This is a genomic window from Vibrio sp. 10N.261.51.A3 (genome assembly GCF_041471965.1).
Taxonomy (GTDB): Bacteria; Pseudomonadota; Gammaproteobacteria; order Enterobacterales; family Vibrionaceae; genus Vibrio; species Vibrio crassostreae_C.
The window spans coordinates 1-57671 of record NZ_JBFRPK010000008.1; the positions used below are offsets into that span (position 1 = coordinate 1).

The window sequence follows — 57671 nt, forward strand, 5'->3', positions numbered from 1 at the left end:
CTTAAGGTTCTGTCTATGATTTACCCTTATAAAGTAAGTTGTGTTGATAGTCATTGATCCATCCAAACCTCTGTGAATTAGGTCATAAACATAGCATAAATGACGTAATTTAACGAGTTTTAACAGACCCCAACGATGTTAGTTAACATCAAATATATCGGTAAAGTAGTGGCGATAATATTAGTAATAATGGTGTTAACTACAATTATTGATAGCTGTAAATACTGAGTTGAGTAAACCCCAATACTATTTTTTGAGAACCAGAAATAAATTGGATGGAAATTTTTAATCATGGTTTCAGCGTCTTTTAACTTCAGAGAATTAAATAGAAATTAATTAATGACACATACTCCTAAGATAGAAAAAATTAGCGTGTTTGATCGTATTAACGCATCGGCACTGATGTTATTGACTTCTGAATATAAAAGCTTGGAGCAGTTGCGAAGAAAAAACGACTATCCAATGTTCCCAACATTTGAAACGACACCATCCATGCCAATAAAGCGAACCAAGATAAATGGTGTCGATATTCGATACGCACATTCTGAAGCGATTGGTAAACCGACTCTTGTGATGCTTTCCCCTTTTCCTCAAAGCATTCTTGCGTATGCCCCTATTTGGACAGGGTTGGCTGAACACTACAACCTATATGCTTACGATATGCCTGGGTTCGGCGGCAGTGCGGGCGGGATTGAATACATGTCTTTCAAGGCTCAAGGCGACTTTTTAAAAGAATTCTTAAATCATTTGGATATTCAAGAACCACATTTATTGGGGCCTGACGTTGGTATGCCCGCGATCGTTTACTATGTGGGCACATATGACAATGATGTCAAAAGTTTATTGATAGGCGATGGCCCAGCAATTAATCCTTCGTCAAATGCAAGCGCCATCCGAAAAATGGTCGACTCATCGTTTTGGCGCACTGTTTTTAAAGTGACAGGGGCTGGCTCTTTAGTTCAAGGCTGTATCAAGGTTTGCTATACGAACTATCGCCCCAATCAAGAAGAGATTTCCGACTATATTGCTTCTTATCGCAATCGAATTCCTGCCGTCATGCAATGGTTTAAAGATTACCCAAAAAGTCTAGCAACGGTTGATCCATTGCTCGATAAAATAGAGTTACCCACTCAGATATTTTGGGGAGAAAACGATGCAATTCTTTACGTCGATAATGGAGAACGTTTAGCTAAACGCATGTCGAATGCTGAGTTAACAGTATTCAAAGACAGTGGTCATTTTTGTTATCAAGATAGGTACCAAGAGTTTTCGCTAATGGTGAAATATTGGATTGATAAGACGCAATAACAGTTAAATGATTGAGTAAATATGATTGAAATGGAACTACGAGAAGGTTCATGCTCAATAAAAGTGAATGTCGATTTATTGAGCGCCTTTCGAGCTTTTTACCACTTCTATCCTCATCCCTTACCTAAAACTAATCAAGGCATTGTAAATGCAGAAGCTAACCCTTTTAGCGCTAAGTTGTATTCTATTATTAGGTTGTTCTATTAATAAGGCAGCCGAAGAAAAAGACCACTTCGTTGATGATTATATCGAAATTAATAAACAAAATATTAAAGACTTACCTCAGTTGTTAAATGCTATCGCGTTTGAATATTCTAGGTTTGCTAATCAAGCTGAATAGCCGCTTTTGCCCTCGCTGACAATTATGTTTCACGATCCTGTTTTAGAGTCGAGTCTGGTACATAAAGAGCATTTGAGTACGTTAGGCATCCCCTTAAACGTCTCGCTATATATAGACGAAAATGGAGCTCCTAACGTGATTGGAGTGAAACTCGTCACTCGGACGTGAGTTACAGCGTTAGCTTTAAGGTTGAGGGTATATAACAATATGATGCAGCTTTGATCTATTGCATTAGTGGCTTTGGTGCCTTCTTCCTCTAATGCCTAGGCTTCCTCTATCTGCACATTCAATGGCCGATATTTGAAGAAGTTATCACCTAGAAGTTTTCAATCATTTGTACGAAGGGTACTGTTGAAACATTTCAGCGATCTCCTCGTAAATCAGCTCTTCACGTTCCTTAGAACTCATTGAGCGAGTCAATTTTCGGCTTGAATTCGCTGTCCATACAACGATGTTGGTTCTATCATCGATCAGTTCTACAACCAATTGTCCGTACGTCTGTCGGTGATAATTTTGTGGAGTGGACATTCCCCCACGGAAATTGTTCCAACCATAGCCAATACCAACTGACGAGCCGGAAGACACAAGTTCAGATGCTTGCTGAAGTTGGTAGCGGACGTATAGGTCGCCTCCGTCCTCTACAAATGAAACCCCTGTGCGGCTCATTTCTTTAATGATCGCACTTTCAATCCTGATTGAGTCGATACTAATCGGTATTTTGTTCTTCTCTTCTTTCGCAGCCCCGGGCGAGCTGAAATCATAGGTTTTATACATTGAGAAATCGGTTTGCTTTTCGAAGTCAGTATTTATTGTAGAGCAGGCAGCTAGAGGAAGCGTTAATAATATGGTGGTTAGACGAAGCATTTTCTATCTCCTTGGAAGGTGGTTTGAAATGAAATTTTCTTCTGAAGGTGATTATACTTGTCCGGTAATCGATACTTTATGTTCGTTATATTCAGTCAATCTGGTAGTAAAAGTGACGCGATTAATCGTATTTTAACTTTATTGTTCAAGGGGGAATTATATTGAACTGGATAAAGAGAAACATTAACGTGATGATTAACTCGCTAAGAAAAATTCCAACTATTATAAATGGTGAATTTTTACTTTCGGAAGCAGACGATATCTTAATATCCCTTGTTGATGAGGAAGGGAATTTGTAGATAAAGCCCCACGCGATTGACACGTGGGGCTCGGTGTTTCAGCTCAGCGTTGAGCGATTAACTCAGATTACCGTCAATATCCAACTGCTTAAGCTGAGCCTTTCTTAATATTGCGGCTTTCTGACTGTACGTTTCGGTACATTTTGGAAAGCTGCTTATTGTTAGCGCGTTGCTCTGCAAGAGAAGCGCCGTTTCTTGCTTGCTCTCTCAGTAGCTTTTGATAGTTAGTAAATCGTCTTTCAGACAGTTCACCACTCTCAATGGCAGCCCTTATCTTGCATCCCGGCTCTGATTCATGATGACAATCAGAGAAGCGGCAGTGCATTGCTAACTCTTCGACGTCTGAAAAAGTTTCACTCACGCCTTCAGCGCAGTCTGCAAGTTGTAGCTCTCGCATTCCTGGAGTGTCGAGAAGCAAGCCACCTGATGCGAGCAAGTGGAGTGATCGTGATGTGGTTGTATGACGACCTTTACTGTCGTCTTCACGAATACCACCAGTTGCCTGCGATGCTTCACCTAGCAATGAGTTAACCAAAGTCGACTTACCCACACCAGAAGAGCCCATTAGCGCGACGGTCTTGCCGATTTTACACCAAGGTGAAAGTACTTGGGTTGAGTCTTGATCTAGGCTGTTGACCGCTTCGATCATCAGCATCGGGTCTAAGCTTTGTACCTGTTGTACTTTGTCTTCGTAGTCGTCACACAAGTCTTTCTTCGTCAGGACGATAACCGCTTCAACTTGTGCTTCATTTGCGAGTGCCAGGTAGCGTTCAATGCGACTCAGATTAAAGTCGTTGTTCAATGAAACCACGATAAACACTGTGTCGATATTGGCTGAAATATATTGTTCAGCCACACGACTGCCCGCAGCTTTTCGGCTAAAGAGCGATTGGCGTTCTAGTAAGCGATCGAATTGCAGTTCAGAGTTCAATATTACCCAGTCGCCAACGGTCATTGCCGGTTGGTTTTGGTGGATGGGTAGAACAATTTCACCTTGCTCTGACGCTAATGTATAGCCATTGCGGTGATGTGCGACGATACGAGCAATGACGGAGTGATCATAGTCTTCGAGTGTCAGTTGTTGTTGGAATACAGGTTGCCATCCAAGTTGTTGAAGTGACATTGGATGAGAAAATGCGTTTTGTGAATTCATGTCTATTTACCCAGACGTGCGAGCTTTCTTTTCTTGTGAGAGCATTAACGTCTTGTAAGATCTCAGGTTGTCGATGAGATCGAAAAGCGTTGGTCAGTTCAAAAAGCGTCGAGACGTCAAAAATGTTTGAGCTTGGGTCGAATTCAAAATCGATAGGACCCCGGATTTGAGTCATGCTTTACAGGCATGCAGATATTGATCACTTACGATCAACAGTAAACCGGGTAAAAGTGTGCGGTAGCCAGCTGATGGCTTAATGTTGGTAGTTCGAGATTAAAGTTTGATTAACCAAACAAATTAACGCGTTACTTTTACTGCCAGTTTTAGTGTTTTCATTACAATCATCTTCTATTCTCCTTGGTTTATTAATGTGTTCAGGCTTTGAATAAAAAGCGCGCTCAGTTTAACAAAAAGCCACGATGGCGAGAAGTCATCGTGGCTTAAATTATTTTATCAATTGTGAATACGATTAATGATGGTCGTGGTTCATCTTCTTCATGCCGCTCATCACTTTCTTAACCGGGGCATCGAAGGTCTGCGTTTCACCATTGGCGAAAGTCAGAGTCATCTCGATTTGCTCACCTTCTTTTAGGCTACTTTTTAGGTCGAACAACATGATGTGTAGGCTACCAGGTTTAAGTACCGCTTCACCGTTTGCAGGGATGGTGATCTCTTGAACTTGGCGCATTTTCATAACATCGCCATCCATGATTACATCATGAAGTTCTACTTTACCTGCTGCAGGTGTTGTTGCAGAAACAATAGCGCGATCTTTATCGCTGTGGTTCATCAGAGTCGTGAACACCGCGCTGTTCACTGCTGAAGGCGGGGTTGCACGAGCGTACGCGTCATGAACCATAATATCGCTACTAGCCTGAGCAAAAGGGGTGAGCAATAAGCCTGCTAGAGCAAGTGCTTTTAACTTCATGTTGTTGTCCTTAATTTTTATGTTTTTGGTCTGGGACCTGACTTTTTGTTCGAACTTTATTAGTTAAGTTCTTTGTTTTTACGTTTTACTGCGTCAGCTTGTTGATAGCCTCAACAATTGGTGCTGGCGTTAACGTATGCGGCACTTTGGTAATCAAGGTACCGTCGGGCTTTAAAAAATAAAAATATGAGCTGTGGTCAAGGGTGTATTCCAACTCTGAACCTTCCAGCTTGGTCTTTCTGAAAATAACACCGTAGTTGTGTGCAAGCGTGGTTGTCACATCCAAAGGACCACTTAATCCTTCCATCATTGGGTGGAAGTATTGTGCGTATTCGTATGAGGCCTCTGCTGCATCACGCTCAGGGTCGAGAGAGACAAACATCGGGCGAATCTTGGCTTTTGCTTCATCAGAGACTTGGTTAAGTGCTCCGGCCAACATAGCCAAAGAAGTGGGGCACACATCTGGGCAGCGTGTGAAACCGAAGTAAACGATACGAATTCTGTCATCGGTTTGGTCAAAGATTTCCGTTGGTTGGTTGTCTTTGCCGAAAAGAGTCGTTGCGGAGAACTCTTGTTTTGCAGCGTGTTGTTCTTGAACTTCGTTTTGCCCATCAAGATAGCTTTTGACACCAAAGCCAAGTACAAAAGCGACAACCAATGCTAACGACCAATTTCTACTCATCTTGCCATCCTTATTGCAGGTTTTACGGTTTCAACACCATCGGTGAGCTCACCAAGCCAAGTCATGTGATCCATGGTACACACGGGTAAAATGACATCACCTTCATAGATGTTGTTACCAGTATTTTTTAATTGGAAACGTGCTGAGCCCATTTCCATCTCTAAACCGGTCAGCGATAGCATCAAGGTTTCAGAGGCCGCGCCTTCCCACACCACTTTGATTTTTGTTGGGACTAGAGGTTGAGCTGTTTCATGCTCAAGGGTCATAGCAACGCTGTCTTGCTCACACGATGTTGTTGAAAGCATGCAGTAGTCATCTAAGTTGACGTCAGGAGAGTGGCTCTCTACTACCGATTTAAATTGCTCGACTGCCTGTGGTCCATAAAAGCCAGCGACCAGCGCAATACCGAGCGCAGCAACCTTTAATGCTGGGTGCATGTCGTGTTCTCATTTGATTTTATAAGAACGGCGATGGTATCACACCACTCAATACGTGCTTGTATCAAAAAGCAATTTTGTGCGTATGGTAGAACTAAAAAAGCGAAGCCATTGGCTTCGCTTTTGTCTGTTTAATAGATATGTGAGCTTAGTATTTCTAAGTTCTATCCATTCTGAACATGTTCCAGAAATACGTTGAATGATTAGTCAGCGTTACGCTCTGCGAACTTCTCCAGGCCTAAAACCAATGCAATCGCAGCAAACATCATCACAATCGCCATGACCAACTGAGAAGGCTGAGAGGTTACCGCTTCAAAATCAAACGGTGATAGGTTTTCTTGAATCAGAGGAACTTGTTCACCTTTTGAGTTTGTGCGCCAGCTGATGGTCTCTTTCCAAGGCCAGATCTTAGGCAGCGTACCGATCATCAAACCGGTTAAGAATACCAATGTGAAGTCGCGGAATGAACGCAATAGCCAAGACAGTACATGTGAGAAAGTCAGCAGTCCGATCACACAGCCCGCAAGGAATAGCGCAAGTACATCGACTTGAAATGATTTAACGGCGCCAAGCACGGGGCCATACATGCCAATCAGGAGCAGAATAAAGCTGCCTGAAATACCGGGTAAAATCATCGCGCAGATAGCAATCGCACCCGCAATCAATACGTTGATGCTGGTTGGCTCCATTTGCAGCGGCTTAAGCACGGTAATGCTATAAGCGAAAGCAACGCCAAGCAGCAAAAACACGAAGCGAATCATATCGCGTTTCTCTACTTGCTTAAGAATATGGAAAACCGACACCAAGATCAGGCCGAAGAAGAAAGACCACAGTGGAACAGGGTGGGTGACTAATAACCAAGAAATCAATTTTGCGAATGTCGCAATGCTCGTGAATACGCCCGCGAACAGTGAAATTAGGAAGAAACCATTGATGTGATTAAACGCGGCTTTGAAGCCTTCGCGTTTCCATAAGCCAAGTACGCTAGGGTTAATTCTGCGAATGCTTTCTAGCAGCGTATCGTAGATACCAGTGATGAATGCGATGGTTCCGCCCGACACGCCAGGAACAACGTCTGCTGCGCCCATAGCCATGCCTTTGAAAAAAGTACTTAAGTAGTTCATTGCTTCATAGAGTTGAGGATGATTTTGTGCAGTATACAAACTTTAGTGTAAAAAAAGTATGAATATGCTTTTGGGGAAGGGCTTTTATTACTCTATTAATTGTAAGGCAATAAGTTGAAGTGAATATTTGCCTAACATTTAGATAACAACCACTTAGTGATTTGTCATTAAGAGCAGCGATGAAACTGATCTCTTATCGATATTGCATCTTGGTTGCATTATGCAAATGCACTTTGCAATTCTCATGATGAATTCATGGTTTTTATGCGATGCAGGGTTTATAAAACGTCGAATAAAAGTTGGCACGCTAACTGCATTAGATACATTGACCCTTCTTAAGCCGAGGGTCACCTAGCCAACTGACGTTGTTAGTGAACTTATGATTTGTTCACAAATATATAGAGCCAATCGCGATTATTGCGGTTGGCTATTTTTTTGCCTGTCGTTTGGTAAGTTGCTATTTTCCCATGTTCCAAGCAAAAAAAAGCTAGCCACCATTGGCGACTAGCTTAAACTTTTCTCGAATCTCGAATCTCGAATCTCGAATCTCGAATCTCGAACCCGCTTTAGTATCCCATCAACTGCAGCAAGTTCTCCGCTGTGCTGATTGCTTCTTTACGGTTAGCGATGTTGAGCTTTTGGTAAAGGTTACGGATGTGAGTCTTGATTGTGGTACCCGCTACATCGAGTTCTTGAGCGATCTGCTCATTACTGAATCCTGAGTAGATCAGACCAAGTACTTGCCATTCACGCTGGGTGAGTGGGCTAGTACGCACAAGCTCAGGAATGTTCGGGTGATTAACCAAGTTCTCAACAAAGTCTTCATCGAAGTGAACCGAGCGGCTGCGTTGGGTCGCGGAAATATCTTTCATGATTTGTTGTGCGCGGTGACGTTCTAAATCACCTAAGCCTGGCTTGTTGCTCAACTTATCCAAGATATGCCCGATAGTCCCACCGTCTACCAAGAAGTTACCGACCATACCGGTTTGGTTAGTCATATGAAGCGCTTCTTCGAGTAGTATTCGTGCGCTGTCTTCATCGTTAATTTGTGTACGTAACACGGCTTCAACGATCAAGTTGCGGTTGGTGTCTGTAATCAGGTGCGAACGCTGGGCTTCACTCTTAAGGAAGGTCAGCGCTTCTTCTGCGTCTTCATACTGCTCAAGGATGATGTGAGCACGAACGATGTTTCGCCACTGAAGTTGGCAGAAGTGGTTACTTGCCGATTCAGGTCGAACAGCCACACTCAGCCAATCACGGATAGCTTCTTTATCGCCTTTTACTTGCCAGAACAGAATCAAAGAAAGAGAAGCATTTGCCGTCCAATCTACGTGGTAAGTCGATTGACGCAATAGGTGCTGAATCTGGTCGATAAATTTCGACGCTTTATCAATCTCACCACGGCTCAATGAAATACGAGCCAACATAGAATAGCTGTGCAGGTGTTTACTCGGAGAGTGGTGACCAAGGATATCTAAGCCTTTGTAGCAACACTCTTCCGCTTCATCTAGTCGGTTCCAACACCAGAAGATCTGAGCGCGAACACGCAGCAAGAATTCGTGCAGAGGTACGTATTGCAGCTGATGTTCTTCAATCAATTTGAATGCACTGTCTTGTAGCTCAAATGCAGCTTGAACATAACCTTGAGCAATCAAGATTTCGCTTTGTTGCAGAATCGCCCACAGGGCCTGATGGTAAACCTGATACTGACGTGCCAGTTTTTCTGTTTGTTGCATCATCGGTAGCGCACGGCTTAGGTTACCCATTACGTGATTCACTTCGCCCACAACCGAGGTTGCGACAATGCGGCTACGATAAACGGTGGTGTTCAACTGACTCAACGAAAGCTCAGCCAATTCCAATGCTTTCTCAGGCTCATTGCTGTTGATGGCAACTTGTGCGCGTAAGGCGTTGTATTGGCCTTGCTGCTGAGTATCGAGTTCAATGTTTCGCGCTTGATATTGAGTCTCAGCCTCTTCCAACAAAGTACCCACTTGGTCATAACGGTGCTGACTTTGTGCAAGCCAAGCGCGCAACATCGAAAGCTTTGGCTCACTGTATAGTTGATCTGTGGTTAGCTGTTTGATCGCCATTTCTAATGACGAAAGCTCACCTTGGTTGAACATCGGCCAACCGTGCTCAGTCAGGATTTGAATGATCAGTTCTGGATCTTCAGCACGCTGTGCGTGACGTAGTGCTTGGTGTGGTGTGTTTTGCTTGATCCACGCTTTTGCAGCACTTCGATGCAGTTCAGCTTCTTGCTGAGGAATTCGAGCTTGGCGCTCATGTGCGAGGAATTCACCAAACAAGTTATGGAAGCGATACCAGTTCTTTTCACCTTCAAGCGGGTAGATGAACAAACCAAAACGGTTGAGTGATTCGATCATACCTAACGCATCTTCACGCTGTGTAAGTGCACACACAAGCTCATCGTTGAAGTGATCAAGCACAGAACATTGCATCAAGAACTGTCGGGTTTCTTTGTCTAGCAGGTCGAATACTTCTTCAACCAAGTAGTCCCAAAGATGGGCGTGGTTAAAGTGAGAGAATGACTCTGCGGACTGTGCAAGAGTGCGTTTTTGGTGTTGTGCTTGTAGCGCGATAAGTTGTAGTGCAGAAGGCCAACCTTCTACATAACTACAAATGCTATCTGCCGTGGTGTCATCAATGCCGTCGGCTACGCGTTGGTTGAAAAAGCGTGTGGTTTCTTCGGTATCAAACGCCAACGAGTCATTACCTAATTCGATCATTAAGTCACGAACGCGCAGGTTTGCTGTACCAAGTGGTGGCGTACCACGACTGGTGACAACCAACGTTAGGTTATCGGGCATGTGTTTGAGGAAGAAGCGCATGGCTTCGTGGATGTCGTCATTGTTGACCAAGTGATAGTCATCCAACACCAGAAAGCACTCGTGATGGAATTCCGACATCTCGGCAAATACTTCACTTAATAAAGAATGCAGCGATGAAAACTGTCGCTTTTCTGCCAGTTTTTGGGCATTCGGACAGGCATTTTGAGTCGCTTTATTAAGTGATTGAAGTAGGTAGTTGATAAAGCGGAAGGCATCATTGTCGCTATCATCAATGCTGTACCAACCCACATTAGGTTTATCTACCAACCATTGTGCAGCCATGGTGGTTTTGCCGTAGCCCGCTGGAGAGCGGAACAACACAAGCTTATAGCAATCTGCATTGTGAAGCAGATCGAGAACCCTAGGTCGTAGGATTGCATTATGTAAGCGGCCGGGACGAGTCAGTTTCGAAGGGATCCACATATCGAAGTTTTACACCTATTCCGTGGCTATGTTCTGGAATATCCCAATCTATCGTTGAGTGCACTCCAATGACATGAGCCTAATTACTTAAGTCTTTACTCATATTACGTGAAGCCAAACGTTACCGACTACGATCCTCCTCAGAAACCTTGCACTCCTGCATGTTTTTGGGTGTCTACGCCCTTTATTTGAGACTTTGCTCACGTTGCGGGTTGGTTTGTGAATGTGACTTCGTTCATCCCTACACGGGAATCAATGCAAAAGATGAGAGTTGGAAATTATTTTCGTGATCTGAAACTCAGATTTGGCAATGACTTTAAATGGGTTAAATAAAAGTCACATCAATTGAAGTTAAGTTATCGAACGGGAGCTTGTGATCTTAGTCACTCCAAGTTTTTGTTCGCAGTCAGAACATGAGAGTCAGATCACTAACCCTAAGTCGGTACGCCCCCTACGCCCTCCCATCTACTCCTAGTCAGTTGCATTAGCGGGAGGATGTTTAGTTTATGGTGACCATGCACGATATGTCACAGATGAATTAGAACTATTAAAAGCGAGATTTCTGAAATGAAACCAACTCAGCAAAAAACTTTCGATAAAGTGTCATTCCAAGAGAGTGTTAAGAAACATTTATCTGCAACCTACGCAACAACGATTGAAAACGCAGATAGCCGCGCATGGTACCTAGCAATGGGGCGTGCGCTAGCAGAACTCACAACATTTGATCTGTTAGAAACTGAAAATGACGAAAAAATTAAGAACGCGAAGAGCGTTAACTACCTATCACTTGAGTTTTTGATTGGCCGTCTAACAGGTAACAACCTGATCAGCATGGGTCTATACGAACAGATCACTCATGCAATGGAAGAGCTAGGTCAAAACCTAACTGACCTTCTAGAAGAAGAACGTGACCCATCACTAGGTAATGGTGGTCTTGGTCGTCTAGCTGCTTGTTTCATGGATTCTTGTGCCGCTCAAGAATACCCAACAGTAGGCTACGGTCTTCACTACGAATACGGTTTATTCAAGCAGTCTTTCCAAGACGGTCGCCAACAAGAAGCACCTGACGCATGGCGCGGTGTTGAAGGTTACCCATGGGAAGTGGCTCGTCCAGAACTAGCACAACACATTGGTTTTTACGGTCATGTAGAAGTTGAATTCATCGACGGTAAAGAAGTACGTACTTGGGTTCCAGGTATGGAAGTGAAAGCAATGCCTTGGGATCTACCTATCGTAGGTTACGAGTCAAGCACGGTTTACCCACTGCGCCTTTGGGAATGTCAGGCAATTGCACCATTCTCACTAGCAAGCTTCAACAACGGTGATTACTTCGAAGCGCAACACTCGCTAATCGATGCAGGTAACATCACTAAGGTTCTTTACCCGAACGATAACCACGAGAAAGGTAAGACACTGCGTCTAATGCAGCAGTACTTCCATTCAGCAGCATCGGTTCGCGATATTCTACGTCGCCACGAAGCAGCAGGTTTCTCTCTAGAAGATCTGCCTAAGCAAGAAACGATTCAGCTGAACGATACACACCCAACGATCGCGATTCCTGAGCTAATGCGCATCCTGATTGACGAGAAAGGTCTATCTTGGGATCAAGCATGGGAAATCAGTGCTCACACGTTCGCTTACACGAACCACACACTACTTCCAGAAGCGCTAGAGACTTGGTCTGAATCACTGATCAATCGTCTTCTTCCACGTCACATGGAAATCATCTTTGAAATCAACCACCGCTTCATGCAAGAAGTTCGCAAGATGTGGCCTGGTGACGGTGAGAAGCAAGCGAAGCTTTCTATCATCCAAGAAGGTTTCCACCGCATGGTTCGCATGGCAAACCTATGTGTGATTGGTTCTTACAAAGTAAACGGTGTAGCTGCGCTTCACTCACAACTGGTTAAGAAAGACTTGTTCCCTGAGTTCAACGAAATCTTCCCAGGTAAACTGACTAACGTAACGAACGGCATCACGCCACGTCGTTGGTTGAAGTTCTGTAACCCAGGTCTATCTACGCTAATCACGGGTAAGATCGGCACTGAATGGCCAGCAAAACTTGAGCAGCTAGAAGGCATCGCTAAGTTTGCAACAGACGCGAAATTCCAAAAAGAATTCATGGCTGTTAAGAAAGAAAACAAACAGCGCCTAGCTGATTGGGTTCAAGAGAACATGGGTATCGAGCTAGATACTAACGCTATCTTTGACGTTCAAATCAAACGTCTTCACGAATACAAGCGTCAGCACCTAGATTTGCTACACATTCTATCTCTGTACCACCGTATTCTTAACGAACCTGGTTTCGAGTGTGAGCCACGCGTATGTTTCTTCGCAGCGAAAGCAGCACCGGGTTACCGCCTAGCGAAAGAGATCATCTTCGCGGTTAACAAGATTGCAGAGAAGATCAACAACGACCCTCGCATCGGTAACAAACTGAAAGTGGTATTCATTCCTGACTACCGTGTAAGCATGGCTGAAATCATCATCCCTGCAGCAGACGTTTCTCAGCAAATCTCACTAGCGGGTAAAGAAGCATCTGGTACGGGCAACATGAAGATGGCTCTAAACGGCGCGCTAACTATCGGTACGATGGATGGTGCAAACGTTGAGATTCGTGAAGAAGTGGGTGATGAAAACATCTACATCTTCGGCCTAGACGTTGATGGTGTTCAAGCTCTGAAAGCTCAAGGCTACAACCCATACGACTACTACAATGCAGACCCACTACTGAAAGCATCTCTAGACCTACTGACTGGCGATGAGTTCACTCCAGGTCAACCAGGCCTTCTACGTGCAACGTTTGATAGCCTGCTAGACGGTGGTGACCCTTACCTATGTCTTGCTGACTTCGCATCTTACGTGAAAGCGCACGAAGACATGGGCACGCAATACAAAGACCAAGCAGGTTGGGCTAAGAAAGCAATTCTTAACACAGCATTGGTTGGTAAGTTCACATCAGACCGCTCTATCCGCGACTACGTGAACAACATCTGGAAACTTGAAGCGGTTAACCGTTAATACTTCCAAAGTAGCCAAGGCAGTTTCTGCCTTGGCTCAATTAGCTTGTGAGCAAACGAAAGGCTTAAAGGTTTCGTTTATAAACAAGCTGCTTACAAACCGATTGTCACAAGCTAATTGATTAGTAAAAATTAAATTAACAACCCTACAAAATAGAAAGCGTCAGAACGTTTTCGGAGAGAGCGATGAAAGAACAGACCGTATTAAAACAAGTCGCAGAAATGGCAAACATTGCCGACAGTTACGTTAGTGCGTGGGGCGATGAAGCACAAGTATCAGACGAGACGATCACGTCTCTATTGGCTTCGTTGGGCTACGATACAAGCAGCGATGATGCACTGCTTAAGTCAGCAGAAAGAAAACACAAAAAAGATGTACTAGACCCAGTTCTTGTCTTGCGTGACGGTGAGCCAGTAGAAGTGGCGCTTAATCTAGGTGTAAGTGCTCGTGAAAGTGAGTTCAGCTGGCGCTTAGAAACCGAGCAAGGAGAGGTACTTGAAGGCTATCTTCAATCTCAAGTCATTCGTGACGAGCGTGCCGAGGGTGGCCCTTTAGTGTTTGCATTGCCAAGTGATTTGGCATGGGGTTATCACAAGCTCATTGTGAGCCGTAAGCGCCGTAAGAAGCCTTACGAGATGACACTGATTATTACGCCAAAAGCGTGTTTCAAGCAGTCACCAATCGAGCAAGGCAAAAAGCTTTGGGGACCCAGTGTTCAACTTTATACCCTAAGAACTCAGCATAACTGGGGTATTGGTGATTTCGGAGACCTAAAACAGCTTGTTGCGGATATCGCTTCTCGTGGTGGTGACTTCGTTGGTCTAAACCCAATTCACTCATTGTTCCCTGCGAACCCTGAAGGTGCGAGCCCATATAGCCCATCTTCTCGTCGCTGGTTGAACATCTTATACATTGATGTGAGTTCAGTTCCTGAATTTGCACTAAGTGCAGAAGCACAACAAACAGTCGGCAGCGCAGAGTTCCAACAGCGTCTACAAAAAGCGCGTGAAGCACACTGGGTAAACTACACCGAAGTGTCTGAGCTTAAGATGAGCATCTTGCCTCTGCTATTCGCAGAATTTAAGACTCGTCATCTAGACAAAAACAGCGACCGTGCACAAGCGTTCTTAGCCTTCGTAGAAGAGGGTGGCGATAGCCTGATGCATCAAGCGGCGTTTGATGCTCTACATGGTGAACTGCATGCAGAAGATTCTGGCATGTGGGGATGGCCGGTATTCCCTGAGAAGTACCGTACATTCGACAGCCCAGCGACACAGAAATACATCAAAGAGAACTTAGAAAACGTTCATCTGTACATGTACCTGCAATGGCTAGCAGATTGCCAGATCAACGATGCACAGTCTCTTGCAGAAGAGAAGGGCATGGCTGTTGGCCTGTACCGTGACTTAGCGGTAGGTGTTGCAGATTCAGGCAGCGAGACTTGGGCTGACGAAGGCAACCTAGTGATGGATGCGAGCATTGGTGCTCCACCTGATATTCTTGGTCCTTTGGGTCAGAACTGGGGTCTACCTCCGTTAAACCCAGAAGTGCTTCAAGAAACAAGCTACGACGCTTACATCAAGCTACTTCGTGCGAACATGAAGCACTGTGGTGCACTGCGTATCGACCACGTTTTAGGTCTACTGCGCTTGTGGTGGATTCCAAAGGGTGAGAACGCAACTAAGGGCGCGTACATCTACTACCCAGTACAAGATATGCTGTCTATTCTGGCGCTTGAATCTCACCGTTACCAATGTAGCGTTATCGGTGAAGATTTAGGTACGGTACCGGATGAGATTGTCGACATCCTTGCAGATGCTGGTGTGCATTCTTACAAAGTGTTCTTCTTCGAAACATCAGAAGACGACGGTGGTTTCATCTCACCAAAACACTACGCATCACAATCGATGGCGGCGCTGTGTACTCACGATATGCCAACGCTTCGCGGCTTTTGGCACTGTGATGACCTAAAAATGGGCCAAGAGATTGGCTTATACCCAGATGCAGAACAATTAGAAACCTTGTTCGATGACCGCCTAGAGTGCAAGCAAGGTATCTTAGATTCAGTAGCATGGCATGGTTTCCTACCAGAAGGTGTGGGCCGCGATGCGAGCCAAGTACCGATGGACTCTTACCTTGCTGAGGCACTTCAACTGCACGTAGCGGCTGGTGGTTCAACACTACTGAGCGTTCAGCTAGAAGATTGGCTAGAGATGGACAAGCCAGTAAACATTCCTGGCACGGTTGATGAATACCCTAACTGGCGTCGTAAACTATCAATGAACTTGGACGAAATATTTGCTCACGAAGGCGTTAATCGTATCGCTTCTAAGCTGACTGACGTTCGAGAAAAAGCAGGTAAGTAATGATATTGAGTGACTTGAAATTAGGTGGTTTTTTGCTTACGCCGTACGAAACTACAACCTCGGTCACTCAATAATGAATGCTCATCTGGTAGAATAAACCGTCGTTATATTGCCCGCACTAATAGCGGGCATTTTTGTATTATGTTTTTTGGATGTTTGGTTAGGGAGAAACGTTTTGGAACTAAGTTCGATTTCAAAGCAAAAACAAATATATACCCAACTATCACAGGCTTGTTTCACAGACCCATTCGCGTTTTTAGGGCCATACCTACCTTCTGAGCAAGGTGCATTACGTGTGTGGATTCCTGGGGCAGATAAAGTCGAGTTGATTGTTGGAAAGGAACCTCGTATTGAGTTAGCGCGAGAGGGTGAAAGTGGTTTCATTCTTAAGCAAGAGAGAGACTTACGTTTCACTCACTATAAGCTTGCGGTTGATTGGGCTGGCGTAGAACAGATCATTGATGATCCGTATCAGTACCACGATCTATATGCGAGTTATGAAGATCTTCATACACCGAAAGATATGTATCATCACATGGGGGCTCAGTTTATTACGCTAGAGCGTGATGGACAGACGATTTCAGGTACGCGTTTCTTGGTGTACGCACCGCATGCAACTGCGGCAAGCTTGGTGGGTAACTTCAACGCTTGGGATGGTCGCCGCCACCCAATGCAACGCCTAGATTACGGTATGTGGGGCTTATTCATTCCTGAACTGGAAGAAGGCGCTCAATACAAGTTTGAATTAAAAGGACCAAATGGCGAAGGCTTACCACACAAAGCTGACCCATGGGGTTTCTACTCTGAGCAATACCCATCGTTCTCATCTGTAACTTACGATCACGCTCGTTACCAGTGGCAAGATACTCAATGGCAAAATCGCCCGGTAACGCAAAAGCGCAAAGAAGCGCTTTCGTTCTATGAATTGCATGCAGGTTCTTGGAAGCGTAACGCTGAAGGTGAATTCTTAAATTATCGCGAGCTTGCGGCAGAGCTGATCCCATACCTAACGGATCTTGGCTACACGCACGTTGAACTAATGCCAGTTTCAGAACATCCATTCTACGGTTCTTGGGGCTATCAGCCTGTTGGTCTTTTTGCACCGACTAGCCGTTTTGGCTCTCCAGATGATTTCAAATACTTCGTCGATCAATGTCACCAAGCGGGTCTTGGCGTTGTTCTGGACTGGGTTCCTGCTCACTTCCCAAGTGATGATCACGGCCTAGCAAACTTCGATGGTACGCCATTATTCCATGATCCAGATCCACGTCGTGGTTGGCATCAAGATTGGAACTCGTACATTTACGATTTAGGCAAAGAGCATGTTCGTCGTTTCTTAGTTTCTAATGCACTGTACTGGTTCGAGCAATTCCACATTGATGGCATCCGTGTTGATGCGGTTGCTTCGATGTTGTACCTCGACTATTCGCGTAGCCATGACCAATGGATCCCGAATGCGGATGGCGGCAACGAAAACTACGACGCTATCGCAACCCTTAAGTGGATGAACGAAGAAGTGTATAAACACTTTCCGAATGCGATGACGATTGCTGAAGAATCAACGGCTTTCCCTGGTGTTTCAGCACCGACTTTTATGGGCGGCTTAGGCTTTGGCTTTAAGTGGAACATGGGTTGGATGCACGACAGCTTGTCTTACATTCAAGAAGACCCAATCAACCGTAAATATCACCACGATACGATTACCTTCCCACTGGTTTACGCACACAGTGAGAATTATGTATTGTCTCTGTCTCACGATGAGGTGGTTTACGGTAAAGGTTCTATCCACAACAAGATGCCTGGTGATGAATGGCAGCAAACGGCAAACCTACGTGCTTATATGGGTTACATGTATGCGCAACCAGGTAAGAAGCTGAACTTCATGGGTGCAGAATTTGGTCAGACGGCTGAATGGAACCATGACGACCAGCTGCAATGGTTTTTGCTGGATTACGAGCGTCATCAAGGTGTTCAGCGTTTAACGAAAGACCTGAACAATCTGTACCGCTCTGAAGCTGCAATGCACGATCTTGATTTTGATCCGAAAGGCTTTGAATGGCGTCTACAGGACTCTGCTCAAGCGAGCATCTTAGCTCATGAGCGTATCAGTGAATCAGGCGAGCGTGTATTGGTGGTTTCTAACTTTACCCCCGTTCCTCATGAGCACTTCCGCTTAGGTGTTCCAGCACAAGGTCAGTACTCTTTGTTATTGAATACAGACTCTGCGGATTATGCAGGCAGTGGCTTTGAAGTGAAGCCGGTTGCTGAGGTTGAATCAGTAGAAAGCGAAGGCTTAGACACATCGATTGAGCTGCGTTTACCACCGTTATCGACCGTTTTTTACAAGCTAAATTAGGTCTATTAGTTGAAGTAAGCGATAACTAAAAAGAAAATGGGAGCCGAAAGGCTCCCATTTTTGTATTTATAACGTTTGGTCTAATGCTGCTTGAAGTTCGTGAGATAGAACATTGAACGTCCTACGACAGTCTCAAGGATTCGAACGGAATCAAGCCCAAAGCTATTAAACATTATCTCGCGGAATTGACCATCTGAACTGATGTTAAACTGTTCAGGGCTCTTGACCTGGGAGGCATGGAAAAACATCAATTTGATCACGAATCGAAATTGATCATTATCTAGAGCGTTTTGCCAAGATTGAATGAATACTTCTTCCGATGAGAACTCTAGATTCTCTATAACAATTGATAGCATGTGTTGGTGTAACGCTGATCGGATAGCGCGGGTCGATGGATAATAGCCCTGAAGCGTCGTCAAACTAATGCCAATTTCTTGAGCAATCCTTGCATAAGTTAGTGCTTCATGTCCTTCAGCCAGAAAAAGGTTTAGTACGATCTCATCGTAGTGCTTTTGATTTTCTAGTTTCTGTACTTGAGTAATTCGAGCCATTACAAATCTCTATTGATTGTAACATTCTGTAAAAGAGTATATTAAGAGCTTATGAATTAAATCTCAAACTCCAAGGGTAAATAACTGGTCAATTTATCGTTAAATATAGTCAGTATTGTGTCATTGGTTCAATTATCAATCAGATTTTGGCATAAACAAAAACACCGCCCTATTGAGCGGTGTGTTATTTAAAGTCTTTGTTTATCTATGCTAATTCAGATGACTAGAACGGATACCAAAATAACTGCGGCTCTAGAATGCGTTTCGCAATGGCTAACACCACGATAAAAGCGATGACACCTAAACAAACAAAGTCGATACGTTTCAAAGGTGCATAGCTATACCAAGTGCGAGCTTTGTGTCGGCCAAAACCTCGTAACGTCATTGCGTTAGAGATCTCGTCTGCTCGGTCCAAGCTAGAGAAAATGAGCGGGCCTAGAACCTTAGCCACATTTTTGATTCGAGTAATTAGAGGCGCTTTCTTTGAGAGCTCTACACCACGAGCCTGTTGAGCATGCATGATATTGATGAAGTCTTTCTTAACTTCTGGCAAGTAACGCAGTGTTAAGCTGACCGCATAGGCGATCTTGTAAGGAACACCGATACGGTTGAGGCTAGCTGCAAACTCAGTCGGATGCGTTGTGAAGACAAAAATCAACGCTATCGGGAACATGCTCATGTATTTGAGCGTCACAGTAACCAAGTAAAACAGAGTCTCTTGGCTCAACGAGTAGTTACCCGGCAATGTCAGCAATAAGGTTTTGCTGCCGATGAGCTCAGTACCTTGCTGTGGAGCCAGCAGATACATGAACAAAGCATTTAGGCTCAATACACTCGCCGTACCCAATAACAGAGGCTTATATACGCGTACAGGCACATTGGTCAGCTTTAGCAGGTATAAACCAGTCACAATAAGCAGTGCAATCAATCTTAGGTCGAACGTAGTTAAGACCACGGTTACCCAAGCTAAGAAGAGCGCAAATTTGGTGATGCCGTTAAGTGCATGAAGCGGTGATTTTGTATCAATGTAATTGATGCCGAATTTTACTTTTGATACGTTCATTGAGCGCTTCTCTCGTAGTCGATGAAGTACTGCATGAATGCGTTGGTGTCGTCGATTTTCATCATAGTCGCGAGTTCATAAATGCTGGTGGTACAAAGATTTGCGCGTTCTAACAGCGATGGCTGACTGAATACTTCCGTCATCGCGGCATTGGCAATCAGCTTGCTGTCAGCAATGACAATTGAGCGTGTGGTGTACTCTAGAACAAGGTGCATGTCGTGTGAAATGATCACGACGGTGATACCTAACTCGCGGTTAAGCTTTTGGATAAACGCCAGCATTGAGGTGTAGTTGCGGTAATCTTGACCCGCTGTTGGTTCATCCAAGATCAGAAGCTCTGGCTCCAATACTAAGATAGAAGCGATCGTTACGCGTTTTTTCTGACCGTAGCTTAGCGCTTCGATTGGCCAGTGGCGGAACTTGCTCAAGCCACACAGCTCAAGAACGTTTTCCACCTTCTCTTTGATTTCCTGCTCTGCAACCCCACGATTACGCAGACCGAATGCAACTTCATCAAAAATCATATGATGAGAGATCATATGATTTGGGTTCTGCATCACGACACCGACTTTCTGGCTTCTTTCAAAGATAGAAAGCTCAGATAGGTCTTCACCATTTAGATAGGAAGAGCCTGAATCGGCATCGATCACACCCATGATGAGTTTAGTGATGGTAGATTTGCCTGAACCGTTTTTGCCTAAGATTGAAACGAACTCACCCTTACCAATCTTAAAGCTGACATCTTCGAGAGCGTTCTTTTCACCATCGTAAGAGTAAGTCAGGCCGTGGACCTCAAGCAAAGGTTGGTACTGCTTCTCGGCAACTGGAGTCGGCCGCTCTGCAAACCAAGCCTGAACCGCAGGGCGGAATCTTTTGTAATCGAGAGCTTTGAGGTTTGATAGCTTATCTTCACTGGTCAAAGGTGCTTTCGCTGCCTTCAGAGCAGATAAATAAAGTGGTTCACGAATACCGTGTGTTTCAAGCAGTTCAGAAGCTAAGATTTCATCGGGTGTCATGTCCGCGACAATTTCACCGCGCTCCATCAAGATCACTCGATCGATATCGCGATGTAGTACATCTTCAAGGCGATGCTCGATGATGACTATAGTCTTGTTGGTTTCTTTATGAAGTTGGTCGATGATTTCGATAGTCGCTTTACCCGTTTTCGGGTCAAGGCTAGCCAAAGGTTCATCAAACAACAGGATGTCAACGTCATCAACTAAGATGCCCGCTAATGACACGCGTTGTTTCTGGCCGCCGGATAAATCATGTGGCGAGCGATCAAGCATATCTGCTAAGTCGACCATTTTTGCTGTCGACTTAACCAGAGGGTACATATCAATGTTCGACACTAACTGATTTTCCAGTGCGAATGCGATGTCTTCGCCAATACTCAAACCGACAAATTGGCTATCAGTATCTTGTAATACTGTGCCAACCTGCTCGGTATAGTCGTGCATAGAAAAATCAGAAATGTTCTTACCGTTGATCTCTAGAGAGCCAGTCACCTCACCTTTGATAGCATGAGGGATCAGACCGTTAAGGCATTGACCTAGGGTAGATTTACCACTACCGCTTGGTCCAATAATGACGATTTTCTCTCCTTTCTCTATCCTTAGATTGATATTTTTTAGTGTCGGTTTATCCAGCGACTCATATCTAAAAGAGAAGTTCGAAAATGCTATAGTCATTATCGCTTATGCCTCAGTCAGGTTACGGCTTTGTTTGTTGCGTTTAGCGACTGATTTTAGGATCAGTAAGCCAACAACAGCGATCAGAACGGTGTTACCCGCAGCAATGATAGAGAGTTGAGTGAAGACTTTAGTAAACGGTTCTGCATAAAGGATGGTATCTAGGAATGCAGAGCAGCCGTAACCAACCACATTACCGGCAAGGGCAAGTACCACAAACAGCGCGAAGTCCTTCATAGGCAACTCACCTTGCTGAAGGCGGTTCTTGGTCAACATCGGGAATAAGCCGATAACCATGCCTACGATACCTGAGCCTAAAACCCAAGTTAACCACACACCCCAGCCTGCGAACAGATCCGTTACCCAGTGACCGATAAAGCCAACTAAGAAGCCAACAATAGGGCCGAACAAAACAGAAAACAGTGCTAGAACTGCCATTGCTGGTTTCAATGTCGTGTTAGCAAACACTGGGACACCAAACATAGGTAAACCACCAATGCCGTACAGTGCCGCGCCAATGGCGATAACGACCACTGTTTTAGCTGAAAAGTTCATAGATAACCTCGAATACTGAAAGATAAAGCTTAATAAAGAACGAATATTCACCATTATTAATATGCGTCTCAATGAGAACGTTTTTTGGGCAAATATAAAAAATAAGGCGCGCATTATACAGTAGAACCCTTCCATAAGGGAAGGTAAGTGTCTAGATGTCTAAAATTCCATCTGAACACCTAAATATCGTGTAAAAAGCGTAATTTTACGGTTAATCTAGCAACAAAAAAGCCAGAGCGAGTCTGACTTTTTCATTCGTCTTAACAATGTGTTAAGCGGGTTCGTCACGTACCTTTGACCGTTTAGTGGTCTAGGTATAGATAGTTTTGCCAACTCTTCATGCGAATAAGGACCTTGCGCATGATTGAAACGTGGGTGAAGCTGTCAGAATAAACGGCAACTTCAACCGCGGTACCCATAGGTAAATGGTAGTCAGACAGGTCATCAGTGATGGTCATTTTAGCAAATACGCGTCCATTAGTACGAAGTGCATTGGTACCAATAAGTGTCCCGCGCGCTTGAATTTGACTCTCACCAATAGCTGGGATTATTTCATCAATGCGTCCTTTGAAAATCTTGCCTGGTAGTGCTCTGAATAAAAATTCAGCTTCGAAACCAGGATGCAGTCGTTGCAATGAGTTTTGTCTGAATGCTGCGATGTAGTATTTTTCTTCCGTATGGACAAATGTCATGACAGGAGCAAGAGGTAGCGGTACAGCCATTACGCCTGGACGCAGTGCTAGTTGTGTAACATATCCATCCGTTGGTGCTCTCACGACCGTTTGGTCAAGGTTGAATTGAGCCTTACGTAAGTCTGCAAGTAATCCTGCCACTGCGGTGTTCTCGCCACCAATTTCAGAATTTAGAGCGATCTGAGCTTGTTGTTGACTTGCTTCTGCTACTTTTACTGCTGCTTCCGATGCCTTATAAGCTTGTCTACGAGTATCCAATTGTTGTTCGGTAAACGCACCACTTTCAAAGCCACGCTTATAACGAGAAAATTCGCGTTGCGCTTTGTCTCTTTCTGCAATCGCTTTGATTTTAGCTGCTTCAGCTTCAGCAACTTGAGATTCAAGCCCAAGTGCTCCTTGGCTTGCTTCTTTTACTTTCGCTTCGAGCTTAGCGACTTCTGCTTCAAAAGGGATAGGGTCAATTTTAAAGAGGATGTCTCCTTTCTTTAAAGGAGAATTCGCCTCAACAGGAACCTCAATGACTTTACCTCTAACGCCTGAAACAATTGGAGTCGTTGAGTAAACTTGGTTGCCAAGTTGTGTGAAAGGATGGTTGTAGTTCATTAATAGGATCAATGTTCCTACGATGACCACACCACCGAGCACTGCGGTAGGCACTGTCCATTTGTTTAGTGGGATATTAAATACTTTGAAAATAGTGATACAAAGTGCCGCGTAGGTCATTATCAGTAGTAAATCCATTACTTAGCCTCCTGATCTTGAACGTTGTTTGACTCTTTTTTTGTGCTGCTTTGTTTAGTATTTGCTTGTTTGAGCTGTGCGATCTCTTCTTGAAGGGTGCTAACTTGATCGATTAAAACATCCACTCGGTGATGAATATCGTGCTGCTCTTCTTCGAGTTTTTCGAAGCCCCAGCCTCGGTCTTTCCGCCATAATGTTGCCCAAATCCATAGAAAGGGCCAAATTGTGTGCAAAGTGAATAGGCTAACCCAGCCTGAGACGTGAATTGCGTCTTGGTGAGGATGATTACGTTCTTTGGCTATTTCATAAGGGATATCGTGAATAACGATGATGCCGTAAAAGATGACTAGAGCAACGAAAATGAGTAAGCCGAGTGCAAAGTAGTCTAAAAACATAACAGATCCTTGTAATGTTAGATGTTAGTTATAAATATAGTACGTTATCATCCAAGTAATTGTTATAAAAATGATTTGCTGAGTTATAAATAATGAGTGTTCGCTTCTAATGTGAGCAAAACTATTGACGAATCTTATAAAATCTCATCGCGTTTGAAGAGGCTATTTCGGCTTTCTGGTTGGTATTTTAGCTGAAATGATGACAGCTACGATTCTAAATGACGTGCACAACCACAAAGGATAAACACGGATGTATATAGGTGAATTGGCGGCTATTGGTGCTGCGATTGTGTGGGCGTGTGCGACATGGATTTATGGACAGTTTGGTCATCGCTTCTCTGCGATGCAATTGAACATTGTTAAGGGTGTAGTGGCGTCAGGGATGATGTTGCTGGTGATGCCTCTTATTCCGATGCCGGAGTTTGAACTGAGTACCAACCATTTTCTGATATTGGCAATTTCAGGTGTGATTGGCATTGCGATTGGAGATAGCGCCTATTTTGCGGCGTTGAAAAGAATCGGTGCCAATAAGACGCTGTTACTGGAATCTTTAGCCCCGCCTCTTTCTGGTGTGCTGGCATTAATGTTCCTGGGCGCTGTATTGACAGTGCAAAGTTGGCTCGGTGTCGTGATTACAACACTAGCGGTGACCTTCGTTGTCTTCCAGCCATCAAAATCGGCGAGCGGTGAATCGAATAACAAAGCGCAGTGGGGTGGCATTGGTTATGGGCTTGTGGCGAGTGTCTGTCAGGCATCTGGTGTGGTTATTTCTCATTACGCGTTAGTGGCGGGTGATATCCCACCATTGTTAGGTGCTTTGATTCGCCTGACGATTGGCGTGTTTGCTGTGATGCTGATTATCCCTTTCGTTGAAAAGAAGCCGTATTCATCGATAAAAAGAGATTTATGGGAAATGACCAAGCTCGATAAACTGTGGTTACTAGGAGCAATCTTTGTCGGGACGTTTCTCGCTCTATGGCTTCAACAAGTGGCGTTGAAGAATGCTAACCCTGCGATTGCACAAACGTTGATAGCGACCAGCCCGGTCTTTATTTTGGTGATTTATGCGCTGAAAGGGGAGAAGGTGTCAAAGCAAAGTATCATAGGCACACTTGCCGCCCTTGCTGGTATTTCTCTGTTCTTTTATCAATAAGCAGTTGGCCTAAGCTACAGAGCTATATGCCACTACTCTGTACACACTTGATTACGGCCGTTGGCTTTAGCTCGGTATAGCGCTTTATCGGCACGGTAGAAGGTACGTTGAGTATTCTCTCCGTCACGATGCAAAGTGATACCAATACTCACGGTCAAACCGCGCTCCCCAAGTATCTCATGCCAACCGAATTGGAAAATGCGCTCTCGATAATTTTCAGAGTGCATTTCTGCCTTCGGAAGATCAGTGTTCTCTAGAATGACGAGGAACTCTTCTCCACCAAATCTGACACATGACGCGCCTCTAAACTTAAAGTATGAACGTAGCTCTTGAGACACACTAACAATCGCTTTATCGCCCACTAAGTGACTCAGTTCATCATTGATAGACTTGAAGTGGTCAATATCAATAACCATCAGCGCGAAAGAGGTATCGTGCAGCAGCATGTCTTTCAGTTTCACATCTAACCAGCGGCGGTTGTGCAACCCTGTTAATGGATCTGTGAATACGTCTTGTTGAAGCTGAGCCACCGCATTCTTGTGTTGTTCGGTTGTCTCTTTGAGCTCTTTGTTCTCTTGTTCAGAGAGAATGAGTTTGAGTTGTAACTCAAAACGAGACAGTCGGCGTAGCTGGCTTGCACCGAGTTCACTGATCGGGATCTGCTTCATCAGATCGGTTTCAATTCGGTAGCCTTTTTTCTCATAGCTTAGCGCTTCTTGAAAACGCCCTTGATTCATACACACATCACTCTGCGAATCGTAGAATCGTTTTGCAAGTACTGGCGACGAGTAGGCTTTCACGCGTTTGTCTGTGCTCGACAAAATCATGCTCGCGTAGTCTTGCTTGCCGGTTGCACTTAGGCAATGTGCGAGCTCTAGACGAGTCATGGTTGCAAGCCAGCTTGCTTGAGTGCTGTTGGCTGGGTATTGAACCTTAGACAGACAGCGTAGCGCTTCATGGTGTTTTTTCTTAGCGCGCAGCACCTTTGCTTGGTAAAGCAGTATTTGAGCTGTGAGCAACTTGTCACTGACCAAAATACTCAGTTCTTCGCACTCATTCAGTAAATCGCTGGCTGCTGTAATGCGATTGAGTAGAAGTAGGCTTGCTACCATATGCAGCTTGAATTTGAGGCGAAGTGAGCGACTGCTTATCGCATGGTCTATGCTGCTGATTTTTTGGTAGTAACGAAGTGCTCTGTTGTGATCGCCATAGGAATCACACAGGTTGCCCATGCCTAAAATAGCTAATACATACTCATCGATATGACCGTGTTCAACCGCGATAGTCGATGAACTGACGAATTCATTGAGTGCTGAGGTGTAATCACCAGTTTCAACTAAGCGGTCACTTAAACTGGTTTTGACTGTCAGAATATCTTCGATATCGGCAGGAAGGTGGAGCAGATCGAGTGCTCGTCTCAACTCTTCGATACAGGTTTGATTTTGTTGTAACTCGGCACGGTATTCAGAGCTAATGATATAGCAGTGCGCTTGCTCTGTTTGCGTTGTCGAAACGTGCTGACGAATGTGGTTCCAGAAGATGATCGCTTCTTCACCTGATACTGATGAAGGGTCTAAACCGGCGTCTGTGATCTTGCTTAATAGAGTTTCCATTATTCTATTACCTCAGCATCGTCTTCTTCTAATTGTTCAAGCGTGAACGGGAACGTCAAAATATCATTGAGGCTGACGGTCGGTTTCGAACCCTTTAGTCCTTTTCTATGCCATGGATAGATATCAAGCATGGTGCTGAGAGTTTGGAAGGTTTGCTCTGCGGCTTCGCCTTTTTCGGAAAGCATAAGGGCCACACGTTCAGAACTTAGCCTTGCGATGAAGTCATTCTGGTTACATAAAGCATGAGCAATCTCGGTACAGACATCTAAGTAATCAGTATCGACATGATGGAACATAATGATGCTGTGGTTTGAACGTTTAAGCTCTGTCTTGAACAGCACCAACTTTTCCCACCAAAAGGTTTCAGAGACAACGTAAGAGAGGTGCTTTTCAGGATCGTACTCGTGCTGACCGCGAATACGATTAATCAGTTTTCGTGCTCTCTGTTCAAGTTGGCGTTTTGAACTGCGTGCTTTGTCCAAACCGACACGTGTCGTTTGCTCTTTGAGCATGCCGATAGAATATTGACGGTACTTTTTAAAGGCGACGAGCGCGGCTTGGAAGTCTTGGTTTTCTTCCGCCACCAAGGATTGTTGGTAACAGATTTGGCTCAGCAACTCGCCATTATCGAACTCGTTTGCGGATTGTTCTGCGAGCCTCAGTAATTCCGCCGCTTGTTCTGGTCTTTTTCTCAGGAGCTCCAATCTAGCTCGGCTGATGTATGAGTGCGCCTTCATCCAAACTAGGTTGTGTTCAACTGCCAGATTGTGCGCTTTGGCCGTGGCGCGCTCCGCGTCATCTAAGCGTTCAAGACCAAGTAGGGCAAGGCCTCGAAAGTCCCATACCTCTGCATGCCAAGTGTTATCTTTATGGTCTTTTAATGCTTCTTCTGCACCGTCCAATACCGACAGCATTTCAACATAGTTGTTGAGCAGGTAGTAATCCCACGCAAGCAGTATTCTGGCTTTACCCTCTAACCAACCAATGCGGCTGTTGTTAGCAACTTTAACGGCAAGCTGGTGGGTAGAACGTGCAAGTTTATATTCGTGGGTCATCCGCCAAATATTGCCAAGGCCAATGAGGCATTCAATTTGAATTTCGACTTCATCAACCAACGCGGACTGCTCTAAAGCATTGATCCAGAACTGTTGGGCGGAATAGTACTTGGCTTGTCCCCAGAACTGGAGCGCGTGTAAATGGAGGATTTCAGGGAGAAAAAGGTCGGTATCTAATCGGCTTTGGCGCTTGTAGGCTTCCTTGATGTATTTTAAACCTTTTTGGTAATCCATCAGGTTCCAGCTACATCTTGCCATTAACATTAATGACTGGATGGCACCCTCTTCAAACAGAACTTGCTCTGATCGGACTAGGCACTGTTGGGCAATCTCTAGGATCACCGTTGGCTCAGAGTCGACACGAGTTTTGAGTTTTTCTAATTCTGTTTCAAGAAGGTACTGATTTTTGTCCAAGACTTACATCCATGATTATCGAACATATTGATAACACAATCATTATAAGAGTGTAATTTGAGATAAGCACCAATTATCTTTCGTAGAGCGTCAAAGGAACATCGATCTTTTCTAATTATGGGTGTTACCTCATGTTGTCGCTTTAAAATCAATGAGTTCCCGAATAATTACCTAGAGGCTTTGTTGCTATGAAAGTAGTTGCTTTAGAGTTAATGGCAGCTCCCCTACGCCTAAGCGTTGTGCTGCCGTGAGCCCTTGCTTATCTTGGTAGCACAGATTGTGCCAAGCTCTAAATATGTCGAGCAATGGAAGAATGCCCCCAGGACGAAGCTTACGTCTGGGCTCATTAATAAAGCTATCAAATAACAACTGAAAGCGCTGTTGATAGAACTTAGTTTGTTGAATTGAGGCTGTGTTAAACCACTGTTTTGGTTCTGGATTGTTACCGGTTAGGTAGCAGATACCTTTCTGGTTATCACCCTGATTGGCAATAGCCCAGCGATCTCGCCACCAACTCATGTGAACGATGTCGATCTTTTCAAAACTTTGGTCGTCTTGCCAGCCTGAATCTTCTTCGACATACATGAGGTCAATATTTTGACTCTGAATGCGCGGCAAACATACACTTAAAGCGGCAGATCTTAGTAATGGATCTTGTGGCATATAGATGGCGACATGCTTGTCTTCGTTACACATATCCAACACATGTAAGAAGTGAGCATAAGAGGTATAAGGCGGTCGAATGAGAGCGCCTTTTGAAGGGTAACTAAATGTGGTGAGGTTACCCATAGGGTCCTCAACATTACCTCTCGCAAGAATCACTTGGTACTGCTGTTCAATGCGCTCTTTTAGTTTGTCAGAGGGCTGAGGCAGTTCGAGATTTGCTTCTGAAGAGTGCTCTTTGGATACAAATCGTGCCACATCATCATAAGGGTTATGGTCGACGTTTCCTGATGGTTCTTCATTTTGAGAGTAGTTAACGTGTTGGCAAAGTATATAGCCAGAATGCGCCTCGCCCGTCGCTATCCACACCACACCGTTGTTACTTTGTGGTTGCAGACGCTGGTAGTGAGATGCGAACTCGTAATCTTTCGCATGGTTAACCCATCGTGCATCGATCATCGCTAATTTACGACGACAACGGCTCGCGATATGGTCAACATGATCATAGAAAGTCTTTGGGTTGATCTCTAATTTTCGGCAGATTTCACGTACGGAATAGCCCATGAACAGTAAGCCCATGAGGTTCTCTTGAAATTGGAGTTTTTTATTGGATCCAGACCATTTATCAACGAAGGTTGTTTGGCAGTCTTTGCATCGATAACGCTGCCTGTCGCCACTGTAGCCGAAGGCATGATAAAGATGTTTATGGGTATGAACCGATAAGCCGAAGTTATCGCAATCATCATTACGACAAGCAGGGAGCCCGTCGCTGTGAAGTTGTCTTAGGCGATGAAGTTCGCTTAACACTTCACGATTGTTAAGTAAGGGGGGGAAAGCTCCACATTCACGACAAACCATCGCTGGACGCTTAGGGTTCGCGTGTTGCAAAACATACCGTTTTGCATCGCTCAAGCCAAAGTTGTCACACGCCAATGTTTTACAAAAGTTGAGTTGCAAACCATCCGCATCTTTTGGCAGCTTGTCGTTAGACACGATCTCCCCCTCGGGATTATTTGAGCAGCCAAGCGAGCCTGGCTGCGGGGTAACGCTTTTCAATGTATCTTTTATCAAATCGTTAGATGTTGATTGCTGTCTCTAGAGCAACTTTCATCATGTCGTTGAAAGACTTTTGACGCTCTTCAGAACTTAGTTTTTCACCACGGATGATGTGGTCAGATACTGTTAGGATAGTTAGTGCTTTAGCACCAAGGTCTGCAGCAACGCCGTAGATACCAGCCGCTTCCATATCAACACCTAGGATGCCTAGCTTTTCCATTTTTTCGAAAAGGTCAGCTTCTGGAGTGTAGAAAAGGTCTGCAGAGAATACGTTACCAACTTTAACTGGAACTTCTTGTGCACGAGCTTGGTTTACTGCTTCTTCTAGAAGACCGAAATCAGCGATAGCAGCGAAGTCGTGGTTGTTGAAACGAATGCGGTTTACTTTTGAGTCAGTAGATGCACCCATGCCGATAACAACGTCCATTAGTTTAACGTCGTCACGTACCGCGCCACAGCTACCTACACGAATAACGTTTTTCACGCCGAACTCAGCGATTAGCTCGTGTACGTAGATGCAGCATGATGGGATACCCATACCGTGGCCCATTACAGAAACTTTCTTACCTTTGTAAGTGCCTGTGTAGCCAAACATGTTGCGAACGTCACAAACTTGCTTCACGTCATCAAGGAATGTTTCTGCAATGTATTTTGCGCGAAGCGGGTCGCCCGGCATAAGTACTGTTTCTGCGAAATCACCAGCTTGAGCATTAATATGAGGTGTAGCCATGGTCGTTCTCCAAAGTTTAAACGGTAATTATAGGAACAGGATTTAATCAATTACCGATTCTGTTGAATTGAATTCGTTTTGTTGAGGCAATATTAGCGAGTTAGAACGTGGCTCCATGAGACTTTAGTCACAAAATAGGTCTGCCATTATAGTTTTATTAATATTGATAACCAAATATGTTGAAAGCGTAAAGGCAATCGATTTTGTATGGGTAAATTGCAAGTGAATGAGAAGAAAAGGCTTACATATAAACTTGTTGCCTATTAGTTTCGAGACAACAATACGTTGTAGAGACGTTTGATCAGAGATAATCTAAACTTTGATAAAAGACAAACCAAGGATTTGTATGTCGTATTGCGTTAACTCGACGCCTTTGCAGTCAATGAAAACACGACTCCACAGGGCGGCGTCGCTTGTTGTAAGAACTACTTTGCTTGCCAGCGGGATAGCTTCATCGTGGGTGTCTGCTGCAACCTTTGAATTGCCACCAACGGAAAGCCGCATTGTGGGCAGAATCCAGCAGCATGAAGTGGCGGCGGGCGAAACCTTGGCCATCATTGCCAAGCAATACGATATTGGTTTTCTCTCTTTAATGGCAGCCAACAAAGGGGTGGATCCTTTTCTTCCCGCGGAAGGCTATGTGTTAAGCATTCCAAGCCGCTTGATTTTGCCTGACACCCCAAGAAAGGGGATTGTCATCAATCTTGCTGAGCTAAGGTTGTATTACTTTGAGCCTGAGAAAAATCAGGTGCATGTTTTCCCTGTCGGCATCGGTCGAGTGGGGCGTGATACTCCCGAGATGATCACCAAGATAAGCCAAAAAAGACCGAATCCAACATGGACGCCACCAAATTCAATCCGCAACGAGTATCTTGAAAAGGGCATTGAATTACCAAGAGTGGTTCCTGCCGGGCCGGAAAATCCATTGGGAGAGTACGCTTTGAGGCTTGCTTATGGCGCTGGCGACTATTTGATCCATGGTACAAACAAAGATTTCGGGATAGGTTTACGAGTTAGCTCTGGTTGTATCCGAATGGAACCTAAAGACATTGAGTGGCTGTTTGAGCAAGTGAACCGTGGTGAACAGGTCACCATTATCAATGAGCCGATTAAGGTGTCATTAGAGCCTGATAGAAGTGTGTTTGTAGAAGCGCACGAGCCATTAACTCGAAGTGATGGTTCAAAGAAATCATTACAGATCCCTGTGGAACTAAAATGGTGGCTTGAAGACGCAGAACTGCCAAATTCAAAGGCGAAAGCGGTTATCTTTGCTCAAAACGGCGTACCTGTAGAGATAGCACCACCTGTGATTGAGTTTTAATTCGATTGCCTCTTCTGCAACAAGGGGCGGTTTTATCTTGTTTACTCGCATTAGTGTCACCCAAAAAAAGCACCACATCCGATAAGAAGTGGTGCTGTCTATATACTGCTTTTTGCGACTTATTTAATCTACAGCTTAATCGCGATTAGATCTCAAACTACTTAGTGTAAGACTCAGCGATGTTGTCGATACGGTCGTTAGCACGGTCCGCTTCTTCTTTCGCTGCCATTGCGGCTGCTTCTGCTTCTTGAGCCTTCATTTCAGCGGCTGCTTTGTCACTCTTAAGTGCTTCAACTTCGCTTGTTAGTTGAGCGACTTGGTTAGTTAGTTGATCCATTTCTGACACTGCAGCTTCTTCTGGCTCTGAAGAACAACCGGCTAAAATGAAAACTGAGGCTGCAGCTGCGATTAACGTCTTATTCATAAGAACTCCTTGCTTATTTATCATCAAAAGATGCGCTATACATTCTTTATCATATAGTCGCTTCATTAATGATTGTAGCGACTAATTTTTTAACTGCAAAAACAATAACTAAAGAAATTGCTAAATTTTTGAGGTAATTAGCTAAGTATCACGTTGTGTCTCATTTATGAGATGAAGGATTTAGAGACGACTTGAAGGTGTTTTTGGAGAGCTATCCCTTTGCTAGCAATGCATACGTTGTTCTAGCTAAAGATAGATAAAGGGATAAATTTACTGTGATCTCTATCCTTATAAAGTACTTTCGCGGTATCATGTCACGTTAAATTAATTTTATTCAATACCATCATGACTGGAGAGTCCTTTGCACTTTAAAGATTTAGGCTTAGATAACCGCTTACTGAAGAACTTAAAACATTACGACTTCAAGAAGGCGACAGAGATCCAATCAAAAGCGATCCCTGTTGCTATTGCTGGTAAGGATCTATTGGCTTCATCAAAAACGGGATCAGGAAAAACATTGGCGTTTGTGTTGCCAATGATACATAAAGCATTAAAAACAAAAGCGTTTTCTGCTAAAGATCCTCGTGGTGTAATTTTGGCTCCTACTCGTGAGCTAGCGAAGCAAGTTTACGGCGAATTGCGTAGCATGCTTGGTGGTCTGTCTTATGAAGCGGCGCTTATCTTAGGTGGTGAGAACTTTAACGACCAAGTTAAAGCACTGCGTAAGTACCCTCGTTTTATCGTTGCGACTCCAGGCCGTCTTGCTGACCACCTAGAACATCGTTCATTGTTCCTAGATGGTGTTGAAACGCTAATCCTTGATGAAGCGGACCGTATGCTTGATCTGGGTTTCGCTCCAGAACTTCGTCGCATTGCCAATGCAGCTAAACACCGTCGTCGTCAAACGTTGATGTTCTCTGCAACGTTAGATCACGCTGAAGTAAATGGCATTGCAAATGAAATGCTAGACGCACCTAAGCGTATCTCTGTTGGTGTTTCTAACGAGCAACACTTAGATATCACACAGAAATTCTACTTATGTGATCACCTAGATCACAAAGAAGCGATTTTAGACCGTGTACTGGAAGAAGCTGAATACCGTCAGGTAATGATCTTCACAGCAACACGCGCTGATACTGACCGTTTAACAGATAAGTTGAACGAGAAGAAGCTTAAAGCGGTAGCACTGAGTGGTAACCTAAACCAAACGCAACGTAATGCTATTATGAGCCAGTTCGAGCGTGCGGTTTACAAGATCTTGGTAACTACCGATGTTGCTTCACGTGGTATTGATATTCCAAACGTGAGCCACGTTATCAACTTTGATATGCCTAAGCATACGGAAGAGTACGTGCACCGTGTAGGTCGTACTGGCCGTGCGGGTAACAAAGGCGATGCGATTTCTTTGGTTGGTCCAAAAGACTGGGACAGCTTCAAGCGTGTTGAACTTTACCTTCAACAAGATTTGACCTTCTCTGTACTTGAAGGCCTAAAAGGTAAATTCAAAGGCATTAAGCCACGTAAACCTGCGTTTGCTAAAGGCGGTCCTGCTAAGAAGAAGACCAACACTCAAGCGAAGAAAACGCCGAAGAAACCAGTTAAGCGCGATAAGAGCTTCCACCAAAATGTGGCCGTGGGTGATACCGTGTTTATCCCTAAGAAGAAAGTCGCACCAAAAGTGGACGACGAGTAATCACCAGCCAGTTTTAAAGCGTTTGCTAGTAAAACTGACATAAATAAAAACCGCCAATATTAGGCGGTTTTTTTGTATCTCGACCTTGGCTCAGCCATTGGTTAAGCTGTGGCTTCGCAAGTAGTCCGCGGCTGAGCTTCGATTGATATTAAGACAAGCATCACTCGCGTTTCGAAAGCCATGTTGTTCTGGGTTATCGGTAATGCTGGCGAACAACGCACTTGCATCGAACAACACCACGTTTTTCCCCATACCTTGGTAATACTCGGCTTGAGCTTTGATGAACTGGTTGAATTCTAAGATCTTGCCACGAACTTTTATTATCTCTTGTTCGGTAGAGTATTTGAATTGAGGGGCTTTGGTTGCATCGGGTAAGGTGAACAGCAGGATATTGTTCGCACCAGATTCTGTTAAGCGGATCAGCGCGCTGCTAAAGTCAGCCTTTACATCGGCGACTTCTCGGTTGTAATTCATGAAGTCATTGGGGCCAAACTCTAAAGTAAACAGTGAGTTTTCCGGACGATAGTTTTTGGCGACTTTCATGTAGGTCAGATAAGAGGTGACTTGATCATAAACACCAGTCAATGCCACGTATTGGTTGGTACCTGCGGCGCCACCCACAGCCCAGTTATACAGAGGGACATCTTTCGCTTTTGCTAAATACTCCGTCCAGACTAAACCATTCGAAAAGTGCCCTAAAAACCACGAATCTGCGTTCGGAAAAACCCATTGTGAGCCATTAAATAGATTACCAGTGTCGGACAGGCTATCACCAAAGGTGACAATACGATTGATGCTACTGGCTTGAAAAGCGTTGTCGTTGGTCCAGATTGAGTGGTTGTAAGAGAAGCGATTATCTGCGGCAAAGTAGGTGATGTCAGCGGCGTCATGTTGGATGTCGAGCGTCTGTTCGCAACGTTGTTTAATTTCCGATTGCGGGGCATCGCTGTAGAACATGTTTTTGAATGAAACGGAAGACCACCAATATCCGTTGATCGTGTAGTAATCACCATTCTCTTTCTTTGCCCACTTCCAGTCGGTGGCTGGGGAGTCATGAGAGGCATCGGTTCGATACCAACATCTAACATATGAATAGGTCTCTGAGCCTTGTGCACTGAGTACTTGTGCAGATGTAATCGATTCAGGTGTTGGTATTGAGTCTTCAGCGGCATAAGCGCCAAAAGGCAGGGCTAACGTGAGTATTAAAGCCGTATTTTTCATCACTGTATTCTCTTTTATATTTAGATGAGCCAAACAGAAACGCTGTTGCTTGATAAGTGGATAAGTGGATAAGTAAATAACTGGTACGACCTATATCTAAAATCAATAATTAGCGTCAATATATTCAGGGTTGTGGTGTGTCGTTAATGGAATAAGCATCAAGTTATCAACGAGTTTTGGTTGAAAAATACCTGTTTCCAAACGGTTATTTGTCGAATAATTTTGGTTTATTGAGAATGTTGAATTGATATTTGAGTCGGGATATTGAAAGAACAATCTCATCAACCTTAGTTAAATGTTAATTTAATCAATTGCTTATGTTTTTTCTCCTGATTCTGTTTGCCTGATGTTCATCGCACCTGTTTAATTCAAGTTCGCCATCACAAATATGAAGTCGTTACTTTCTGTTTTATAAAATCATTATCTACGGTTCTTTTACTCATCAGAGGTCTAATCTGTTTAAGGAAAGAGCATTGAAAAAGATATTAATTTGGACGATAGCCTGCCTATCCAGTTTTGGCGTATATGCCGGAACGAGCGCATCAGCATTAGAAGCCAGCGGATACACTGAAACGAAATACCCCATTATGTTGGTACATGGTCTGTTTGGTTTCGATACATTAGCGGGCGTTGACTATTTCTATGGCGTACCTGAATCCCTAACCAAAGATGGCGCGAACGTATATGTCGCTCAGGTCTCTGCAACCAACAGTTCAGAGGTCCGTGGTGAACAGTTACTCAGCCAAGTTGAAACGCTGTTAGCTGCAACAGGAGCAAGTAAGGTGAATCTGGTTGGTCATAGCCACGGTGGGCCTACGGCTCGTTATGTTGCGTCAGTTCGACCTGATCTTGTTGCTTCAGTGACCAGTATTGGCGGTGTGCATAAAGGTTCTAAGGTCGCTGATCTCGTTCGAGGGAACGTATCTGAAGGCTCTGTTACAGAAGGTATCGCGGTTAAATTAGCAGGTGGATTAACGACACTGATTAACCTTTTATCTGGTGGAACGGATCTCGACCAAGGCGGCCTCGCTTCTCTTGAAGCATTGACCACAGAAGGCTCGCTAGCCTTCAACCAGTTTTACCCTGAGGGCGTTCCGACGTCTGAGTGTGGCGATGGTGAGTGGCAAGCAAGTAACGGCGTTTATTACTATTCATGGACAGGGTCTTCCACTTTTACCAACCTTCTTGATCCTACCGACGGAGCGATGACAATCCTAGGCTTAGCCTTCAACGAACCTAATGATGGCTTAGTAGGAGCATGCAGCGCGCATTTGGGCAAAGTGATTGGTGATGATTACAAAATGAACCACCTAGATGAGATTAATGGGTTATTGGGAATTCACCACTTGTTTGAGACAGATCCTGTAACTCTATATCGTCAGCATGCCAATCGATTGAAGTTGGCTGGCTTGTAGTCTGCAAAGCCGTTTAATAAGAAAACAAGGGAAGTATGATGAAAAAGACCGCCATTTTGTCGATAACCACGATAGCCCTGATGAGCACAGCGGCGGTCTTTTTATATCTAAATAATCAAGATACACATACTGACGACGAACAACGCGTCTCCTCATTGAAAGTCACCTCTCAGCAAGATACCGACATCGATAACGCATCAGCAAAAGACATGATGGAATATTTCGTGTCAGGTAATACAGAATTAACCCTTGAAGATATTCGAGACAACGTGGCGAAACACCACGAACAATCATCAACAACCGTGGTTGATGAAGCACTGTTTGCCAAATATCTTGAGTATAAGTCGGCACTGACATCGTTGGACGTGCAGTTCGATACCACATCCATTTCCGCTGATGATCTACGTGCACTCAATCAAGCGCTCCTTGACCTCCAAGCTCAGTTTTTCAGTGAGAGCGAGATAAGTATTCTGTTTACGCACGACAACAGAATGAGAGAAATCGCCTTAGAAAAGTTACTTCTGAAACAGGAGGGATTAGAGGATGAAGAATACCAACAAAGACTCGAATCCTATCTATCTGAGCAACCTGATTATGTTCAGTCGAGTCACCAGAATCAGGTGTTACTCCAACAGCTCTCTAGCTCTGAAGGTCTCGATGAACAGGGTAAATACTTAAAGAGAAGCGAACTTGTCGGTGAAGAAGCAACCCAGAGACTTGAAGCACTTGATAAACAAAGAGCGGCCTTTGAAGACTCGTTAGAGGTCTACTTCGCAGAACGAAATGATGTCTTGAAAGATTCATTCCTATCAAAAACCGAACAACAAGAGAAGATTGCGCAACTTAGGACTGAACATTTCCTACCAGAACAGCTTAGAAGGGTAGAAGCGATTGAAAGAATTCGAGCGGCTGAATCTCGTCAGTAGTGTCTAAAAGCGAAAAACCAGCCATGATGGCTGGCTTTTTGTTTATCGGCGAGTTCTAAAGAGCATACAGCCTGAATCTGTTTGCCTTGAACTTCGTACCTTGAAGCCTATACCTTAAAGTAATCCAACTGCTGCTTCTGTTGTTCTGCTAGGTTAGAAAGCTCGTGGCTTGCTGCAGCGGCTTGAGTAATGCCGGTAACGTTTTGGCTTACTAGGCTGTAGATGTTTGAGATGTTACGGTTGATGTCTGAGGTTACTTGGCTTTGCTCTTCGGCGGCAGAGGCAACCTGAGTGTTAATCTCAGTCATGTCCGTTACCGAGTTAGCAATGCCTGAAAGCGCCGCGCTTACTTCACCAGCAAGAGTTTGGTTGTGTTCCAGCATAGATAATGAGCTGCTCATGCTTTCATTCGCGTTACCGGATTGAACCTGCAAACCTTCTATGATGGTTTGGATCTCTTTGGTTGAATCTTGTGTACGTGCCGCTAGCATTCGAACTTCATCAGCAACCACTGCGAAACCACGACCGCTTTCACCTGCACGAGCGGCTTCGATTGCTGCGTTAAGCGCCAGCAGGTTAGTTTGTTCAGAGATACTTTGAATTACCTCAATCACTTTACCAATCTGTTCAGAGTGCTCTTTTAGCGTGCCCACAACATTTGCGGCTTCGCTTAGCTGAATCGCCATCTGTTCGTTAGCTTTGTTGCTTTCATTAAACAAGCTCATGCTGTGTGTCGCCATTTCGTCAGCTTGCTTAGACGCTGAGTCGGCTTGTACTGCGTTCTCATTAACGTGTGCTGCTGTGCTTTCCAATTGGTTCACAGCAGAAGCAACTTGCTCCACCTCTTGCTTCTCTTGGTCTGAGTTAACGCTGGACTGTGTCATTACAGCCGCTAGCTCTGTCGACGCAGAAGCCACTTCGATACTGATTCGAGACAGCGAGCTTACCGTGTCACGCAGCTGTTCAACAGACTGGTTTACGTCTTGCGCTAGGCGTGAGATTTCGTTGTCGCCATACTCTTCTGCTTTAACTAACAAGTTACCTTTTGCTACTTCCCGCATCGTTTCTTGAATGTTGCTGATCGGCTTAACAATGATACCAGCCAGCGTCCAACTGATAATTAGAGCTACAGACAGGATCACCAACAGTGCAATGGTCGCAGTAGTCAGCGTGCTAGCGTGTTGCTGGCCGTTGATGTCGACCTCTTGAGTGGCAAGCAAGTTCAGCTTTTTAGACAGAGTATTGATCGCTTGCACCATTTCATTACCCGCATGTCGGTATTGGTCGATTGCGATCTGGTAGCGGTTTTCAAAATCTGAAGATAGTGATGCATCGCCGTGTTTCGCTCTTAATAGCGGAAGCATGGTGGTACGAGAAAAATCGACATAGTGATTCATCGCTTTGTTCATCGCGGCCACTTCATCTTGCATGCCTGGCACTGTGTCTAATGAATTCAGTAGGCGAGTATTCTGATCGCGTTTTTGGTTTAGTGTTTCAACCAATGTTTTTACGTCATCAGCATTGAATAGACTGTAAATCGCTTTGATGCGCATGCCATAGCTGTTGTCGACGATTTCGCTAAGTTCTTCTTTATGTAAGATTAACTGGTCGGTTGCTACTGACACATCTTTGAATGCACTTTCTAGTTTTTCACCACCGATAATGACACCGGCTAAAAGTAAGACAACGGAAAATAGTACGGGTATAAGAATTTGTATTTTGATTGATAAGCCACTGAGAAGTTGGCGCATGTAATGTCCTTCTTTGAATAAAATAAAAAGATGAGAATTATTATTATTAGAATTAGTTGGCGATTCTAACTAATGAGACTGACAATTCAATCAGTAAAGGCTTTGATTTCGTTATATGCGATAGGTATTTGATATAGATGGTTGTTTATTGTTCTAAATGGCGATAAAGGTGGATCTTTTTATCCATCGTGTTAGGGCTACTTGATTGATAAATAGAGAAATATATTGGTTAGTATTCGATATAAATAGGGAAGGAAATCTAGCTTTTTGGTGCTCAAACGATGGTGAGACCTGCATTCACTAACTGCATCTGATGGGGGCGCGACTATCAATTCATCGAGTAGGAGAGAAATTAGCCATTAATTTGTAGTTGTCATATAGGCTTCAATTAAGTGAAACACAACTGTCACATTCGGATTCTAAAGTAGGCCTCGTTCAAGCAAAACATTACGGCAATAACGCCACTAAAGGAAATTTGTGATGAAAAAGACAGTTATCGGTGCAATCGCACTACTAGGCGCTCTAACAGTGAATACAGCTTCAGCTAAAGAAACTATCTCTGTAGTTGGCTCTAACAGTGCTTCTCCACTGGTTGAAGTTTTTGCAGAAACCTACATGAATAAAGGCGAACCAGTGTTCATCGAAATTCAAGCACCAGGTTCTTCTGCAGGCATCAAAGCAGCAAAAAATGGAAGTGCTGACCTTGGTATCTCTTCTCGTGACCTAAAAGAAGAAGAGAAAACAGCTGACCTGAAAGAGCTAGTTATCGCTCGTGACGGTATCGCAGTTGTTGTTAACCCGAACAACGAAGTATCTGCTCTTACTGCTGAGCAAATCACTTCAATCTACAAAGGCGACATCACTAACTGGAAAGATGTTGGCGGTGCTGACAAGCCAATCGTAGCAATCACTCGTGATACTGCATCAGGTACACGTGGTGCATTCGAAGACATCATGAAGCTTAAGAAGAAGATTGGCGATAAGAAAGTATCGGCTATCTCTCAACGTGCACAAGTTGCAAACGGTAACGGCGCACTTAAAGTTTCTGTAGCAAGCAACCCATACGCTATCGGCTTTATCTCTCTAGGTACAGTTGACGAATCTGTTCAAGCTCTAACTATCGACGGCGCTGCTGCGACTGTAGACAACGTTAAGAACGGTTCTTACAAAGTTGCTCGTCCATTCCTAGTTCTTTACAAAGCAGGTGCTCCAACAGCTGAAACTCAACAATTCCTAGATTGGATGGTTGCAGATGAAGCTCAAGCTATCGCTGGTAAGAAAGGCTACATCACAGTTAACTAATCTTAACTGACTCAATCTTAATTATTGCTCAGCCTGCTTTAGGCTGAGCCTTTTCTTTCAACTTTGTTTATTTCGAGCTCTTATTGAGCCACAAAGTTTGAGATTTTATATATGACCATCGCAAATAGTGAAAAGCTTATGAATACTGAAGCGACTCAAATCAACAAGCCAAGTCTACGTGCTAAGAAGCGCATCGACTGGAGAGAAAGAATCTTCCACGGCTTGTTCTTATCGAGTGCTGTAATCGGCATCGTATCACTAGCCGTTATCGCTTACTTTATCGTTGCAGAGAGTATCCCTGCATTCCAAGAGGCCGGTGTTTCTGGCATCGTTCTGGGTGTTGACTGGTTACCTCCAGCTCTATTCGGTGTTGCAACCATGATTGTTGCATCGATTGTTTCGACACTTGGAGCTGTAGTTGTTGGTGTGCCAGTTGGTGTATTAACCGCTATTTTTATTGCTGAGATTGCTCCAAAGCGTCTTGCAGATATTATTCGACCAGCAGTTGAGCTTCTAGCGGGTATCCCGTCGGTAGTTTACGGCTTCTTCGGTCTAGTAATTATCGTTCCAATGATTCAAAACGTTTTCCAAGTACCAGCGGGTAACACTATCCTGGCGGGTATCATTGTTCTGGGTATCATGATTCTTCCTACCGTTATCACGGTTTCTGAAACTTCGATTCGTGCGGTACCTCGTACATACAAAGAAGGTTCACTTGCACTGGGTGCTTCGAAAATCTACACGATTTTTAAGCTACTCGTTCCTGCTGCACGTTCAGGCATTATGACTGGTGTGATTTTGGGTATCGGCCGCGCACTTGGCGAAACGATGGCAATCATCATGGTTATGGGTAACGCGCCAGCAATGCCAGAAGGCATTTTGGACTCTGCTCGTACGCTAACAGCAAACATTGCAATTGAAATGTCTTACGCAAGTGGCGTTCACGCTAACGCACTGTACGCAACAGGTGTTGTACTTCTAGTGTTCATCATGATGTTAAATGGTGCTCTACTTTATCTTAACCGTGAAAAAGCGAAGTAGGCGAGGATAAGTAATATGGATCGCGTAAAACTAAAACAAGCACGTCAAACCAAAGATAACATCCTAAAAGGTTTTATCTGGGCAGCTGCAGCTGTAACCGTTGGTTTCTTATTCTGGATTATTTGGTACATCCTATCGAACGGTCTGCAATACGTAGATTGGAACTTCATCACTGACGATTACACTCGTACTGGTGAAGAACGTGGTATTTTCCCAATGATCATTGCCACGATCTACATGGTAATCGCATCGATTGCGGTAGCCGCGCCACTGGGCATCATGACGGCGATATACTTAACTGAATATGCGAAAGTAGGTAGCCGATTGGTGAAAGTGATTCGATTCTGTACTGAGTCGTTAGCTGGTATCCCATCGATCATCTTTGGTCTGTTCGGTATGACCTTCTTTGTTTCGATTCTTGGTCTTGGCTTCTCGATTCTGTCGGGTGCACTAACGCTAAGTATCCTGATTCTTCCTGTAATCATTCGTACTACAGAAGAAGCATTGATGGCAGTGCCACAAACTTACCGCGAAGGCTCATACGGCCTTGGCGCTTCAAAAATCTACACTATCTGGCGTTTGATCTTACCAAGCGCAATGCCAGGTATCTTAACTTCGGTCATTCTTAGTATTGGTCGTGTAATTGGCGAATCAGCACCTGTATTTTTAACAGCAGGTATGGTGGCACGTGTTCCTGAGTCGGTATTCGATTCTGGCCGTACACTAACGGTTCACCTATATAAGCTGACAACAGAGCTATTTACTATCGATGAGTGGAACCAAGCCTACGGCACGGCGACAGTCCTCATCGTACTGGTTCTCTTGATCAACATGGTTACAAAACTGATTGCGAGACGCTTCAACACGGCAACTTACTAAGCTCATTAGCTGGCTCATAAATAAAGCGAGCCCCCGTGATAAAGAAAGCATCAAGTTAGACACGAATTTAAGAATTTAGAGATTACGAACATGAATAAATTTGATATTGAGAACCTAGATCTGTTTTACGGCGACAACCAAGCGCTTAAATCTATCAACCTGCCAATTCCAACTCGCCAGGTTACTGCTCTGATTGGCCCGTCTGGCTGTGGTAAATCAACACTATTGCGTTGTTTGAACCGCATGAATGACCTAATTGAAGGCGTTACGATTAAGGGTAAGCTGGATATGGATGGCACTGACATCTACGGTAATATCGATGTCGCTGACCTACGTATCCGCGTAGGCATGGTATTCCAAAAGCCAAACCCGTTCCCAATGAGCATCTACGAGAACGTGGCATACGGCCTACGTGCTCAAGGTATCAAAGACAAAAAACACATCGATGAAGTGGTTGAGCGCTCGCTACGCAGTGCTGCACTGTGGGATGAAGTAAAAGACCGTCTTAAAGCGCATGCATTTGGTCTGTCTGGTGGTCAACAACAGCGTCTATGTATCGCACGTACCATTGCAATGGAACCAGATGTAATCCTGATGGATGAACCAACATCGGCTCTAGACCCAATCGCGACACACAAGATTGAAGAATTGATGGAAGATCTGAAGAAAGACTTCACTATCGTTATCGTAACGCACTCAATGCAGCAAGCGCGTCGTATCTCAGACCGCACGGCTTTCTTCCTAATGGGAGAGCTTGTAGAGCATAACGAAACCAGCGTTATCTTCAGTGAACCAAAAGATGATCGTACTAAAGGTTACGTAAACGGTGACTTCGGTTAATCGACGATTTACGTGTGGTATTTAAGCGATTAGATACCTTTACACACTAACTGAAACGCAGGTTAGATAATCGAATAGAACAACAGAATTATCACTATAACTATAAGCGATGGAAGTTTTGCCCCACTATAGGTGGGGCTTTTTTATGTGTCTAAAAAATCCCCAATGTCGATGTGATTTTGGGCAGAGAATCCCATTTTTGTCGTCCTTCTCATGCTTGTGATAATGTTAAAGGTGAAACTGCGACCCGCTTAACATCTCATTTTCACTTACATTGATTGCATATCAAGCCTTCTGTATTTTTGCTTTATTCTTAATCGCCAATGGAAGGAAGCTGTGCCTGTTAAAGCCTTTGCAAAACAAATATCTGCGACACGCGACCATCGTCTGTTGGCTGAGTCTCTTTTTGACTATCTGGTTAAGGTACTTACTCCAAAAGGGATAGGAATATTTGCTGAACCGACGCCGGAGAGCGACGCATTACCGCTTTTTTCTTATGGCGACCTAACCTCATTGGCGAGCTACCCCTCTACATTTTGGCCGTGGGTCTCACAGTTTGATACCGCAGACGGGGTTTTGCCAATGGCTATCAACACCTGCAAGTGGGAACACATGAAAGTGCTTGGTGGGGAGTCGTTTATCATGATGCTCGACAACGCACCTGCCTCCAGAACTTATTTAATTGTTCAAAATTGCAATGCTGAGAAGGTTAATCAAACCTTTGACCAAGATCTTGATGTGTTACAGCTCGCGGCTGCCCGTTGGCAATGTATTCGTGCCGAAAAGAACGCGGCGCTAGAAATCAAACACAGAGACACACGTGAAGCTCAATACTTAGATGAGATAAAGTTACGTGAGCTGTTTGTAGAGAACATGAAGCTGGTTCATCAGGTCGCGCTTGAGCTTTCTAACCCTGAGTCACTCGATGCTTTGTATAAAGCATCGGTTGAGGCTGTGCGAGACAGGTTAGGGTTTGATCGTGCGATCTTCATGTTGCTTGATATGAAAAAGCGTTGTTTCAGCGGCACTTATGGCACTGACGAAGCGGGTAAAACCAACAGTGAACACCACACTCAATACGATTTGCACCAACTTGAAGCGGAATACATTGAAGCGCTGTCTGATAACCATACTAATCTAGTCATCATCGATAATGCGCCCCTGTATACAGAAGGTAAGGTGGTCGGGCAGGGGTGGAATGGCATGCTTATCTTGCGTGAAGGCGACAAACCTGTCGGCTGGATCGCCATGGATAACTACATTCATCGCTCACCGATTACTAACTATCAAAAGCAGATGCTTGAGTCTTTTGGCTCTTTGCTTTCTCAAATCTATATTCGCAAGCGCCAAGAGCAGAACATACGTATGTTGCACTCGAGTATGGTTGAGCTGTCTCGATGCGATAGCGTCAGTGAAGTCTGTAAGTCCGCGGTTAGTTTTGCGATTCAACATCTAGGTATCGATCGACTGGCTGTTTTCCTAACAGACAAAAAGTGCAGTTACATGCAAGGTACTTGGGGCACTGACATCAAAGGCGATATTGTCGATGAGTCCTATTATCGCTCTGAGCTGGTGGAACGTGACATTGTAGCCGCAGCTCGTGCTTGCCCTAATCAAGTTGCCTTTGAAGAATCAGTTCCTATCTATCACGATTTCAATATTGTGGGAGTCGGTTGGACGGCAATGACCATGCTCACCACCAATACGGGTGAGCCGATTGCGTTTATCGCTGCTGATAACCTATTAACTCGCAGTCCTTTAACCTCACAGCTTCGTGAGGTAATACGTATCTTTGCTTCGAGCCTTGCTGAGGTGCTGCAAAGAACCATGGCTCAAGAAGAACTGAAAAAGCTCAATGAAACATTGGAGCAAGAAGTCAGTAAGCGTACCCAAGAGCTAGAGTTGGCGAATGAGCAATTGGATATCATTTCTAAGCTAGATCCTCTTACGCGCCTTGGAAACCGCCGTATGTTGTCGCAGGTTCTAGAAGACTTGAACGGTGACGATCAAGGTGCCTTTGCCTTACAGAACGAAATTACATTTGGCTTGATTCTTGTCGACCTCGACCACTTTGGTTTGTACAACAGTGTCTATGGTCATACTGAAGGGGATGCGGCTCTGAGGACGGTAGGTGAGATACTGAATGCCCATGTTCACAATGATAAAGAAACCTTCTGCCGGATTGGCGGAGAGGAGTTTATGTTGTTGATGATTGGCACGAATCACTCAGAGACAAAGCAACGTGCAGAGTCGATTAGAAAATGCATTGAAGAGGCAAAAATCCTGCATTGTGAAAGTAGTACCAGCCCATATTTAACGGCATCCGTTGGCTATGCCTCGATAACGTCTGACCAGCATCAGTTCGATTTTGATTTGTTGTATGGCAAGGCAGATAAAGCCTTGTATCAAGCCAAAGACTCGGGGCGAAATCGAATTGTTTCTGCCTTAAAACGTAAAAAAGTCACAGCCTCTCTTTCTTAAAATAAAGGCCGTTGATCTCAAGATGATCAACGGCCTTTGTGTTTTACTGTTCTTGATGAACAGCGTCGACTAAAGATTTTCTAGCGAACTATTATGCTTTTTACTCGCAACTCTCTTGGGCTTCTTCACCGTTTTGATTGCCAGCTCAGGGCTCCATGTTTGGGCTGGTGAACCGGCTTCACCATAAAGGCTTTGGTTTAGCTTGGTGAGTTCGGCTTCAACGGTTTGTAACGTCTCATCACTTAGATCTGTATTTTCATATTTCCATTGCTCAAATAAGGTTCTGGTCATCACGCCATCTTTCGTTCTTAGAGCTTCAATAAGCGCTTCTGCGGTATCTGATTGACGTTCAACAGTGTGTGTTGGTTTTGTCGTTACACCGCGGCGTGACCAGAAGTAGAATGCCAATGCTGAGCTGATTAGCCACAAAGCTGCAAATAGGGCGGTGAGATAAGGCCAGATCCCAGGGCTATCCACAGTAACAACCGTCGGGCTTACTTGTTGGGCGGGCGTAGCAGTTACTGGTGGAGTGCTTGACGTTGCGCGATCACTTGCTTTTACCGCTAACTCTAGCCCCTGCGCTTTGCTTGTTTGTTCTGATTGCAAATCGGTGTTAAACCAAGCTTGAGACACATCAGGAAGCGAGATGTTTCCTGCCTCTTTCGGAATCAAGACTTGCTTGTAAACAACGACAGAATCACCTGACTGAGTTGTGCCAAATTGCGGCTTCTCTTCATAAACACGTACCGAATTAGGGTAGGTGATATTCAGTTTTGGCAGCTGGTGTTGCGTTAAGTTGCTAGCCGTCATCGTGATGGTACGAGTTAACGAATCACCCGCTTCCATTTCAATGGTTTGGTTGTCGCCTTCTAAACCATTACTATTTCCCAGTTGATTGCCTTGGCTATCTGACCATTGTTGAATCAGTTTGAAGTTTGATGTTGGTAACCACTCACCTTGGTAGCCTTTTGGTACGTCCTTCACAGTTACATCTAAGATTTCAACGGGCGTGTCGAGCTGGAACAGACGCGTTGTACTGGAGTTGTTGGTTGAGTAAACAACGGCTCCATTCAGCTTCGGTCCATTCAGCTTAAACTGTCCGGCCTTTTGTGAAGAGATACGGAAAGACTGTTGAACTACCGTCACCTCTTGTCCATTGAGAACATCTTGAAATTGCTTCGATTCACCAATAGGTTCCACATCTAAGCCCGGCGAGCTCGGTGGCGCTATTTTAGGATCTTGCAGCCTTCTTGGGTCAGCTTTGATGATGAGTTTTACATCAAGCTCAGCCACTTCTTCTGGGTACAGCGAGTTCTTGCTGAGATTAAGCTGGAACTCTGCCATATCATGTTGAGTTGGAGCGGCTTTGTTAATTGCAACATTGATGGTGATAGGCTTGGTTTTTGCCCCTTCAATATCAAAACTCGGGATTTGCAACTTACCCAAACGCAGTGGAGCAAGGCTAATGTTCCATTCACTTGATACCGAACGGCTGCCATTGACGATTCGCATCGACGACCCAAAGTTTGGTGTGCCAACATAGAAATCCTGCTGGAGCGCTGTTAGATCTAGAGCATCAGAGGAGACCTTTTCATCGGTTGCAACTCTAAGAAGGAACACTTCATCTTTGGTGACACTGTTATGTGAAACGCTCGCCACGGCGTTTGCAGCCAATACTGAGAAGGACGAGAAAGCTCCCAACAACAATGTTAGGAGTACGGATAAAAATGGCTTGTTTAAAAATCGCATGGTTACCACTTTTTGTTCTGGTTGTTAGGAGCACTTTTTTGTCGTGCTTGTAAAATCATTTGCGCTTTAAGCAGTTGGCTCGGGTCACGGGCGCTTTCTACTTGCTCAAGTTTTCGCATGTCAGGGTCGCTCGACAGAGGTTGATCTGAGGTTTGTGCTACAGCTTGCTGACTACTTTGCTCACCATCTTCTTTTGAAGCTTGTTGTGCGCTAGCACTTTGAGGTGTAGCGCCTTCTTGGTCACTCTGTTTCGGCTGATCACTGTTACTTTGTTGCGTGGCTTGCTTGTCGTCTTGTTTAGACTTTTCAGAGTCAGAGTGATTTTCAGGTTGGCCTTGAGATGAGTTTTGGTCTTGGCTACCGCGTTGATCTTGGTTACTGCTTTGATCTTGCGACTTGCCACTGGAGCTTTGTTGTTGATCCTGAGAGCTTTGCGAAGAATCATTTTGCTGACCTTGCTGACCTTGCTGACCTTGCTGACCTTGCTGACCTTGCTGATTTTGGTCATTCTGGTCTTTGGAGTCAGAATCGCCTTGCTGTTGCTGTTGCTGTTGCTGTTGCTGTTGCTGTTGCTGTTGCTGTTGCTTCTGAGCCTGTTCGACAATCTCTAGGTTCTTCTTCGCATAAGCATGTTCAGGGTTGCTTTCAAGAATACGTTGATACTCTTGGATCGCTTGGTCGTACTTACCTTGTTGGGCTTGAGCGTTAGCAAGGTTGTAGCGAGCATCTTCACTAGAAAGCTCTTGCAGCGTCTGCTCTGCGGCTTCGAAATCACCGGCTTTGTATTGAGCAATGCCTTTCCACTCTTGTTGGGTGAACTGTTCAGCAGCTTGTTGGAAGTCCTCGTCCTGATACAGCTGATAGCCTACTTGATCATTGGTTTTCCACGGGTTCGCAAACGCAGTATTTGGTTGGCTAAAAGAGATAACTCCAGCTAAGGCACACCAAATAACCCCTTTCCTGAATAATCCAAGTGCCGGAAGTAATAGCAAAGGCAGTAACCAGAAACCGTTGTTCACTCTGGTGTTGAGTGAGTTCTTGGTCTTGGTTACTTCCGATGTTGTTGCAACGCGGTCGAGGTAGCTCGCGATGTGTTCAACATCTGAGTTATCAAATTGAACTTCAGTGAACGTGCCACCATAGCTGCGTGTAAGCTCGCGCATGTTCTTCAAGTTGGTTCTTGCCACCACGGTTTGTCCTGAGTCGCTTTGCAGCATCGACCCCGTAGGTAACGAGATTGGCGCACCGTTTTCACTCCCTACAGCTAGAATCGACAATGTCCAATCGTTGCCAGAGAGTAGGGAGTCGATCTGCTTCTTCTCTTGGTCATCGATGTCATCAGCAATCAATACCAAATCACCTTGGTAGATCTTCGCGCGAGTCATCATATCAATCGCAAGCTTAACGGCTGATGCGGCATCACCACCTTGATAAGGCATGATATCTGGCGATAGGTTAGGCACTAGGTTTTTGATGGTGTTGATGTCTGACGTTAGCGGGCTAATGGTGTAAGCATCCCCAGCATACGCCACCATGCCTGTTAGCCCTTCTTTCCACAATGAAAGCAGATCCAGAGCCTTGTATCGCGCTTGAGTTAAGCGATTCGGCTTAATGTCGGTGGCATACATAGACATCGACATATCCATGATCACAACTCGTGCCTGCGTTTTTTCAAAGCTCGGCTGTTCGTTTTTCTCGAAGCTTGGTCCAGCTAATGCAATAACGCCGACCAGCCACCAAATTCCGAAGTAAGTACTGCGATTTTTCGATGGCTTACTCGATTCTGGTGCCAAGTATCGCGCGATGTGTGACGCGAGTAATCCTTGCTTAGATTGTGTCTTGCTCAGCCACCAAATAGCGGGCAGCACGACAAGCGCCAAGAACCAATATGGGTAGATAAAAGTAAAGTTAGACATTGTTTCTCCTAATGGCTAACAGCATAAATGCGAAGAACATTGCCGCCGACAGTGGCCATACAAACCACTCTTGTTGCGGTCGCCAGATCTTAGTGGCGTTCGTCACGGGCTCTAACTGGTTAATGGTGTCGTAAATCGTCGCTAACTCTTTGCTGTCACGCGATCGGAAGTACTGACCGCCGGTGCGTTTGGCAATTTCTATTAGTGTACGTTCATCCAAGTCTTGAGCAGTATTGACTTTGCGCGTCATGAAGAACTCTTTGACCATCATCTCGCCTGCACCGACACCCACGGTGTAAATCGTCGCGTCGTATTTCTTTGCAATATCCGCCGCTTCTAATGGGTCTAATACCCCGGCGGTATTACTGCCGTCGCTGAGTAGAATCATTACACGTTGGGGCGCATCGCTATCGACAAAGGTTTTGGTGGCAAGACCAATACCATCACCAATCGCGGTTTGAGTACCAATCAGTTTTAACACCGCTTGATTGAGCTGTTGTGAAAGCGTATCTCTATCTAGCGTAAGCGGGGTCTGCAAGTAGGCGTGATCAGCAAATAGTACCAATCCGACTCGGTCACCTTTACGACGCTCAATAAAGTCACTCAACACGCGTTTCACCGCCGACAAGCGGTCGATGTATTCGCCATTGAACTGCATGTCTTCTTGGCTCATCGAGTAGGAGAGGTCGACAACCAACATTAAATCACGATGCTTCGGCTGAAACTCCACCGGTTCGCCATACCATACAGGGCGTGCGCTCGCCGTAACCAGCAGAAGCCAGATAATCACGGACAACGCCTTTGGTAAGCGACTGCTCGGTGTTTTGGTATTGCTGTCTTCTGGCAGAAATGGAAGCCTTAGGGCATTGCTCGATTCTGACTTTGGTGAGAACAAGTAAACGAGCAACGGTAGTGGCGCGATGAAGAACATCCACCACCAAACGAACTCGATGTTTAGCAAGTCCCCGCTTAGAAACATAGGGCTTAGAAAATCACTCATAACGACCTCGCTTTGGAGGAAGTGCTTTACGAAGCCAAGTTTCGCAATCATTAACTAATTGTTGTTGAGCCTTTTTCTGTTCGTCGTTCATAAGGGCTACATCTTGATAGAGCGCTTGTTGCCACTGGGATTGTTTTGCTACAAATAACGGCTTCGCCAATTGCGCATCTAAGAACTTCAACCAATCATCACCAGACAAACCTGCAATTTTTTCACGAGGGAAATAGCTCAGTGCTGCTTGACGAACGATGTCTTGAGCTTTGCTCGGAGACAAGCCATCTTGGGACTGACTATTACTAAAGTAAGACAGCGCTTCTTGTTTCGCCTGTTGATTGTTTTTTCTACGTTTTAGAATGAAAAACACCAAGGCAATCAGGAAAATGGCTGTGATAATGACTGCCCACCAACCCCACGCCAAAGGCCACCAAGTCGGGGCGTCTGGCGCAATCACCGGACTTAAATCTAAGGGCTGTTTCATGACTGAGCTCCTGATATCTGGCTCATGAGTGACTGCGCACTCGACAGCGAGCTATAAGGTATCGCGAGAGATAACCCCATCTGTTGCAGCTGCTGTTTCTTAAGCGAAAAAGCATGGTTAAGCTTTTGCTTTTCTTTATTAGAAGAGAAATTAAACCATTGAGTTTTGCTGCCATCGGTGACCTGTTTAGAGCCTTTATAGGTGGTTTCACCTTGCTCTAGCGGGTCGTAGAAATGCACAAGACGTACTCTGTTGTGTCGGCGAATTTGACTGATAAGTGAGTAGTCACTTTCTTGGTAGCGCACAAAATCACTGAGCATAATAATATCGCTTCCTTTAGGGCAAAGCTGGTGCAGAGATTTCAGCCCATGCTCTAAGGTTGTGTCATTATGATTGTGGTGATGAGTCAGCGCTGCATTATTGATTTCTATGACTTTTTGCAAAATACGCAGTGGAGCATGGTTGCTTGCACTTGGCTTAATCTCAATGACCTCTTTGCCAGTATCGATCACCGCGCCAATTCGATCTTTTTGAGCCACAGTAAGCCAGCACAGTTGGCTAGCAAAGTGTGCAAGTTGAACCGATTTCAGCAACAAGGTTGAGCCGAAAATCATACTGCTTGATAGATCCAAGAATAAAATGACAGGCTGTTCTCGTTCTTCAGAGAAAAGTTTGGTATGCGCTTTGCCCGTTCTGGCTGTTACACGCCAATCAATGCTGCGAATGTCATCTCCCGCTTGATATTGACGAACTTCAGAGAAATTCATCCCGCGACCTTTACGGTTGCTCTCGTGTTGGCCGTTAAGCTGTGACCAAAGGCTCTTGGCGGGAGGCAACCAGCGAACAGACTGCGCTTTGTATTGCAGCAGTTCATCCAGATTTAACGTGACGCCGTCACTATGGTTGGGTAGTTGATTATTCATGCGCGTATCCCTATGCGCTGCCAACCAATGAAATAAGGTGTGCGATCACTTGGTTTGCGGTGACACCTTCAGCTTGTGCGTGGTAACTGCGCAGTAGACGGTGGCGTAACACAGGGAATGCCATCGCTTGAACGTCTTGTGGCGTGACGTAATCTCGTCCTGCAAGCCAAGCGTGAGCGCGGGCACAACGGTCTAACGCAATGGTTGCACGCGGGCTGACACCCATGTCTAACCATTGATCAAGTTGGTCACTGTATTGCTTAGGTTGGCGAGTCGCCATAACCAGTCTGATGATGTACTGCTCAATGGTGTCTGCCATGTGAGTGTTGAGCACTTCTTGGCGCGCTTCAAAGATCGTTTGCTGAGATATCTGTTGTGGCTGAGCTGATTCGTTACCTTGAGCCTCACCACGGTTGAGTCGTAAGATCTCAAGCTCGCTTTCCATATCTGGGTATTCAACCTCTAGGTGAAGCAAGAATCGGTCTAACTGAGCTTCCGGTAGCGGGTAAGTCCCTTCTTGTTCAATTGGGTTCTGTGTTGCCATTACCAAGAACAACTCAGGCAGCGCATAGGTTTTTCGACCGGCAGTTACTTGTTTCTCTGCCATTGCTTCCAGCATTGCCGCTTGAACTTTCGCCGGAGCTCGGTTGATCTCATCCGCTAGAATCAGCGAGTTGAAAATCGGGCCTGATTGGAAAGTGAACTCCCCAGTCTCAGGACGGAAGATGTCGGTACCCGTCAAATCAGCAGGTAACAGATCGGGAGTGAATTGAATGCGGTGGAAGTGACCCTCAACACAATCAGCCAATGATTTTACTGCGCGAGTTTTTGCTAAGCCGGGAGGTCCTTCAACGAGGATATGACCATCCGCTAAAAGGGCGATCATCAGTTGCTTAACGAGCTCTTTTTGACCAATGATTTGAGACTCTAGATAGTTTTGAAGGACTTCGAAATTTGTTTTGTGCATTTTGGACTCTCTGGGTATCCATTTGATTTTTATTTTGAGTATTGGTCACTGATTTCGAGGAAAAAGTTCCAGTACATTTGCGTAATTTATTTTTTCAAAATTGGAAATATTTACAAGTGGTTAGCTAAAAAAATCGTTAGGTTGTGATTATTACTATATCAATTGGTTTTTATATACAAAAGCTCGGCGGTGGGGAGTGGTTTGAGTTCGGTTGGGTCTCAGGGGGTGAGAACTAAAATTGACTCTCGACAATGCGGTATTTGCTTAGTTAATTCATGCTCAAGGTGAATATTTCTAATTGTTACATCATATTTGCAGTTTTTTGAGAAGAAAGTCTCTAGTTTTATTGGTTGTGGCCGATACATCACTCAGATTGTGCATTGCTTGTTGGAGTGCACTAAAAAAGTCCTGTTCAGGGTATACTAATAACGAGCGATTCTTTTTAAAGGTCCAAATATGTTTAAAACTAACTCTCTGAGTATCAAGCAAAAAGTTGTACTTGGAATTACCTTTGCGGTTCTTGCATCGACAGTGATTGTCGGCGCAATGGCACAACAACAAGCAAGAGATGTATTAAGTCATCGATTGATCGATATTGAACTTCCAGGAATGCTAGAGCGAATCAATGGTGAAATTGACCGAGAAGTCTCTCAGCTATTACTAGCGGCGGAGCAAATTGCTTCAAATGAATTTATTTCTGATGCTATCGAATCGACCGATCGCGATCCCGCACTAGAAAATAAACTGGTGAAACAGCTGAACAATGTTCGTAACCAGTATCAGTTGAACGATGCCTCAGTGGCGAACCGTCAAACTGCTTACTACTGGAACCAAAATGGCTTCCTACGTCAGTTAAACCAACAGCAAGATGGTTGGTTCTTTGGCTTTACGCAATCTGGACAGCCGACCATGGTGAGCATGTTCCAAGAAGCCAATGGCGAAGTGAAGATGTTTGCTAACTACCAACAGCCTTCTGGTTTGGCTATGTCTGGTCTATCAAAGTCGATGGATGACATGGTTAACCTGCTGAACGGATTCAAGATTGAAAATACCGGTTTTGTCTTCTTAACCGATAGCCAAGGTGATGTTCAAATTCATCGCGAGCGTTCTCGCAGTGACTCTTCACTTCAACAACTTTACGGTCCTCAAGCAAGCCAACTACTGAACAAGTCGGGTTTTAACCTGATTACCACTGAAAGCCAAGGCCAAGAGCTGTTCGTGGCGAGCTTGTATGTGTCTTCAATGGACTGGTTTGTTATTGGTGTCGTTCCGACTGGTGAAGTGTTTGCAGAGTTAGATGCGACAGCGCAGAAGATGCTGATCATGACTGCGGTTGTGGCATTAGTGTTTATCCTAATGGGCGTAGTTCTGGCGAACAGCATTACTCAACCGATCAAGCTTTTGGCTAAGCGTTTCGGCGACTTAGGTGAAGGCGACGGTGACCTGGCACAGCGTATCGAAGTGAAAGGCAACGATGAAATTGCACAGCTTTCAAAAGGCTTCAACGGATTCATTGAAAAGATTCACGAGTCGATGAAAGAGGTGTGTTCGACAAGCCAAGCGCTTCAAGTGGCTGCAGAGAGTGTTTCGAATAAAGCTCACATCACCCACGACAACAGCCAAGAACAGCGCGACCAAACCCTTCAAGTCGTAGCTGCCATTAACCAAATGGGTATGACCATCAGTGAGATTGCATCGAACGCGGCAACCGCAGCAGAAACGGCAACTCAAGCTTCAGGCAATACGGAAGTAGGTCGCTCTGTGGTGAACAAAGCAAAAGACGCGATCAGCCGTTTGGCGCAAGATATTGAAAGCACAGGTCAGGTAGTAGAGCAACTGGCTTCTACAACTCAAGACATCGGTTCTATTCTGGGTGTTATTCGTGATATTTCAGAGCAAACTAACTTACTCGCATTGAACGCTGCAATTGAAGCCGCCCGTGCTGGTGAGCAAGGTCGTGGTTTTGCGGTTGTAGCGGATGAAGTACGTAACCTAGCAAGCCGTACCGCAGATTCAACGGAAGAGATTCAAAAGATGATCAACCAACTGCAAAGCGATGCTAAAGATGCGGTAACGGCAATGAGTACGGGTAAGGTGATTACCCTTGAAGGTGTATCGGCTTCGGATGAAGCGGTAGACGTGCTGAGTGGCATTTCAGACCGTATCGTTGATATCACAGACCGTAACACTCAAGTGGCAACGGCAACGGAAGAGCAATCAACCGTAGTTCACACCATCAACCAGAACATTGAAGAGATTAACGCAATCAACGAAGTGACAACGAGCACGGCTGAGCAACTTGCTGAAGCGAGCCAAGAGCTTCGTGATCTATCGTCTCGTCTAGATAAGATGGTTGGTTCATTTAAGCTTTAATTCTTTCAAGCTGTAACATGACTTAGAAAGGGATATAGACGAAGAGCTGGGGTCATTTCATCGTGAATCCGGCTCTTTTTATTAGTGCGCTAATTTGCCTCTAACTGCCTTTAGCTTGATCTGGTTTCGGGCTTTGCTTTTAATCACCCTAGCATCATAGGGCGTAAATGAGTAAAATCTCGTTAGGTTTAATATTTAGGTAAGTATCATGAGCGATTTTGAAAAAGAACTAGAGCAGATGACTCAAGAGATGGGCGATGAGCCTGAGGTGAAACTGCCATCACTTGAAGAGCAAAAAGCAATTGTTGCTGAGTTCAAGCGACTAGAGGCGGAAGGCAAACTGACTCCTGAAGTGTTAGAGAAGCATTTTGGCCAGTTCAACAAACAGAATGATACGCCAATTCACTAAGTTGATTTAGACAGGTTTCATGTCTGAAAGAAGTGATATTAGCGGTTGGGTTCATAGCCTAACTAACAGATAAAGGTCTAGCGCTTGCTAGACCTTTTTTATTGCCGCTAGCGAAAGACCGAGTAGCTGACTCATGAACTATTCAATGTAAGTGAAACTCGTATCCAACACATAAAAATATCCAGCACATAAAAAAATCCCCCTTACTGAGTAAGAGGGATTCGATATGGGCAAGTTATATCCTAAAAGGCTAAGCGATTAGTCTGTGCCGTATTCTTTGTACAAACGACGACATGCGCGGCCATCGCTGTGGAACAGGTGACAACGGTGCGCTGGAATACCAATCGCCAACTTGTCACCTGATTCGATTTTCAACGTGTCTGGCTGGCGATAGATAACATCAGCGTCGGCACTTTCAAGGTTTAGGTAAACCTGAGTTTCGTTACCTAGTTTCTCTACCATCATCACGTCAGCTTCAATCGTCGCGTCACCTGATTCAGCAGACATCAAGTGTTCAGGACGAATACCCAGAGACATACGGTCACCAGCATTGACAGTCGTACCATCAACTGGGATCCAGAAAGTCATACCGTTAGAAAGTTGTACCAATACGCGTTCTGCTTCAGCTTGTTCAATGTGTACCGACATGAAGTTCATCTTCGGTGAACCAATAAAGCCAGCAACGAAACGGTTTTGAGGGTAGTGGTAAAGGTCAAGCGGCTTACCGACTTGAGATACATAACCACCATCAAGAACAACGATCTTATCCGCCATTGTCATCGCTTCCACTTGGTCGTGGGTAACGTAGATCATGGTACAACCCAGTTGACGCTGTAGCTTGGTGATTTGTGAACGCATTTGAACACGTAGTGCTGCATCTAGGTTTGATAGAGGCTCATCCAGTAGGAATACGTTTGGTTGAGAAACCAGAGTACGACCAATAGCAACACGTTGACGTTGACCACCAGAAAGCGCTTTAGGTTGACGCTCAAGAAGGTGACCAAGCTGAAGAATTTCTGCAGCATGTTCAACACGCTTGTCGATCTCAGCTTTATTTGCGTTTGCTAGCTTAAGACCGAAAGACATGTTGTCGTATAGGTTAAGGTGAGGGTAAAGCGCGTAAGACTGGAATACCATACCTACGCCACGCTTTGACGGTTCAACGTCATTCATGCGTTGGTCGCCAATGTACAAATCACCAGACGTAATGTCTTCTAGACCTGCGATACAACGTAATAGCGTCGATTTACCACAACCTGATGGTCCAACGAATACTACGAATTCACCTTCGTTGATGTCTAAGGTTACGTCCTTAGAAATCTGTACATCACCATATGATTTATAAACGTTTTTTAACGTGACACTCGCCATCTAGCTTGTCCTCGATCGATCAAATTTTAAGTTTTACTGCTTATCATTATAAGAAATTTTTGGGTCAGCAGTAACTGTAGGAATTGGTAAGTATTGAATGAGTAAGAAAAAAGTGGGTGAGACTTGGCTTCTTTAACCAAGCCCACCCGTCATAGCCAAACTGATGCCCATTTCCCCCACATCCAGCTAAACCTCCCCCGTGATTCAATCACAGATTTAGCTCGATGCTAATATAAGACACCAGCGGGCAGTGAAGCCAACTAAATGAATAATGCGTCAACGCATAACACTTGCCGGTAAAGGGTTCTTACTATCCACTCTTGGATGAATGCAGTTTCGGTGAAATGGCGTAAGGGTACATCCTCCCAATGGGAAATTAACTAGGGGGAGTAGGAGGGGAGGAGTAGATATACGGGGTTATTAATAATTGGCGATCCAGTTCAAATAAATCCACCACGTAACGGTGATGTTGATCACGATGAGTATACGTTTTGTGATTGCAGTCTCTAATCTGACCGGATGGCGATCACGAATTTAAGCCATAATAGCTAGGGCGTAGTGGCTAGGATGATGAGCTAGGGTCTGTTTTCTCAGATCATAACCTCCGAAAACTGGCTCATCTTGGTAGATGTGCCCTACGTATAAATATAAAAAGGATATTCACAT

The 57671-nt window shown here is 44.7% G+C and carries 44 protein-coding genes and 1 pseudogene (1 of these 45 running past the window's edge); 18 read left to right on the forward strand and 27 right to left on the reverse strand.

Features of this window, described 5'->3' with window-relative positions; all coding sequences use genetic code 11:
- The first annotated feature begins 339 nt into the window (after window positions 1–339).
- Window positions 340–1308: an alpha/beta fold hydrolase gene (locus tag AB4371_RS02720; protein WP_136979036.1), complete on the forward strand. Its 969-nt coding sequence runs from the start codon at window positions 340–342 to the stop codon at window positions 1306–1308.
- Between the two features lie 148 nt (window positions 1309–1456).
- Window positions 1457–1648 carry a hypothetical protein gene (locus tag AB4371_RS02725; protein WP_017072403.1) on the forward strand — a complete coding sequence of 64 codons (192 nt, stop codon included), beginning with the start codon at window positions 1457–1459 and terminating at the stop codon, window positions 1646–1648.
- A 330-nt stretch (window positions 1649–1978) separates the two neighbouring features.
- Here AB4371_RS02725 and AB4371_RS02730 read toward each other — a convergent pair whose 3' ends face one another.
- From AB4371_RS02730 to malT, 7 genes are all read right to left on the reverse strand, one after another.
- The gene (locus AB4371_RS02730) at window positions 1979–2512 is read right to left on the reverse strand and encodes a DUF4136 domain-containing protein (protein WP_372148840.1); all 534 of its coding nucleotides are present in this window, start codon (window positions 2510–2512) and stop codon (window positions 1979–1981) included.
- A 387-nt stretch (window positions 2513–2899) separates the two neighbouring features.
- The gene (rsgA, locus tag AB4371_RS02735) at window positions 2900–3964 is read right to left on the reverse strand and encodes a ribosome small subunit-dependent GTPase A (protein ID WP_017072405.1); all 1065 of its coding nucleotides are present in this window, start codon (window positions 3962–3964) and stop codon (window positions 2900–2902) included.
- A gap of 469 nt (window positions 3965–4433) precedes the next feature.
- Window positions 4434–4892 (reverse strand): copper chaperone PCu(A)C, encoded by a 459-nt coding sequence (locus AB4371_RS02740; protein ID WP_017068936.1) that lies wholly within the window; start codon window positions 4890–4892, stop codon window positions 4434–4436.
- An 85-nt stretch (window positions 4893–4977) separates the two neighbouring features.
- Window positions 4978–5574: an SCO family protein gene (locus tag AB4371_RS02745; RefSeq protein ID WP_004732104.1), complete on the reverse strand. Its 597-nt coding sequence runs from the start codon at window positions 5572–5574 to the stop codon at window positions 4978–4980.
- Complete coding sequence (locus AB4371_RS02750) at window positions 5571–6011, reverse strand: hypothetical protein (protein ID WP_372148843.1); 441 nt, start codon at window positions 6009–6011, stop codon at window positions 5571–5573. Before AB4371_RS02750 ends, AB4371_RS02745 begins: the two co-directional genes overlap by 4 nt.
- A gap of 203 nt (window positions 6012–6214) precedes the next feature.
- Window positions 6215–7135: a DUF368 domain-containing protein gene (locus tag AB4371_RS02755; protein ID WP_017064236.1), complete on the reverse strand. Its 921-nt coding sequence runs from the start codon at window positions 7133–7135 to the stop codon at window positions 6215–6217.
- Between the two features lie 566 nt (window positions 7136–7701).
- The gene (gene malT / locus AB4371_RS02760) at window positions 7702–10410 is read right to left on the reverse strand and encodes an HTH-type transcriptional regulator MalT (RefSeq protein WP_017061867.1); all 2709 of its coding nucleotides are present in this window, start codon (window positions 10408–10410) and stop codon (window positions 7702–7704) included.
- 567 nt (window positions 10411–10977) lie between these two features.
- Here malT and AB4371_RS02765 point away from each other — a divergent pair.
- The 3 genes from AB4371_RS02765 (at window position 10978) to glgB (ending at window position 18153) form a co-directional block, all read left to right on the forward strand.
- Window positions 10978–13431 (forward strand): glycogen/starch/alpha-glucan phosphorylase, encoded by a 2454-nt coding sequence (locus tag AB4371_RS02765; protein WP_372148845.1) that lies wholly within the window; start codon window positions 10978–10980, stop codon window positions 13429–13431.
- 185 nt (window positions 13432–13616) lie between these two features.
- Window positions 13617–15797, forward strand: a complete 2181-nt coding sequence (malQ, locus tag AB4371_RS02770) for a 4-alpha-glucanotransferase (RefSeq protein ID WP_017067441.1) — start codon at window positions 13617–13619, stop codon at window positions 15795–15797.
- 175 nt (window positions 15798–15972) lie between these two features.
- Window positions 15973–18153 carry a 1,4-alpha-glucan branching protein GlgB gene (glgB, locus tag AB4371_RS02775; protein WP_372148847.1) on the forward strand — a complete coding sequence of 727 codons (2181 nt, stop codon included), beginning with the start codon at window positions 15973–15975 and terminating at the stop codon, window positions 18151–18153.
- Window positions 18154–18233: 80 nt separating this feature from the next.
- Here the strand turns inward: glgB and AB4371_RS02780 are convergent, their stop codons facing one another.
- The 6 genes from AB4371_RS02780 to AB4371_RS02805 all read right to left on the reverse strand — a co-directional run bounded on the left by AB4371_RS02780 (window position 18234) and on the right by AB4371_RS02805 (window position 23841).
- Window positions 18234–18704 (reverse strand): TetR/AcrR family transcriptional regulator, encoded by a 471-nt coding sequence (locus AB4371_RS02780; RefSeq protein ID WP_017072409.1) that lies wholly within the window; start codon window positions 18702–18704, stop codon window positions 18234–18236.
- Between the two features lie 223 nt (window positions 18705–18927).
- Window positions 18928–19767 carry an energy-coupling factor transporter transmembrane protein EcfT gene (locus tag AB4371_RS02785; protein WP_017064241.1) on the reverse strand — a complete coding sequence of 280 codons (840 nt, stop codon included), beginning with the start codon at window positions 19765–19767 and terminating at the stop codon, window positions 18928–18930.
- Complete coding sequence (locus tag AB4371_RS02790; RefSeq protein ID WP_017064242.1) at window positions 19764–21458, reverse strand: ABC transporter ATP-binding protein; 1695 nt, start codon at window positions 21456–21458, stop codon at window positions 19764–19766. The genes AB4371_RS02785 and AB4371_RS02790 overlap by 4 nt, the downstream gene beginning before the upstream one ends.
- 6 nt (window positions 21459–21464) lie before the next feature.
- Window positions 21465–22013 (reverse strand): ECF-type riboflavin transporter substrate-binding protein, encoded by a 549-nt coding sequence (locus AB4371_RS02795; RefSeq protein WP_017066579.1) that lies wholly within the window; start codon window positions 22011–22013, stop codon window positions 21465–21467.
- 302 nt (window positions 22014–22315) lie between these two features.
- The gene (locus AB4371_RS02800; protein ID WP_017061874.1) at window positions 22316–23446 is read right to left on the reverse strand and encodes an HlyD family secretion protein; all 1131 of its coding nucleotides are present in this window, start codon (window positions 23444–23446) and stop codon (window positions 22316–22318) included.
- Entirely contained in the window at window positions 23446–23841 is a 396-nt protein-coding gene (locus tag AB4371_RS02805; protein ID WP_017061875.1) for a DUF3302 domain-containing protein, read from the reverse strand. Before AB4371_RS02805 ends, AB4371_RS02800 begins: the two co-directional genes overlap by 1 nt.
- Window positions 23842–24091: 250 nt before the next feature.
- Here AB4371_RS02805 and AB4371_RS02810 point away from each other — a divergent pair, with 250 nt between their 5' ends.
- The gene (locus tag AB4371_RS02810; RefSeq protein ID WP_017061876.1) at window positions 24092–24994 is read left to right on the forward strand and encodes a DMT family transporter; all 903 of its coding nucleotides are present in this window, start codon (window positions 24092–24094) and stop codon (window positions 24992–24994) included.
- 32 nt (window positions 24995–25026) lie between these two features.
- On the opposite strand, the gene AB4371_RS02815 is transcribed toward AB4371_RS02810, so the two are convergent.
- The 4 genes from AB4371_RS02815 to deoD form a co-directional block, all read right to left on the reverse strand.
- Window positions 25027–26607 (reverse strand): diguanylate cyclase domain-containing protein, encoded by a 1581-nt coding sequence (locus tag AB4371_RS02815; protein WP_372148850.1) that lies wholly within the window; start codon window positions 26605–26607, stop codon window positions 25027–25029.
- A complete protein-coding gene (locus tag AB4371_RS02820; protein WP_372148854.1) occupies window positions 26607–28076 on the reverse strand; it encodes a hypothetical protein in 1470 nt (489 codons plus the stop codon). The genes AB4371_RS02815 and AB4371_RS02820 overlap by 1 nt, the downstream gene beginning before the upstream one ends.
- Window positions 28077–28262: 186 nt before the next feature.
- Window positions 28263–29732, reverse strand: a complete 1470-nt coding sequence (locus AB4371_RS02825) for a lactate dehydrogenase (protein WP_017061879.1) — start codon at window positions 29730–29732, stop codon at window positions 28263–28265.
- 82 nt (window positions 29733–29814) lie between these two features.
- The gene (deoD, locus tag AB4371_RS02830) at window positions 29815–30525 is read right to left on the reverse strand and encodes a purine-nucleoside phosphorylase (protein ID WP_017061880.1); all 711 of its coding nucleotides are present in this window, start codon (window positions 30523–30525) and stop codon (window positions 29815–29817) included.
- 346 nt (window positions 30526–30871) lie between these two features.
- Here deoD and AB4371_RS02835 point away from each other — a divergent pair, with 346 nt between their 5' ends.
- The gene (locus tag AB4371_RS02835) at window positions 30872–31846 is read left to right on the forward strand and encodes a L,D-transpeptidase family protein (protein WP_029235199.1); all 975 of its coding nucleotides are present in this window, start codon (window positions 30872–30874) and stop codon (window positions 31844–31846) included.
- Window positions 31847–32003: 157 nt separating this feature from the next.
- On the opposite strand, the gene AB4371_RS02840 is transcribed toward AB4371_RS02835, so the two are convergent.
- Window positions 32004–32270, reverse strand: coding sequence for an Lpp/OprI family alanine-zipper lipoprotein (locus AB4371_RS02840; protein WP_017064250.1), 267 nt, complete (start codon window positions 32268–32270; stop codon window positions 32004–32006).
- A 361-nt stretch (window positions 32271–32631) separates the two neighbouring features.
- Between AB4371_RS02840 and AB4371_RS02845 the strand changes: the two genes are divergently transcribed.
- Window positions 32632–33963: a DEAD/DEAH box helicase gene (locus tag AB4371_RS02845; RefSeq protein WP_017061883.1), complete on the forward strand. Its 1332-nt coding sequence runs from the start codon at window positions 32632–32634 to the stop codon at window positions 33961–33963.
- Between the two features lie 96 nt (window positions 33964–34059).
- Here AB4371_RS02845 and AB4371_RS02850 read toward each other — a convergent pair.
- A pseudogene (locus AB4371_RS02850) lies at window positions 34060–35184 on the reverse strand (SGNH/GDSL hydrolase family protein); the annotation flags it as partial.
- 473 nt (window positions 35185–35657) lie between these two features.
- On the opposite strand from AB4371_RS02850, the gene AB4371_RS02855 reads away from it, so the two are divergent.
- Both AB4371_RS02855 and AB4371_RS02860 read left to right on the forward strand, forming a co-directional pair.
- Window positions 35658–36599: a lipase family alpha/beta hydrolase gene (locus AB4371_RS02855; RefSeq protein WP_372148857.1), complete on the forward strand. Its 942-nt coding sequence runs from the start codon at window positions 35658–35660 to the stop codon at window positions 36597–36599.
- Between the two features lie 38 nt (window positions 36600–36637).
- A complete protein-coding gene (locus tag AB4371_RS02860; RefSeq protein WP_372131758.1) occupies window positions 36638–37525 on the forward strand; it encodes a lipase secretion chaperone in 888 nt (295 codons plus the stop codon).
- Between the two features lie 107 nt (window positions 37526–37632).
- Here the strand turns inward: AB4371_RS02860 and AB4371_RS02865 are convergent, their stop codons facing one another.
- Window positions 37633–39276, reverse strand: a complete 1644-nt coding sequence (locus tag AB4371_RS02865; RefSeq protein WP_017064253.1) for a methyl-accepting chemotaxis protein — start codon at window positions 39274–39276, stop codon at window positions 37633–37635.
- A 480-nt stretch (window positions 39277–39756) separates the two neighbouring features.
- Here AB4371_RS02865 and AB4371_RS02870 point away from each other — a divergent pair, with 480 nt between their 5' ends.
- From AB4371_RS02870 to AB4371_RS02890, 5 genes are all read left to right on the forward strand, one after another.
- Entirely contained in the window at window positions 39757–40578 is an 822-nt protein-coding gene (locus tag AB4371_RS02870) for a phosphate ABC transporter substrate-binding protein (protein WP_017064254.1), read from the forward strand.
- Window positions 40579–40689: 111 nt separating this feature from the next.
- Entirely contained in the window at window positions 40690–41619 is a 930-nt protein-coding gene (gene pstC / locus AB4371_RS02875; protein ID WP_017064255.1) for a phosphate ABC transporter permease subunit PstC, read from the forward strand.
- A 15-nt stretch (window positions 41620–41634) separates the two neighbouring features.
- Entirely contained in the window at window positions 41635–42498 is an 864-nt protein-coding gene (pstA, locus tag AB4371_RS02880) for a phosphate ABC transporter permease PstA (protein WP_017064256.1), read from the forward strand.
- Window positions 42499–42588: 90 nt separating this feature from the next.
- A complete protein-coding gene (gene pstB, locus AB4371_RS02885; RefSeq protein ID WP_004737715.1) occupies window positions 42589–43338 on the forward strand; it encodes a phosphate ABC transporter ATP-binding protein PstB in 750 nt (249 codons plus the stop codon).
- 336 nt (window positions 43339–43674) lie between these two features.
- Window positions 43675–45819, forward strand: coding sequence for a GGDEF domain-containing protein (locus tag AB4371_RS02890; protein ID WP_017064257.1), 2145 nt, complete (start codon window positions 43675–43677; stop codon window positions 45817–45819).
- Window positions 45820–45888: 69 nt separating this feature from the next.
- Here the strand turns inward: AB4371_RS02890 and AB4371_RS02895 are convergent, their stop codons facing one another.
- The 6 genes from AB4371_RS02895 to AB4371_RS02920 are packed head-to-tail and all read right to left on the reverse strand — an operon-like array spanning window position 45889 to window position 52852.
- Complete coding sequence (locus AB4371_RS02895; RefSeq protein ID WP_372103930.1) at window positions 45889–47568, reverse strand: BatD family protein; 1680 nt, start codon at window positions 47566–47568, stop codon at window positions 45889–45891.
- A gap of 2 nt (window positions 47569–47570) precedes the next feature.
- Complete coding sequence (locus AB4371_RS02900) at window positions 47571–49484, reverse strand: VWA domain-containing protein (protein ID WP_372148858.1); 1914 nt, start codon at window positions 49482–49484, stop codon at window positions 47571–47573.
- Window positions 49477–50484: a VWA domain-containing protein gene (locus AB4371_RS02905; protein ID WP_372148861.1), complete on the reverse strand. Its 1008-nt coding sequence runs from the start codon at window positions 50482–50484 to the stop codon at window positions 49477–49479. Before AB4371_RS02905 ends, AB4371_RS02900 begins: the two co-directional genes overlap by 8 nt.
- Window positions 50477–50962, reverse strand: coding sequence for a DUF4381 domain-containing protein (locus tag AB4371_RS02910; protein WP_017065687.1), 486 nt, complete (start codon window positions 50960–50962; stop codon window positions 50477–50479). Before AB4371_RS02910 ends, AB4371_RS02905 begins: the two co-directional genes overlap by 8 nt.
- Entirely contained in the window at window positions 50959–51885 is a 927-nt protein-coding gene (locus AB4371_RS02915; RefSeq protein ID WP_372148864.1) for a DUF58 domain-containing protein, read from the reverse strand. Before AB4371_RS02915 ends, AB4371_RS02910 begins: the two co-directional genes overlap by 4 nt.
- A 10-nt stretch (window positions 51886–51895) precedes the next feature.
- On the reverse strand, window positions 51896–52852 hold the full coding sequence (locus tag AB4371_RS02920; protein ID WP_372074486.1) for an AAA family ATPase: 957 nt from the start codon (window positions 52850–52852) through the stop codon (window positions 51896–51898).
- A gap of 456 nt (window positions 52853–53308) precedes the next feature.
- On the opposite strand from AB4371_RS02920, the gene AB4371_RS02925 reads away from it, so the two are divergent.
- Together AB4371_RS02925 and AB4371_RS02930 are read left to right on the forward strand one after the other, a co-directional pair.
- Window positions 53309–55225 (forward strand): methyl-accepting chemotaxis protein, encoded by a 1917-nt coding sequence (locus AB4371_RS02925; protein ID WP_372148867.1) that lies wholly within the window; start codon window positions 53309–53311, stop codon window positions 55223–55225.
- Window positions 55226–55433: 208 nt separating this feature from the next.
- A complete protein-coding gene (locus AB4371_RS02930; RefSeq protein ID WP_010431457.1) occupies window positions 55434–55634 on the forward strand; it encodes a hypothetical protein in 201 nt (66 codons plus the stop codon).
- 258 nt (window positions 55635–55892) lie between these two features.
- On the opposite strand, the gene malK is transcribed toward AB4371_RS02930, so the two are convergent.
- Entirely contained in the window at window positions 55893–57005 is a 1113-nt protein-coding gene (gene malK / locus AB4371_RS02935; protein ID WP_017060047.1) for a maltose/maltodextrin ABC transporter ATP-binding protein MalK, read from the reverse strand.
- 664 nt (window positions 57006–57669) lie between these two features.
- On the opposite strand from malK, the gene malE reads away from it, so the two are divergent.
- Window positions 57670–57671, forward strand: a 2-nt sliver of a protein-coding gene (gene malE, locus AB4371_RS02940) for a maltose/maltodextrin ABC transporter substrate-binding protein MalE (protein WP_102394061.1). 1183 nt of this gene lie beyond the right edge of the window; just 2 of its 1185 coding nucleotides fall inside the window; the start codon is cut by the window's right edge — 2 of its three bases fall inside, at window positions 57670–57671; its stop codon lies beyond the right edge, outside the window.

Bases quoted from the DNA above. Each gene is read 5' to 3' on its own strand.
- pstA (WP_017064256.1), top strand. From the start codon at position 41,635: ATGGATCGCGTAAAACTAAAACAAGCACGTCAAACCAAAGATAACATC.
- rsgA (WP_017072405.1), bottom strand. From the start codon at position 3,964: ATGAATTCACAAAACGCATTTTCTCATCCAATGTCACTTCAACAACTT.
- AB4371_RS02815 (WP_372148850.1), bottom strand. From the start codon at position 26,607: ATGGAAACTCTATTAAGCAAGATCACAGACGCCGGTTTAGACCCTTCA.
- AB4371_RS02865 (WP_017064253.1), bottom strand. From the start codon at position 39,276: ATGCGCCAACTTCTCAGTGGCTTATCAATCAAAATACAAATTCTTATA.
- AB4371_RS02740 (WP_017068936.1), bottom strand. From the start codon at position 4,892: ATGAAGTTAAAAGCACTTGCTCTAGCAGGCTTATTGCTCACCCCTTTT.
- AB4371_RS02725 (WP_017072403.1), top strand. From the start codon at position 1,457: ATGCAGAAGCTAACCCTTTTAGCGCTAAGTTGTATTCTATTATTAGGT.
- AB4371_RS02805 (WP_017061875.1), bottom strand. From the start codon at position 23,841: ATGTTTTTAGACTACTTTGCACTCGGCTTACTCATTTTCGTTGCTCTA.
- AB4371_RS02930 (WP_010431457.1), top strand. From the start codon at position 55,434: ATGAGCGATTTTGAAAAAGAACTAGAGCAGATGACTCAAGAGATGGGC.
- pstB (WP_004737715.1), top strand. From the start codon at position 42,589: ATGAATAAATTTGATATTGAGAACCTAGATCTGTTTTACGGCGACAAC.
- deoD (WP_017061880.1), bottom strand. From the start codon at position 30,525: ATGGCTACACCTCATATTAATGCTCAAGCTGGTGATTTCGCAGAAACA.
- malT (WP_017061867.1), bottom strand. From the start codon at position 10,410: ATGTGGATCCCTTCGAAACTGACTCGTCCCGGCCGCTTACATAATGCA.
- AB4371_RS02920 (WP_372074486.1), bottom strand. From the start codon at position 52,852: ATGCACAAAACAAATTTCGAAGTCCTTCAAAACTATCTAGAGTCTCAA.
- AB4371_RS02780 (WP_017072409.1), bottom strand. From the start codon at position 18,704: ATGGCTCGAATTACTCAAGTACAGAAACTAGAAAATCAAAAGCACTAC.
- AB4371_RS02925 (WP_372148867.1), top strand. From the start codon at position 53,309: ATGTTTAAAACTAACTCTCTGAGTATCAAGCAAAAAGTTGTACTTGGA.
- AB4371_RS02785 (WP_017064241.1), bottom strand. From the start codon at position 19,767: ATGAACGTATCAAAAGTAAAATTCGGCATCAATTACATTGATACAAAA.
- AB4371_RS02895 (WP_372103930.1), bottom strand. From the start codon at position 47,568: ATGCGATTTTTAAACAAGCCATTTTTATCCGTACTCCTAACATTGTTG.
- AB4371_RS02915 (WP_372148864.1), bottom strand. From the start codon at position 51,885: ATGAATAATCAACTACCCAACCATAGTGACGGCGTCACGTTAAATCTG.
- AB4371_RS02795 (WP_017066579.1), bottom strand. From the start codon at position 22,013: ATGAACTTTTCAGCTAAAACAGTGGTCGTTATCGCCATTGGCGCGGCA.
- malK (WP_017060047.1), bottom strand. From the start codon at position 57,005: ATGGCGAGTGTCACGTTAAAAAACGTTTATAAATCATATGGTGATGTA.
- AB4371_RS02790 (WP_017064242.1), bottom strand. From the start codon at position 21,458: ATGACTATAGCATTTTCGAACTTCTCTTTTAGATATGAGTCGCTGGAT.
- AB4371_RS02900 (WP_372148858.1), bottom strand. From the start codon at position 49,484: ATGTCTAACTTTACTTTTATCTACCCATATTGGTTCTTGGCGCTTGTC.
- AB4371_RS02745 (WP_004732104.1), bottom strand. From the start codon at position 5,574: ATGAGTAGAAATTGGTCGTTAGCATTGGTTGTCGCTTTTGTACTTGGC.
- AB4371_RS02840 (WP_017064250.1), bottom strand. From the start codon at position 32,270: ATGAATAAGACGTTAATCGCAGCTGCAGCCTCAGTTTTCATTTTAGCC.
- pstC (WP_017064255.1), top strand. From the start codon at position 40,690: ATGACCATCGCAAATAGTGAAAAGCTTATGAATACTGAAGCGACTCAA.
- AB4371_RS02750 (WP_372148843.1), bottom strand. From the start codon at position 6,011: ATGCACCCAGCATTAAAGGTTGCTGCGCTCGGTATTGCGCTGGTCGCT.
- AB4371_RS02870 (WP_017064254.1), top strand. From the start codon at position 39,757: ATGAAAAAGACAGTTATCGGTGCAATCGCACTACTAGGCGCTCTAACA.
- AB4371_RS02800 (WP_017061874.1), bottom strand. From the start codon at position 23,446: ATGGATTTACTACTGATAATGACCTACGCGGCACTTTGTATCACTATT.
- malQ (WP_017067441.1), top strand. From the start codon at position 13,617: ATGAAAGAACAGACCGTATTAAAACAAGTCGCAGAAATGGCAAACATT.
- AB4371_RS02810 (WP_017061876.1), top strand. From the start codon at position 24,092: ATGTATATAGGTGAATTGGCGGCTATTGGTGCTGCGATTGTGTGGGCG.
- AB4371_RS02765 (WP_372148845.1), top strand. From the start codon at position 10,978: ATGAAACCAACTCAGCAAAAAACTTTCGATAAAGTGTCATTCCAAGAG.
- AB4371_RS02755 (WP_017064236.1), bottom strand. From the start codon at position 7,135: ATGAACTACTTAAGTACTTTTTTCAAAGGCATGGCTATGGGCGCAGCA.
- AB4371_RS02860 (WP_372131758.1), top strand. From the start codon at position 36,638: ATGAAAAAGACCGCCATTTTGTCGATAACCACGATAGCCCTGATGAGC.
- AB4371_RS02910 (WP_017065687.1), bottom strand. From the start codon at position 50,962: ATGAAACAGCCCTTAGATTTAAGTCCGGTGATTGCGCCAGACGCCCCG.
- AB4371_RS02720 (WP_136979036.1), top strand. From the start codon at position 340: ATGACACATACTCCTAAGATAGAAAAAATTAGCGTGTTTGATCGTATT.
- AB4371_RS02835 (WP_029235199.1), top strand. From the start codon at position 30,872: ATGTCGTATTGCGTTAACTCGACGCCTTTGCAGTCAATGAAAACACGA.
- AB4371_RS02730 (WP_372148840.1), bottom strand. From the start codon at position 2,512: ATGCTTCGTCTAACCACCATATTATTAACGCTTCCTCTAGCTGCCTGC.
- AB4371_RS02905 (WP_372148861.1), bottom strand. From the start codon at position 50,484: ATGAGTGATTTTCTAAGCCCTATGTTTCTAAGCGGGGACTTGCTAAAC.